Below are 45,869 nucleotides of genomic sequence, written 5' to 3'. Positions count from 1 at the left end.
CTCATGATGAACCCTGTTCCATGGCTCCAGATGACAAACATGATCTCATATCAGGGACTTGTTCGCACCTTCCCTAGGACACCCACCTTTCTGAGCCAGCCACTGCTCGACTGGCTATCTCTGCAATCATGAATGCTGACCCCAAGAAAACAGTAAAAATTGGACAAGCGAGTGGTTTTTACCTGACAGATCACTTGTACAAACATGGCAATGCCTGACACCGGAACATATGCCAAAAACGGGGAGAAGACAGGGTCTAGCGGATTAGTACGGTGGCTGGTGACATCGTTGTTGACCACAGTGGTGGGCGAACCAAAATCTGGGACACCCACCTTTCTGAGCCAGCCACTGCTCGGCTGGCTATCTCTGCAATCATGAATACTGACCCCAAGAAAACAGTAAAAATTGGGCAAACGAGCGTTTTTTCCTGACAGTTCACTTGTACAAACGTGGCAATGCCTGACACAGGAACATATGCCAAAAACGGGGAGAAGACAGGGTCTAACGGATTAGTACGGTGGCTGATGACATCGTTGTTGACCACAGTGGTGGGCGAACTGCCGACAATGCGCCTGGTCTCCCACAACTCTGATCCCTTGTCGCCTAAACAGCGTCACCTGTTTCAGCCATCGGGCACCATCAAGGCCCAACCGTACCAAAATTGGAGCCATGTGGGCCGGAATATGACCCCGTTTGTCAGTCCGAATTGCACGGCCGGTCCAGTCAACCAGCATCAGATAGTCAGAAAAGGCATAGGGCAGGCCGTCAGGTTCGCACTTACTGGCAAACGGCAGCAATAGTGGTGGCAAAACATCGGTGCCGGGATCTTTCTCGAGACGCTGTTTGATACTGGTGTAATCGCTCTGCTCGGGCCGGTCGGCCAATCCAGCCCGTATGAAAAATCTAGGACACCCACCTTTCTGAGCCAGCCACTGCTCGGCTGGCTATCTCTGCAATTATGAATACTGACCCCAGGAAAACAGTAACAGTTGGGCAATCGAGCGGTTTTTACCTGACAAACCGTTTATGCAAACGTGGTAATGCCTGACACAGGAACATATGCCAAAAATGGGGAGAAAACAGGGCCTAATAGATTAGTACGGTGGCTGATGACATCGTTGTTGACGAAAGAAATCTGGGACACCCACCTTTCTGAGCCAGCCACTGCTCGGCTGGCTATCTCTGCAATCATGAATACTGCCCCTAGGAAAACAGTAACAGTTGGGCAATCGAGCGGTTTTTACCTGACAAACCGTTTGTGCAAACGTGGTAATGCCTGACACAGGAACATATGCCAAAAATGGGGAGAAAACAGGGCCTAATAGATTAATACGGTGGCTGATGACATCGTTGTTGACCACAGTGGTGGGCGAACTGCCGACAATGCGCCTTGTCTCCCACAACTCTGATCCCTTGTCGCCTAAACAGTGCCACCTGTTTCAGCCATCGGGTACCATCAAGGCCCAACCGCGCCAAGATTGAGGCAAGGTGGGCCGGAATATAACCCCGCTTGTCAGTCCGAATTGCACGGCCTGTCCAGTCAACCAGCATCAGATAGTCAGAAAAGGCATAGGGCAGGCCGTCAGGTTCGCACTTACTGGCAAACGGCAGCAATAGTGGTGGCAAAACATCGGTGCCGGGATCTTTCTCGAGACGCTGTTTGATACTGGTGTAATCGCTCTGCTCGGGCCGGTCGGCCAATCCAGCCCGTATCGGGTTGAGGTCCACATACGCCATGCAGGCGAGCAGGGCCGACTCGGTGAGCAGAGCTTGGCTTTTGAAGCGCCCTTCCCAGAAATGGCCCTTGCAGCCATCTTCCCGATTGGCCTGCCGTGCCAGGGTTTCATTGAGCAGCCGCACAAACCAGCTGATGGAATAAAGCCGCTCCCGCCATTCCTCTATCAGTTGCTGCACCACCATAAGTTCGGGCTCAATCAAGGATTCCCCTTGATACCAGCGCCGTACCAACAATGGCCACTGGAACAGCGCTGCCCAGCGCTCGGCCACTTCCCGTTCGCTCCAGCTGGAGGCGGTATCTTGCTCCACCTTGAGCACCAGGTGATAGTGGTTGCTCATCACCGCATAAGCACAGACGCTGATGGCAAATAGCCGCGACAGTTGGCCCAACTTGTCGACTACCCACTGGCGCCGGTGCTCGTAACTCTGGCCAGAATGGGTATCTTCCCCGCACAGAAAAGCCCGCCGCACACAGCGGCTGACCACATGGTAGTAAGGCGTATCCTGCAGACTGATTTGACGTGAACGGGCAATAGTCATGGCTCCTCCCCCCGACTGTGACCTCTCATCTCAAGCCAAGTACAGCAGTGCGCCGCTGTCAAAAAGGTGGGTGTCCCAATTTGAAAGTCGCAAAGCGCCCCCGCCTCCCGGGTGGGTTGCCTTGACGCTGCTTTATGCTTGCCATATGGAAACCACCCTAAGTATGATTCCAAACGGCACCACTTTGGAGGCATGCTGTTTTCTCGAGACCCAGGCTGCCGTTTTGCATCATCACCCACCTATTCAATAAACAGTGAGTCCTTATGAACGTTCGCTACTGCGCCCTGCTGGTGTGCTGTCTGCCGCTAGTGACCAATGCCGAAGTTACTGCTCCCTATCAACTTGAAGCAGACAAGGTGGTCTTCAAACCCTATGGCAACCTGCCAGGCAAACCCCTTGCAGATGCGTTGCCGACAGACTTTGATGTCACATATCGCAATGATGACTTCAGCATTACCCTCTCACAAGGCCGTTATTTCTGTAACGACCAGCGATTGCCCGCAAGCTTTGATATCAACACAGCCAAGGCGCTTGGCAGCTTCCTGCTGAGCGGGCAACAGGCCTATGCCTATTGCGAGCAAATCAAGGTGCCGGTCAATACAGCCGCGTTTGCATTGCTCGACCACCCTTTCGCGAGTGACGGGCGCCATGTATTTCTCGTCACCGGCGAAGTACTCGAGGGGGCAGATCCCAAACACCTGAAGACGGCCCATGGTCAGGCCGCCGACCAGCGTCACTACTACTATGTGGCCGAACAGACCAAAGTCATCCCCCATAAGGGCAAAGTCGCGCTGTACGATACCTGTCAAGGTTGGGCCAAGATCGATGACACTCTCTATTTCAAGGGCGAGGCTCAACAAGCAGTGGATGCCGCCAGCTTCCACTGCCTGAACTTCTCGTCGGCCGTGACCAAGGATGGATTCTACAGTGGCAACAAGCTACTGGGTCCCCTGCCAAAAGGGGTCGACAGCGACCTAATCAAACCGCTGCAGGAAAACTTCGTCACCGATGGCACACGCGTTTGGTATGTGAACATCAAGCCGACCGAACTGGAAGGGGTCAATCTGGCCGCAGCCAAGGTGGAATACGACCAGCTCAGCGATGGTGTGCATAACTGGGATTGCAGTATTCACGACGATCTGGGCAACCCCAGCTGTGAAAAAACGGCCGTAGAGTAGACCTGTCGGCGCTCACCACTAACAGACAGTCAGAAAACCTAGGTACAACAAACCGGTGACCACAAGGTTTCTAGCCTCCCGGTTCTGACGCAGCGCGGCCTGTTCGCGCAATAAAAATCCCCCGCGCTCGGGGGATTTTTTGTTTCCCGTTTATCCTGTTTGACGAGTCACTATCTGCATCGGCGAGCAGGGATGGGCTTCTCACCATCAACGGTTATTCAGCGCTTCCACTTTCGCGATCATGATGGCCATCAGGCTAGATATGAGCATCAGCACCATGGCAATGGGCAGCGAGAAGAGGAAGTAATAAACACGCCCACTTGCCACCAGAACAGAGTCTGCAGTCACCATAAAAGGCAGCGGTAGCAGCATGAGCAAGGCGAAGTAGAAAATGATCCTGGCGATCACCAAAGGGGTTTTGAGGGACTGGGTCACTATTTTTCGGTACGGCCACATGATGGTTTGCTCCCTGATTCGTTATTATCCGGCCATCGGCCACCAACCCTGAGCAGGGTCCCGGCCTTGTTCGTCCATGATGGCTTCATGCAGCACCCTGATTAACAGCCACCGACCGGCTGGTCAAGGGACTCCCCATCAGCGGTTTTTTCCCATGATTTTTATTCTTCTGAGCGCAGCCACTATGGCGGAGAGAACCTGCAACAAACCGGCGCCGCACCACAGCAACGTCTAACAAGTGTTTCTATATCAGCAGCTTATTGATTTCCTGCCATTCGGGGGCTTGTACCAGCCCTCACTCTGCGATAGCCCCTGATGAGCGCTCAGGCAGAAGACGCGGGTTCCACCGCTGCCAGCAGCGCAGTGCCGTAGGAGTTGTCTATGGTACAGCGCCACTGCCCATCGACCTCTTTGCGAAACACATAGGTGGCGCGGCGGGTTTCCTCACTTAGGCCCCCCTGACCATCCGGGTAACGGAGCCGGGTCTCCATGATCACCAAGGCATTGTCGGCCCCCTCGATCACCTCCATGGCGCCCTGCTCCACCTTGAGCTGCCCCTGAAAGTAATCCGAGATCGCAGTGAAGGCACGGCGGATGGCGGGGATGCCACGCACCACCATGCCGGGTTTGACAACTAGGGCGGCATCTTCGGCGTAGAAGGCCATCAGGGCGTCGAAATCGTGCCGGGAGATGGCGGCGTCGCAGGTCTCGATAAGGGTACGAAGGGGATGCTGACTCATCTTCACTCCTTATATGGGGCGGCTTGCCCGCCCTGTCACGGATAGAAAACAACAGATAGAAAATCCCCCGAAGTCGGGGGATTGGCAATCAACTTAACCGAGTAGGAAGGCCCTTAGGCGGGCAAACTCCGCAGGCAAATTAACGGAGAGCAGCGGCAGCTCGGCGTGTTTGGCGAGGGGGCCGGGCAGCGGCACATCGAGATTCAGGATCTCGTCCACCGACTCCTTGAACTTGGCGGGATGAGCGGTGCAGAGGAACACCCCTACTTCGTCCTCGGCCAGCTGTTCCCCCAGCAGATCCCAGGCAATGGCGCCGTGGGGCTCGCACAGGTAATCCAGCTGGTGCAGACGCTTGAGCGCATCGCGGGTCTCGGCGTCGCTACGCATGCCTGACCCTAAGGTTTCCAGCGCCCAGCCTTCGCGGCGGCAAAGCTCCTCTACCCTAGGCCAGTTGTTGGGACGGCTCACATCCATGGCATTCGACAGAGTAGCTACCGTCTGGTGCGGCTCCCACTGACCGGTTTTCAAGTAGCGCGGCACTGTGTCGTTGGCGTTGGTAGCGGCGATAAAGCGCTTCACCGGCAGCCCCAGCGCCTTGGCGATCAGCCCCGCAGTGAGGTTGCCGAAGTTGCCGGACGGCACGCTGATCACCGCCTTGGCGCGGTCAGCTTTGGGCAGCTGGGCCACTGCTTCGAAGTAGTAGCAAACCTGCGCCAGCAGGCGGCTGATATTGATGGAGTTGGCGGAGTTGAGGCCAATCGCCTTTTTCAGCGCCTCGTCGTCGAAGGCATCTTTCACCAGTGCCTGACAGGCATCGAAGTCGCCGTCGATGGCGATGGTGCGGATATTGCCGCCGAGAGTGCAGAAGAGCTTTTCCTGCAGGGGGCTGATCTTGCCCTTGGGGTAGAGAATGACCACCTCGATCCCCTCCAGCCCGTAGAAGGCGTGGGCCACGGCGGCGCCGGTGTCGCCGGAGGTGGCGGTGAGGATGGTGATCTTGTCGTTGGTTCTAAAGGCGGCGAGGCACTGGGCCATAAAGCGGCCGCCAAAATCCTTGAATGCCAGGGTTGGGCCGTGGAACAGCTCAAGGGCATAAGTGCCATCTTTCAATTTGACCAGCGGCGCCGGGAAGGTGAAGGCGGCGTTAATCAGCTCGCTTACCTTGGCAGCGGGCACTTCATCCCCCAGCAGGTGGCTGATGATGCGGGCAGAGCGTTCGGCCAGCGGCAGATCCAGCAGGGCATCCACATCGGCCAGTGGCGCAATCACCTCGGGGAAGAAGAGCCCCTGATCGCGACCCAGCCCCTGACGCACCGCCTGCGCGAAGCTCACCTGTTCACTCTTGTCCTTGATATTGTAAAGATTCATAGCTCGCTTCCTGTTACCCGTGCCCCGGCCATGTCCAGTTTGCAGACCCGGGCAAATCCATCTTCGTTCTGCACAAAATGTGCGTCCATCCAATCCTTCATCCGCTCGGCCTGGGCCAGATCCTTCATCACCACGAAGACGCTGGGGCCTGAGCCGGAGATGCCGGTGGCCAGCGCCCCGTTTTGGGCGGCCTGGGCCCGCACCTCGTTGAAACCTTCGATCAGCGCCGCGCGGTAGGGTTCGGCAATCACGTCTTTCAGTACGCTGGCGGCCAGCCCTTCTTGCCCTGTGTAGCTGGCGTGAACAAAGGCAGCCAGCCGACGACCGTAGGTGAGGCAATCCTGACGGCGATATTGCGCAGGCAGGATGGCGCGGGCGGCGGCGGTGGAGACGACTGTGCCCGGGTAGCAGACCACCCAGTACCACTGATCGAACACCGGAATGCCCTGACTGATGACGCCGTGCTCTTCCAGCACCAGCTGCATGCCGCCCAGATAACAGGGAGCCACGTTGTCGTAGTGGACGGAGCCGGAGATGCGCCCTTCCATCTCCCCCATCAGCAGCAGCATGTCGTGCTCATTGAGCGGCTCTCCGTGGAAGGCGTTGAGCCCTTCAAGGGCCGCCACCACGCTACAGGCGCTGGAACCCAGACCCGAGCCCACCGGCAGGTTCTTCTCCAGCACCATTTCGAGCGGCTTGAGTGTCAGGCCACGCTTCTCCAGCGCCTCGCCATAGGCCACCCAGCAGTCGTAGAGGATGTTCTTTTTCGGATCGTCCGGCAACTTGTGGGCGTAGCGGCCCACGGAAGAGAGGGCAAACGCTACGTCAGCCGCTTTCACTTGCACCCGATCGCCGAGCAGGGAGCCATCCACGGGGGCGAGCGCCGCCCCCAGTACATCGAATCCCACGCTCAGGTTGGCGCTGGAGGCGGGGGCGTAGGCAACTACGCTGCCGCCTGCTGCCATATAGGGGTTCATCTCTGAACTCATGGTTATAACTCCTGCTTCCAGTTCTGGGTGCGCAGCACGTCGGCAAAGACGCCGGCCGCAGTCACTTCGGTACCGGCGCCATAGCCGCGCAGCACCAGCGGGATCGGCTGGTAGTAGGTGGAGAAGAAGGCGAGCGCGTTCTCCCCGTCTTTCACCTTGAACAGGGGCTCGTCGGCACCGACCGCCTTGATGGCGACCTTGCACTTGCCACCTTCAATCGACCCCACATAGCGCAGCACCTTGCCTTCACGCTGGGCGGCCGCGAACTGGTCGCGGAACCAGCCATCGGCTTCGGGCAGGCGGGCCATAAAGGCTTCCACGTCGCCGCTGACGTCAAAGCCCGGCGGCAGCGCCTGCTCCACTTCCACATCGGAGAGCTCCAGCGCCATGCCGGCCTCACGGGCCAGGATCAGCAGCTTGCGGGCCACATCCATGCCGTTGAGGTCATCGCGGGGATCCGGCTCGGTAAAGCCGTTGCCGCGGGCGATTTTTGTCGCCTCGGAGAAAGCCATGCCCTCATCCAGCTTGCCGAAGATAAAAGAGAGCGACCCTGACAGCACGCCGTCGAAGGCGCGCAGCTTGTCACCGGCCTTGATCAGGTTCTGCAGGTTCTCGATGACCGGCAGGCCAGCGCCGACGTTGGTTTCGTACAGGAACTTGCGGCGAGTCTGGCGAGCGGTGCGGCGCAGCGCCTTGTAGTAATCGAGCGACCCTGTGTTGGCCTTCTTGTTCGGGGTGACCACATGGAAACCGGCGGCCAGGAAGTCGGCGTACTGGACGGCGACGGCCTCGGAGGAGGTGCAATCGACGATCACCGGGTTGATGAGGTGGCTCTCTTCCACCAGCTTCTTCACCGCTTCCAGGCTGAAGCTGTCACGGGCTTCCACCAACTGTTCACGCCAGTTGGCCAGCGCCAGTCCATCCTTGTTGACCGCCATCTGGCGGCTGTTGGCGATGCCGACCACCCGCAGGCCTGTGCCCTGCTCGGCGAGCACCGGCTGCTGGCGGGCAATCTGATCCACCAGGGCTGCGCCGACGCCGCCGACGCCGACCACGAAGAGATCGATGAACTGCTGGCTGCCGAAGAAGTTCTGGTGGCAGGCCTTGATGGCTTCCGCCACCTTGCGATCCCGCACCACGGCGGAGATGGAGCGCTCGCTCGATCCTTGCGCGATGGCGACGATATTGATGGAGGCTTGCGCCAGGGAGGTGAAGAAGCGGGCCGCCATCCCCTTGCTGGTGCGCATGCCGTCACCGATGAGGGAGATGATCGCCAGATCGCTGATGATATCCAGTGGCTCCAGCAGCTGGTTCTTGAATTCGAGCTCGAACTCGCGCTCCAGCACCTTGCGGGTCTTCTCACTGTCATAGCTGTGGATACAGAAGCTGACGCTGTACTCACTTGATGACTGGGTGATCAGCACGATACTGACCCCAGCACGGGAGACGGCGGAGAAGATCCGGCCCGCCATGCCCACCATACCCTTCATGCCGGGGCCGGAGACGTTGAACATGCACATGCCGGAGAGATCCGAGATGGCCTTCACTTTCAGGTCATCATCCCCCTGCTCGACGCCGATCAAGGTGCCCGGCCCCTGCGGGTTGAAGCTGTTCTTGATGAGGCAGGGAATGTGGAACTGGGCCACGGGGGCGATGGTTTTCGGGTGCAGCACCTTGGCGCCAAAATAGGAGAGCTCCATCGCCTCTTTATAGGAGAGGGTTTTGAGCAGGTAGGCATCCGGTACCAGACGAGGGTCGCAGTTGTAGCAACCTTCCACGTCGGTCCAGATCTCGCAGCATTCTGCATCGACGCAGGCTGCCAGCACGGCGGCGGAATAATCCGAACCATTGCGACCCAGCAGCACGGTTTCACCCTTGTCGCTGCCACCGGTGAAGCCCGGCATCAGGTAGAGGCATGACTCTTTTCCAGCGGGGCTCTGCCCCTCTACAGCTGGACGCAGCCCCTTGGCGGCAAAGCGCAGGCGGGAGGCTTCGATATCGACGTGCGCTTCCAGATAGCCGCCGTCGGTAACCAGCAGTTGCTCCGGCACTATGATGTCCAGCTCGAGGCCACGCACTCGCAGCAACTCGTGCATGAAGGCGATGGAGAGGTTCTCCCCACGGCTCAGGATGCGGGCCTGCACGTTGTCCGGGCAGAGGCCCAGCAGACGAATGCCCTGCATCAGCCGCTCGACCTGATCCAGCTCGGCAGTGAGACGGGCCAGCAGCGCCTTGTCATCCAGCGCCGGATAGGCCGCCTTCAATCCGGCCAGCAGGCGGGAGAAGATGCCGTTGATTTCAAACAGGGTGGAACTGGCATCCATGCCGCGACTGGTCTGTTCCACCAGGGCGACCAAGTGATTGGTCACCTTGGCCGGTGCCGACAGCACCAGGGCAACCTGGGATTGGCCGTGGGTATTGACCGCGATATCCGCTACCCGTAAAAAACGCTCTGCATCGGCCAGTGACGACCCGCCAAACTTCAACACTCTCATCGCTTTCTCTCCCTGTAAATCTATGAAATTCAATCTAAAAACCAATCCAACAAAAAGGCCCGTACTGGGTGGGTACGGGCCTTTTCTGATTTCTGTGCTTGTTCGTCAGCGCATCAACCGGCCCCAGTGCCACCTGTGGTGGTACCGGTAATAATGGTGGTGGTGATGATGACGTTGGTGAATAACTGCATGACGAACACTCTTGAACGAAGCTGGCTTTTAGCAATACCGCGCCGGGCGCCGGGCTGTCAACTTAAACCTCTTTGCCAAATCGGCGAGCAAGGTCTTTGCAGAGCAGATGCAGCATGTTCAAATCCCGCTGTGGCAGCATGGGCACCCGGTCCATCACCCATTGATGCAGTTTTTCATCCTGCGAAACTCCGAGTTCACCAAGTATTTCTGCTGTTTTGTGTTTCAGTACGCGAACCTGTCCGACGCTATCAAAATTTTCTGCTACGGCTTGCGGCTCATCCAGCAACTGGCTCATCTCATAGGCATACAGCATGATCGCCTGCCCCAGATTGAGGGACGGGTAGCTCACCTTGAGGGGCAGATAGCTCAGCAAATCTGCATGGGCCAGCTGCTCATTGGAAAGGCCGGACTCTTCACAGCCAAACACGATGGCGACTTTGTTGAGAGACGGCTTGGCACGGATTTGATCGCGAATTTCCCCCGGCGTGAGGTAGTGCTGATAGCGGCCACGCTGACGGGCCGTGGTGGCGATCACCAGATCCATGTCGGCCAGTGCCTCTGGCAAGGTGTCGAACGCCTCGGCCTGGGTCAAAATTTCCTGCGCCCCATGGGCCACCCAACTCGCCTCTTCCTCTTCGTGTACCCGGCTCGCCACCAGTCGCATGGCATCGAAGCCCATGGTTTTCATGGCGCGGGCGGCAGCCCCGACATTGGGTGCCCGGGCAGGTGCCACCAGTACAAAATAGAGCTTCATTGGGTTTCCTCTTGGGCTGGGCCGACATCTGAAACAGGCTGCAAACCGTCGGCAAAACAGGGGCGCAATCTACCGTTTATCCCCAAAAATTGCCACTTGAACAGATGTTTGAATGTTGCCATAGTGGCCAGACGTGTGAACAAACTGCCAGCCATTCTCGGCATGAATGCCGTGAGTGATTGAGCGCTTGCAGGGCAAGGACAGGACGACAGACCAGCCCCGGACTCAGCCGCCATACCGGCCGACACATCACAAGGAAGAGAGAGATGCAGCAGCCATTGGAACAGGCCGTCGCCGAGACGATCTTGCAACGCTTCGAGTCGTTTTACAGCCGGTTTCTCGAAATAACCCAGGGCAGCAAGAGCCGCTTCGAGAACAGCGACTGGCTGGGAGTGCAGCTGGCCGGACGCGAGCGCATTCGCCTCTATGATCACCACGTCGGCGCCACCACGGCCCTGATCAAGCAGATGATGGGGGAGCATCACGCCACTCAGGAGCTGCTCAAACGGGTGAAAGGCGCCTTCAGCGATCTGCTGCCTCGTTGTGACAACTTCGAGGTGGCGGAGTCTTTCTTCAACTCCGTCTATCGCCGCATCTTCCGCCATCGCAACATTCGCGACGAGAACCTCTACATCCATCCGTTTCGCAGCCGGGGGGAGCATCCCGACTTGAGCGCCCTGCTGCGGGTCTATCGCACCGATCTGACCCACCTGCCGCAGACCCTGAGCCAGATGCTGGGGGATTACAGCTTCACTCTGCCCTATGAGGACAAGCAGCGCGACATTGTCGACATCCACCGCCATCTTGCCGAAAACGGCCCGCAGATCCTGCATGAAGAGCCCTTCGCCATCGAGCTGCTCAAAGAGGTGTTCTACCGTAACAAGGGCGCCTATCTGGTGGGGCTTATTCGGGTGAAGGGGCAGGTGTTCCCCTTCATTCTGCCGCTGCTCAGCACAGGCCAGAGCATCTATGTGGATACCGTCATTTTCGAGCCGGAGCTGGCCTCCATCGTGTTCGGCTTCGCTCGCGCCTACTTCATGGTTTATGCCCCTGTGCCGGCGCTGTTTGTGGTGTTTCTGCGCCAGATCATGCCCCACAAGCCCGATTATGAGATCTACAACGCCATCGGCTGCCAGAAGCACGGCAAGACAGAGCTCTATCGTCACTACCAGCAACACCTGGCCCAGAGCCGGGAACAATTTGTCATCGCCCCCGGCATCAAGGGGATGGTGATGAGCGTGTTCACCCTCCCCTCCTACGACGTTGTGTTCAAGGTGATAAAAGACGAGTTCACCCCCCCTAAGGATGTGAGTCACGAGCAGGTGCGGGCGAAATACAGACTGGTAAAACAGCACGATAGAGTGGGTCGCATGGCCGACACACAGGAGTTCACCAACTTCGAGTTTCCCCTCGATCGTATCTCGCCCGAGCTCCTGACAGAGCTCAAGACGGTGGCGCCCTTGGCGCTGACCATCACCAGTGACAAGCTGGTGATCAAGCACCTCTACACAGAGCGCAAGATGATCCCGCTCAACCTCTATCTGGACAAGGCGGACGAGCAGCAGACCCGGCTCGCACTGGAGGAATACGGCAACGCCATCAAGCAGCTGGCGGCGGCCAACATCTTCCCGGGCGACATGCTGTTCAAGAACTTCGGCGTCACCCGTCACGGCCGGGTGGTCTTCTACGACTACGACGAGATCTGCTACATGACGGAGTGCAACTTCCGCCAGATCCCGCCCCCCCGCTACCCGGAAGATGAATGGAGCGCCGAGCCCTGGTATTCGGTGGCCCCCAACGACATCTTCCCCGAGGAGTTCGCCACCTTCCTGCTGCAAAAGCCCCAGGTGCGGGAGATCATGATGCAGCTGCACAAGGAGATGTTCGACGCCAACTACTGGAAGATGCTGCAGAGCAACATCAAGGTGGGGGTGTTCGAGGATGTCTATCCCTATCGACGCAAGAAGCGCTTCAAGTTTCAGCGAGGGGGATGAAGAGGCGAGCCTCGCCTTGCTGCCAACTTGGGATGCAATGCATATTGCGACGGCAGAGCCGGGAGTCTTGCCATAACGCTATGGAGCAGTATTGAAAAGGGACGCCGCGGCGTCCCTTTTTGATGGCAGTTGCCGGCTCACGCTACGACAACCCCTGACAGAGATATCAGTTATTTGGCCGCAGGCATGGCATCGAAAGTGAGCAGTGCAACCTTGTTGGCATCGCTCAGCACCAGCTGCTTGCCGCTTACCTTGAAGGTCGCCACCTTCTCCAGTTGCTGCAGATAGATCATCTCTTTGCCCGCCAGATCACCCGGGCACATCATGCGGGTCGAGCCCATGGCACCCAGCGTCAATACGCCGCCACCCTGCTGGGTGATACCGCCAAAATAGCGGTTGCAGCCGCCCTTGCCCGCCACCTTGTCACCCGCCACTTGCAGGGTGAAGGTATCATCGCTCGCACCTTGCAGTTGCCAGGTAGACGCTTGCAGCGCAGCCAGATTGGAACCAGTGGTCATGGCGCAGCCTCCCAGAGCCAATGCGGCCAGCAGGGTCAGTTTCTTGTTCATGGGTTCACCTCTTGATATAAGCGAAATAGGGGAAGGAACGTGATGATGGTGGCCTGTTTATCATGAGACCGAGGCAGATTAAAACTCTTTTATTGTGATCTCCGTTCCCTTTACTACCAACTGGCATGTGCCATGCTTGTATTCCTGTTCCGGACCCAGGGAGGGGAAAAGAATGGTTAAATCACTCATCGTCACACTGGTTTCATGCTTAAGCCTCAACGCTCAGGCCGCCGACTGGGATTTCCTCAAGAGCGAGGCTGACAGCCAGCTCTACGTCAAAAGCTACTCAGGCGTGCTGCTCGACAGCCAGACTCATCACAGCGACAGTTTCGATCTCTGGCTCATCAACACCGGCTATCAATATCCGATCATGGATGACGTCAGTCTCTACATGGAAGCGGGCCCGGCCATAGGCCCGCACAGCGAACAGTCCGGCTACAACCTGAGCTCGGGGGTGCGCTACCAGTTCTCCCCCACATTGAACATCGGCAGCCAGCTCAAACAGCTGGAAGTGCACAAGGCCAGCACACTGCTGGAGCTCAACACCAGCCTGCTGCTCACACCGCAGCTTGCCATCACGGCCAACTACGGCGTGAGTGCATTCAGTACTGAGCACTCCCTCAGTCTGGGCGTAGGCTTCAACTTCTGACCGATCAGATAAGCCGGGCGGCACTGACCAGTACGCCGTTGAGGTCGGCGTAAACATAGTCACCCGGATGTATGGTCACACCGGCAAACGACACCACGGCATCCAGCTCTCCCTGACCCAGCTTCTCTGTTTTGACCGGGCAAGCTGCCAACGCCTTGACTCCCAGCGCCAGGGTTGCCAGTGTCCCCACATCGCGCACAGCGCCAAAGATCACTATTCCCTCCCAACCCTGCTCCGCCGCCTTGATGGCCAGCTGATCGCCGAGCAAAGCACGGCGCAACGAGCCGCCGCCATCAATCACCATCACCCTCCCCTGACCGGGACGGTTGACCAGCTCTCGCACCAAGCTGTTGTCTTCATAGCAGGAGAGGGTGACAGCCTGGCCATAAAACAGCGGCTTGCCACCAAAATCGTGAAACAGTGGATCGGCGACTTGCAGGGCATCACCGTGTTGATCGCAGAGGTCGGGTAGTAGATCCAGCATCATAAGCTTCCTTCCATGGACATGAATTCGCTCATTCTTTCATCAAGCCGTTGATCTGACAATCCAGTGGGATTCAATTTTGCCCAAATGGAGTGGTTCGCCTTTCATCAGCACGGGCTGCAACCAGAGCTCGCCCTGCTCCACCCAATAGATGGCGTTCTGGCCGAAACGAGCTGCCAAACCGATGGCCTCACTACGAGAGCAAGCCAGCGCCAGCGATGATTCACGCCAACTTGCATCAGGAGCACTGCCCCACAATGGCCCCAGCGCCATCATGGTGGGAGACGCGGCGATGGCCCGCCACAGGGCGCGCTGACGGCGGGTATTGCGACGCATTCCTACCTCGCGGCTGGCAGGATTCCAGGCCGTCACAATGGCGTAAACAGGCCATTGAGGTGCCAAAAATGGTGCAATAAAACAAATTTTTTTGTAGTTTTCCCACAAAATCATGTCAACCACATGTTACATTCCATTACATTTTATAAGGGCGAAAATGGGGGTAACCCCAAGTATCATGCTGTGAACTCAGGGTTTGACCTATATCAATCCAGAGTTAAAAAGTTGCTATCTGACGGCAAAGAGTGTTGTTATGCGCCTGTTAACTGATAAAATGCAGCCACTTTTGTAATGGACTACCTTTCCAGGCTTCTCTCGATCAGACTTGTTGAGAGCCCACGTGTGGCACAGGGATGTTTGCCGACGCTGATGCCAAATTCGCGATAATCCGACCTGACATTCATACCCAGGATGACGTAATAAATTTTCAGGACCGGTCGGGTAACGCCAAAGAGTGTTAAAATTTAGATAACTAACTGATAAGAATCTGGGAATACTCATGCAAACACCACACATTCTGATCGTCGAAGACGAACTGGTCACCCGCAATACCCTGAAAAGCATCTTCGAGGCCGAAGGCTACGTTGTACTCGAGGCCAATAATGGCGACGAAATGCATCAAGCCCTCACTGCCCACACCATCAATCTGGTGATCATGGACATCAACCTGCCAGGCAAAAATGGCCTGCTGCTGGCGCGCGAGCTGCGTGAAGATGACAACATCGCCCTGATGTTCCTGACCGGTCGTGACAATGAAGTGGACAAGATCCTGGGTCTGGAAATCGGCGCCGATGATTACATCACCAAGCCGTTCAATCCCCGTGAATTGACCATTCGTGCCCGCAACCTGCTGAGCCGCACCATGAATGTGGCCGCTGGCGGAGAAGAGAAGAAGCTGGTTGAGCGCTACCTGTTCAACGGCTGGGCACTGGACATCAACAGCCGCGCACTGGTCAGCCCGGCTGGCGACATGTTCAAGCTGCCCCGTTCAGAATTCCGTGCCATGCTGCACTTCTGCGAAAACCCGGGCCAGATCCAGACCCGTGCAGAGCTGCTCAAGAAGATGACAGGTCGTGAGCTCAAGCCCCATGACCGCACCGTGGATGTCACCATCCGCCGCATTCGCAAGCACTTCGAGAGCGTCAACGACACACCTGAAATCATCGCCACCATCCATGGTGAAGGCTACCGTTTCTGTGGTGAGCTGGAGCAGGAATAAGCCCGTTTCGTCATTGCAGAGTGAGTTTACGAGGCGCCCATGGCGCCTTTTCTCTGCCTGATGTTTGCCATCGCCCAGCGCAAACACAAAACAAAAAGCCCACTCGCAGGAGTGGGCTTTTTGCATGAAAGCTGGAGCGGGCAGCGGGAATCGAACCCGCATCATCAGCTTGGAAGGCTGAGGTAATAGCCATTATACGATGCCCGCAGGACATCAAAATCAAGTGCGAAACGGGAGTTCAACCCCTTGCAATCAGCCTGTGGGCTTGTGCAGTTACCGCATTGATGCAGGCTTTGCATCTGAATTTGGAGCGGGTGATGGGAATCGAACCCACGTATGCAGCTTGGGAAGCTACCGTTCTACCATTGAACTACACCCGCGTCAGGGCCTCTACTATATGCATTTTGCCGCTGAGCGCAATCACCGCAATGGTGTTTTTTACCATAAATCAAGCTGTTCGACCAACTAATGAGCAGCAAGCTGTTTTTTCAATCAAACATTTTCAACACCAGAAATTTACAAGGTTGCCAAGCCTGAGGGGCGAGGATAGTCTTGCGCCACTCGACGCGAGGATGGTGGTAATGGATAAAAAAACTCAAAAACGTCTTTATGGCTGGTTGCGCAACCAATCGAGCCACGGCCGACGCTGGATCGGTCTCTCCATCGGCTTTGGCCTTGGCCAGGGCATCTTGATGGTCGCTCAGGCCTGGCTGCTGGCTACCCTGTTGCATGGCTTCATCATCGAGGGGGCAACCCCGGAGCAATCCATTCCTCTCTTTATTACCCTGCTGCTGGTCACCCTGACCAAGGCCGCTTTGGCCTATGGCCGCGAGGTTGCCAGTTTCAAGGCGGGCTGCGCTGTGCGCCAAGCCATTCGCGAGCTGGTGCTCACTCGCCTCAGCCGTCTCGGCCCTGCCTATATACAACGCCGCCCTGCCGGTAGCTGGGCCAGCCTCTTGCTGGAACAGATTGAAAATATGCAGGATTTCTTCTCCCGCTATCTGCCGCAGATGGCCATTGCCGTCTTTATTCCACTGGTGATCCTGGTGGCCGTGTTCCCGGTCAACTGGGCGGCTGGCCTGATCCTGCTGGGCACAGCCCCCCTCATTCCCTTCTTCATGATCCTGGTGGGTGTGGGCGCCGCCGATGCCAACCGCCGCAATTTCCAGGCACTGGCTCGCCTCTCCGGCCACTTTCTCGATCGCCTCAAGGGCTTGCGTACCCTGCAACTTTTCATGCGCACCCGAGCGGAGGGTGACGCCATTCGCGACGCGTCGGAAGATTTTCGCGAGCGAACCATGGAGGTGCTCCGTCTGGCGTTTCTGAGTACCGCCGTACTGGAGTTCTTCGCCGCCCTCTCGGTGGCGCTGGTCGCGGTCTATTTTGGCTTTTCCTACATAGATCATCTGAATTTTGGCCACTATGGCACCAAGGTCACCCTGTTTACCGGCCTGTTCGTGCTGTTCCTCGCCCCCGAATTCTATGCCCCGCTGCGCGAGCTGGGCGCTCACTACCATGCCAAGGCGCAAGCCATAGGCGCGGCCGAACAGTTGCTGGAATTCCTCGAAGCCGAGGTCAGCGAGCCCGCCTCCGGCAATGCCTCCTTTCATGCCGACAGCCCCGTCAAGGTAGAAGCCCGTGCCCTGGAGGTGCTGAGCGCCGAAGGCAAGGTGCTGGTCGGCCCCATCGACTTCACGCTGGCAGCCGGTTCACGCACGGCACTGATCGGGATCAGCGGCGCGGGCAAGAGCTCGCTGGTCAATGCCCTGCTCGGCTTTGCTCCCTATCGTGGTGAGCTCAAGGTCAACGGGCAGGAGCTTGCCAGTCTCGACATGAGTCAGTGGCGACTGCAACTGGTCTGGCTCTCCCAGAATCCCCAGCTGTTTCACGCCTCCTTGCGCGACAACCTGCTGCTGGCCAAGCCATCTGCCAGCGACGCCGAGCTGGAAGATGCCCTCAAGCGGGCTCAGGCCTGGGAGTTTGCCATGGAGAAGGGACTCGACTATCCGGTCGGTGATCAGGCTGGCGGTCTCTCGGTCGGTCAGGCACAGCGTCTCGCCCTGGCACGCACCCTGCTCAAATCGACTCAGCTGATGGTACTGGATGAACCCACCGCCAGCCTGGATCGCCACTCGGAGCGCGCCATCATGACCACGCTGGAACAGGCGACGGCAGGTCAAACCCTGCTGATGATCACTCACCGCCTGGATGAACTCACCAAGATGGATAACATCTTGGTGCTGGCCCGTGGCCAACTGGTGGAGCAAGGCAGCTTCCAGCAACTGAGCCAAGCCCAGGGGGCTTTCGCCCATCTGTTATCCCATCGTTCCGGGAGTTCTCTCGATGACTGATCTATTGCCGTTTCTGCGCCTCTATCGTCAGCACTGGCTGAGTCTCTCGCTGGGCCTGCTGCTGGCACTGGTCACTCTGGTGGCGGGGATGGGGCTCTTGTCCCTCTCCGGCTGGTTCCTTTCCGCCGCGGCAGTGGCGGGAATGGTGGTCGCCAGCCGCGATACCTTCAACTACATGACACCGGCTGGCGGGGTGCGTTTCTTCTCTATCATCCGCACCGCAGGTCGTTGGGGTGAGCGGGTGGTGAGCCATGACGCTACCTTCCGGGTACTGACCCGGCTGCGAGTCTGGTTCTGGCAAAAGCTCTCGCCACTCTCCACCGGCACCCTGGCCGGTTTTCGTCAGGCGGATCTGCTCAACCGGCTGGTGGCCGACATCGATGCGATGGATCACGTCTATCTGCGGCTGGTCACTCCCATAGGCGCGGCCCTGCTCAGTTGCACCGGACTGGTCATATTCCTCTCCTTCTTCGATGGTGGCCTCGCCCTGACTCTGGGCGCCATACTGCTGTTTGGCATGATTGCCCTGCCGCTGGTCTTCTACTACCTCGGTCGCCAGCCAGGCCGTCGGCTTATCGCGGAGAAATCGTCCATGCGCACCCGCATGGTGGACTATCTGGACGGTCAGGCCGAACTGCAGATGTTTGCCGCAGCCCCCAAGGCGCTCAGCGAGCTGCAACAGGCAGAGCAGGCCCTGCTGATGGCTCAGGCCCGTATGGCCAGGGTGAGCGGACTGGCCAATGCCAGCGTGCAGCTCTTGAGCGGCTGGACACTCACCCTGATGCTCTGGCTGGCCGGTCATGGCGTGGCAGGCGCGGCGCCTGACCCCATCACAGCGCTGATGGTGTTCGCCACCCTGGCAAGCTTCGAGGCCCTGCTGCCGCTGGCAGGGGCTTTCCAGCACCTCTCCACCAGCCTCACTTCGGCTCGCCGCCTCAACGAGATCCTGCAGGAGGCCAAGGCCCCCGAGTGGGGGAACGAGCAGCAGCATGCCAAAGAGGGCGTCTTGCAGATAAGCGATCTCTATTTCGGCTATCCCGGCAACCCGCATCCCGTGCTGCGTGGCTGTACCCTGCAACTGCAGGCGGGTGAAAAACTGACTCTGCTGGGCCAGACCGGCTGCGGCAAGTCCACCCTGATGGGATTGCTGACCCGTGAATGGAGCCCGCAAGCGGGCAAGATCCTGCTCGATGGCAAGCCGCTGACGGACTACAGCGAAGGGGCGCTGCGCGCGTCTCTCTCTGTGGTGAGCCAACGGGTTCATCTGTTTGCCGCCACCTTGCGCGACAACCTGAAACTGGCCGCCCCCGGGGCCGGCGATGAGCAGCTGACCGAGGTGCTGAGCCAGGTCGGTCTGGCACATCTGCTGGAGGATGAGGCGGGCCACAGCGATACCGGGTTGAATGCCTGGCTCGGAGATGGCGGTCGCCCCCTCTCGGGTGGCGAGCGACGCCGTATCGGTATCGCCCGCGCCCTGTTGCACGATGCACCGCTCTGGCTGCTGGATGAACCGACCGAGGGCCTCGACAGCCAGACCGAGCGGGAGATCATGGATCTGCTGTTCAAGCTGGGGGCGGATCGCACCCTGCTGCTCATCTCCCACCGCTTGCTGGGGCTGGAGCAGATGGACCGTATTGCCTTGATGGAAGAGGGGCAGATCCGACTGTGTGCTCCTCATCATGATCTGCTGGCTGACGACTACTATCGCAGCCTCTATGAGCGACTGACACCGGCTTGAGAATGAAAGAGGGAGGATACGCCTGCGGACGCCTCCCTCCTTTAAGACAGGCCGGCGGAGCCTGTCTGATCCCCGTCACACCTCGTCTTCACGGCTAAAATTGGGGCTGGTCGCAGGCAGCGACTGGCCCCTATAATGTCCGCCCTCACAGTTCAAAAAGATGCTGATATGAAACGCCTGATCCTGATGATGCCCCTGATTGCCTCCGGTTGCGCCGACTTCTCCTTCAACAGCAATCTGGACAAGGAAAACTTCGACGAGTACTTCAAGCCGGGCGGCGTTCAGATCTATGAACAGAACCAGCTGGCTGACCTCAACTACCTCTACCTCGGCACCGTCGAGGGGGAATCTTGCCAGAGCGATGCCAAGCAGCCGGTGCCCAACGCAGGTGAGGCTCGCACCCTGGCCCGTCGCCGCGTGGCCGACATGGGTGGCAATGGCGTCACCTTCGACAAATGCGCCGAGTTCAGTGACACCCCGGGCTGCCTGAAACAGGTGATCTGCTACGGGCAGGCGCTCAAAGTGGCACAAGAGAAGTAAGGACTCCCCATGGCCCTGGCCATAGTCCGGCTCGGCAGTCCCCATCTTGAAGGTGAAGGGTTGCGCATCGGCACAGTGCGGCGCCCGCCCCGTGGTGTGCCCAAGCAGGCGTTTGCCAGTCAGGATTGGTATGACGTCTGGTTTCCCAATCTGGCGCCCAGCAGCGACACCATGAAGCTGGGCCAGGCCGCCGATACGCCTGCCCTCTGGGCCGTTTTCTGCAAGCAGTACAAGGCCGAGATGGCCACCCCCTGTGCCCGCCACGATCTGGCGCTGCTGGCTGCCCTCTCCCATACCACCAATCTGTCGGTGGGCTGTTACTGCGAGCAGGCGTCTCGCTGTCATCGCAGCATATTGCAAGAGCTGCTGGCCAATTGCGGCGCCAAGTTACGCTAGAGGGCACCGCTGGATAGTGAAAGAGGGCGTCCCGACGGACGCCCTCTTTCACTGCAATCACCATTCAGACAGGATAAGCCCTACTGCAGGCTGCCAACCAGCAGGCGCCGACGCAGCGCAGCCTCCTGCTCCGCAGTCATACCAGCCACCACGGCTCCCTCGTTGTCCATCAACCATTGCATCAGATCGGCGACCGTCTCCTCCAGCGGTCGAAAATTGAGCCCCTGCACTATGGCTGCCTCGGCACTGATGCGGCCATAGCCGGCATACTCAGCCAGCTCGTTTGGCAATAGCGTGGGATAGCTCTGCCAGGGTTCGACTCCGGCGGCCAGCAACTCGGGCCAGGGGCGCCACTGTGCTTGCCATTGTGTGGCGGGCGCCAGTCTGGCGGTGATGCGATCCAGCCAGTCCACCAGCGCAATACCGGGTTTGAGCAGATTGAAACAGCCACCCAGCTGCTGCTCGGCAGCGCGCAGCACAAATTCGGCGCAGTCGCGCACGTCCAGGTATTGCAATCGATCCTGCCCGTCCCCCGGCAGCAACCAGGGCCCCCCTTGCTGCACCCGTTTCACCCACCAGGCCAGACGGCCGGTCGGGTCGAAGGGGCCGCACAGCACGCCGGGGCGCAGGATGCAGAGCCGCTCGCCCCAATGAGCACGATACGCAGCTTCGCACAGTACCTTCAGCGGACCGTAATCGGTGGGCAATTCCCCCTCGGCAATCTCGTGCAACGGTGCCGATTCATCCATGCCCCGGCTGGCGAAGTCGCAATAGACGCTGATGGTGGAGATAAAGATCAGCCGCTCGCAGCGCCCGAGCAGGGCTGCCGAGAGGCTCACCGCCTGCTCGGGACGGTAGCAGCAGGTGTCTATGACCAGATCCCAGCGCAACCCTTGGCTTTGCAGGGGGCTCAGATCCTTGTCCCTGTCACCGTTGAGCTGAATCAGGTCACGCCAGTCCGGGTGCTGATGCCGGCCCCGGTTGAATAGCGTCACCTCGTGCCCCCAATCCAGCGCCAGCGTGGTGAGGTGACGACCCAGAAAGCCGGTGCCACCGATAATCAGCAATTTCATCCATGTATCTCCAATCCGGCGCCATCTGAACGCCTTCGCCACAGAGCAGAGCGCGAATGCCATCCCCTGCTCCATCTGCCCTCACCCTACGCAAGTTGGTGCCGGGGTACAGCTCCCCGAGTGCCGGTATGGGACGGGACGCGGGAAATGAGCGTAGCGAGGCAGAACCTGCGTTTTGAGGCTGCCTGTGCTAAATTGCCGGGGTTTTCAGTCAGGATCCGCCATGAAGTTCGAAATCGACACCCTCGGGATCATCCGCTCTCCCTACAAGGAGAAGTTCGCCATCCCCCGCCAGCCCGGTCTGGTCAAATCGGCCCGCGCCCGCCTCGATCTGCTGCCTCCTTACGATCAGCCGGACGTGCTGCGCGGCATAGAGCAGTTCTCCCATCTGTGGCTCAGCTTCGTGTTTCACCAGACCATGGATCAGGGCTGGCACCCGACGGTACGTCCGCCGCGCCTGGGCGGCAACGAACGGGTCGGAGTCTTTGCCACCCGCTCCACCTTCCGCCCCAACCCGCTGGGTCTGTCGGTGGTCGAGCTGCACGGCGTTGGTCGCGAGCGTGGCAAACTGTGGCTGGAGCTCGGCGCAGTGGATCTGCTGGATGGCACTCCTGTCGTCGATATCAAGCCCTATATTCCCTATGCCGACAGTCTGCCGGACGCCCGTGGCGGCTTTGCCCCCGAGGCCCCCACCCCGCCTCTCGTGGTCAGCTTCACCCCCGAAGCGGAGCTGCAGCTGCAACCCTGGCTCAAGGCTCACCCCGAGCTTCGTCTGCTGGTGAGCGAAGTGCTGGCCCAGGACCCTCGCCCCGCCTACAAGAAAGGCAAGCCGGACGAAAAGGAGTACGGCGTCAGACTGTTTGATCTCAACGTACGTTTTCGCATCACAGAGCCCGACTGTCTGGTGTCGGCTATTGAGCCCGCCTGATCTCCACCTGCCTCAACCAATGAAAAAAACCACCCGTTCAGGTGGTTTTTTGCTACCGCAGCCGGATGGTGACGCTCACAGGCGCTGCAACAACAGGCTCCCTACCGAGTAGCCAGCGCCGAAGGAGCAGAGCACGCCGCGGGCTCCGCTCGGCAGGTCCTGGTTAAACAGGTGGAAGGCGATGACCGAGCCCGCCGAGCTGGTATTGCCATAGCTGTCGAGGATCACGGGCGCCTCCTGCTGACTGGCATCGTGGCCCAGCAGCTTGCGGCCGATGAACTGGTTCATGGTGAGGTTGGCCTGATGCAGCCAGAGTCGGCTCAAGGAGTCCGCCGTCCAGCCCTGCTCATCCAGCTGACTGACAATCTGATCGCACACCAGCGGCAGCACCTCCTTGAACACCTTGCGCCCCTGCTGGCGGAACAGTTTGTCATCCCCATGACGGGTACGCGGACTGAGCCGGTTCAAAAAGCCGAAGTTGTTGCGGATATTGTTGGAGTACTGGGTCACAAGCTTGCTGGCCACCAGTTGCCAGGGGTTGGCCACCTTGCAATCGGCCTCCCGCTCCAGCAGCACGGCGGTACAGGCATCGCCGAAGATGAAGTGGCTGTCCCTGTCACGAAAGTTGAGATGCCCGGAGCAGATCTCCGGGTTCACTACCAGCGCCAGTTTAGCGGTGCCTGCCGCCAGCATGTCCGCCGCCGTCTTGATGCCAAAGGTAGCGGATGAGCAGGCCACGTTCATGTCAAAGGCCATGCCGCTCGCCCCCAGATAGTGTTGCAACTCGATGGAAAGCGCCGGATAGGGCCTTGGCATGTTGGAAGCCGCCACTATCACCAGATCAATCTCACCCGGCTCCCGGCCGGCGGCAATCAGCGCCTGCTCGGCGGCAGCGACCGCCATCTCCACCATGATGGAGGGCTGATCGTCGGCCCGCTCGGGGAGCAAGGGCTGCATGATGTCAGGGTCCAGCACCCCCTCCTTGCTCACCAGATAGCGACTCTTGATGCCGGACGCCTTCTCGATGAATTCGCAGCTCGAGTGCTGCTTGGCGGACAGCTGACCCGCATCGATGGCGGAGGCATTTTCCTCGTTGTAGAGGTCCACATACTGGTTGAAGGCGGTCACCAACGCTTCATTGCTGACGGCAAAAGGCGGGGTATAGAGGCCTGATCCACTGATCACGATAGAAGTCATCTTTGCTCCTGGCCGGGTGCAATCCCGGCTTGTTGGTTTATTTGGGTAGAGAGGTCATTACAACTGATCGATCGCTGCGGCGAGACCAGCCAGCGTCAGCGGATGCATACGCCCGCCAACCACGTCATTCATCAACTTGATGGAGGGATGCCAGAGCCACTCGCGCCTGGGGATGGGATTGATCCACACCAGCCTGGGAAAGTGCTGCTGCAGGCGAGCGAGCCATACCTGGCCCGCCTCCTCGTTCCAGTACTCAACGGCACCGCCGGGCCAGCTGATCTCGTAGGGGCCCATCTTGGCGTCCCCCACAAAAATCACCCTGTAGTCGCTGCCGTAGGTGCGCAACAATCTCAGGGTGTCGAACCGCTCCTCGAAGCGACGGGCGTTGTCTTGCCAGACGAAGTCGTAGAGACAGTTGTGAAAGTAGAAATACTCCAGATGCTTGAACTCGTGGCGCAGTGCCGAGAAGAGCCGCTGCACCTCGGCCACGTGGGCATCCATGGAGCCACCCACATCGAAGAAGACCAGCAGTTTGACACCATTGTGGCGCTCGGGTCGCAGCTTTACATCCAGCCAGCCCTGACGGGCTGTGCTCTTGATAGTGTCGTCGAGATCCAGCTCGTCAGGATTGCCCTTGCGCACCCAGCGTCTGAGCTTGCGCAGGGCCAGCTGGATGGCACGCTGACCCAGGGGCGAGTCGTCGCTGAAGTTGCGATAGTGGCGGGCTTCCCACACCTTGACCGCCTTGCCATGCTGGCCCTCTCCCCCCATGCGGATCCCTTCCGGGTGAAATCCGCCGTGACCGAACGGACTGCTGCCGCCAGTCCCCACCCACTTGCCGCCGCCGGCATGGCGCTCTTTTTGTTCCGCCAATCGCTGGTTGAGGGTTTCAAGCAGCTTGTCGAGTCCACCCAGAGAGTGCAGCAGCGCCTTTTCTTCGGCACTTAACAAGCGTTCAAACTCCTTGCGTAGCCACTCATCAGGTAAGGCGTCGGGCAGCAAGGGGCTGGCCTGCAGACCGTCGTAATACTCGGCAAAGGCGCGATCGAAGCGATCAAAATGCGCCTCGTCCTTGACCAGCAGGCAGCGGGAAAGCTGATAGAAGTCGTCCATGTCGATACTGACCAGCCGGGCTGCCAGCGCGGCGTGCAAGTCCAGCAATTCGCGCAAACTACAGGGGATCTTGTGACGACGCAGCTGGCTGAAAAAGTCGATCAGCATGATGTCAGTTGCCGCGACGGGCCAGGAAGGCCAACTTCTCGAACAGGTGCAAGTCCTGCTCCGTCTTCAGCAGGGCGCCGTATAGCGCCGGGACCAGCTTGCCCGGTTCGCGGGTGCGCATTGCCTCGGGAGAGATATCATCGGCCAGCAGCAGCCGGATCCAGTCCAGCAGCTCGGAGGTAGAGGGCTTCTTGCGCAGCCCTTCCACTTCCCGCAGTTCGAAGAAGAGCGTCATGGCCTCATCCAGCAACGCCGCTTTCAGGTTCGGATAGTGCAGGTTGACGATGGCCTGCATCTCGGCCTTGTCGGGAAAGCGAATGTAGTGAAAAAAGCAGCGACGCAAGAAGGCATCCGGCAGCTCTTTCTCGTTGTTGGAGGTGATGATGACAACGGGGCGCCGGCGGGCCTTGACTCGCTCGCCGGTCTCGTAGACGTCAAACTCCATCCGATCCAGCTCCAGCAGCAGGTCATTGGGGAATTCGATGTCCGCCTTGTCTATCTCGTCGATCAGCAGCACAGGCCGCTCATCAGCGGTAAACGCCTGCCACAGCTTGCCCTGGCGAATGTAATGACTGATATCCCCCACTCGCGGATCCCCTAGCTGGGAATCACGCAGCCGGGCCACTGCATCATATTCGTAGAGCCCCTGCTGGGCTTTGGTGGTGGATTTAATGTGCCAGGCAATGAGGTGAGTGCCGAGCGAACTGGCCACGGCCTCGGCCAGCTCTGTCTTGCCAGTGCCAGGTTCACCTTTGATAAGTAACGGTTTTTCCAGCACTATAGCCGCATTGACCGCCATCTTCAGCGCCTCTGAGGCGAGATAGCGATCGCTTCCTGCAAATCCCATAACGTCCATTCCTTTGACGATAAGAGACCTTTTTGAGATCGAGGCCTCAGTAAGAAAGAATAAGCTCTATATCTTGTAATAACATATTGTTATAACAAATCGTCACTTCTCATTCAGAAACCACAGGGTAATCTTGTTTCATCGCCGTAACAAACAGGGATAGCACCATGAGCAAAATTTTTGAGGACAACAGCCAGACCATAGGTCACACCCCGCTGGTTCGACTCAACCGTGTTACCAAGGGCCGCGTACTGGCCAAGATTGAAAGCCGCAACCCGAGCTTCAGCGTCAAGTGCCGCATCGGTGCCAACCTGATCTGGGATGCCGAGAAGCGCGGCGTACTGACCCAGGGCAAGGAGATCATCGAGCCCACCAGTGGTAACACAGGTATTGCTCTGGCGTTTGTGGCCGCCGCCCGTGGCTATCCCATCACCCTGACCATGCCGGCCACCATGAGCCTGGAGCGCCGCAAGCTGCTCAAGGCGCTCGGTGCCAATCTGGTGCTGACCGAAGGCCCTCTTGGCATGAAAGGCGCTATCGCCAAGGCCAACGAGATCCTCGAATCCGAGCCGGGCAGATACGTTTTGCTGCAACAGTTTGAAAACCCGGCCAACCCGGAAATTCACGAGAAGACCACTGGCCCCGAGATCTGGGATGCCACCGACGGTCAGGTGGATGTATTCGTGGCTGGTGTAGGTACAGGCGGCACCATTACCGGTGTCTCCCGCTACCTGAAGCAAACCAAAGGCAAGGCCGTGATCTCGGTGGCCGTCGAGCCAAGCGAATCACCGGTGATCAGCCAGCGTCTGGCCGGTCTCGAAATCAAACCGGGTCCCCACAAGATCCAGGGCATTGGTGCCGGCTTCATCCCGGGCAACCTGGACCTGACCCTGCTGGACCGCGTCGAACAGGTGAGCAGCGATGATGCCATCGAGATGGCACGCCGTCTGATGGAAGAGGAAGGCATTCTGGCCGGTATCAGCTCCGGGGCCGCCGTCGTGGCTGCCGCCCGTCTGGCCGAGCTGCCGGAGTTTGCCGACAAGACAATCGTCGTCATACTGCCGAGTGCCGCCGAGCGTTATCTCTCCAGCGCGCTGTTTGCCGGCGTGTTCAGCGAGCAGGAGTTGCAGCAGTAAGTGATCGGATAATTTCAAAACAACGGCGCTCCCAGGAGCGCCGTTTCTTTATGAGCTAGACTGAGCACTTGGCAGCGCCACTCGGCCCCTTATTTTTTGGGGTAAAATAACAAACAAACGAGTGACAAAAAAAGCAGACATCCTGTGATAAATTTCATATCCTGTGCGGCGTCACGAGGTGTTTGCCGACTAGGTATCACAAAGTAACAAAGTGTTATTTTTCGTTATAAAATAATTTCAAGCCAGTATTTCTGCGGCTTGTAGCGCGATAACGGAAAAGAGTAGCGGCAAACACCGAATACTGCACAGAAAATTGACCTGGATTAAACCATTGCAGGTCTGATTTCGTTACTTTACAACATATCCATACTGACACGGTGAGACAAGGAAGCGTCAAAAGCATCCATCTCTCCAAAAAATATCAATAATATGGGGTGAAACCATGTACGAGAAGTCTGTTGTTATCACTGCTGAAAACGGCCTGCACACCCGTCCGGCAGCTCAGTTCGTGAAAGAAGCCAAAGAATTCCAAAGCGAGATCACTGTGGTCTCCGGTGGCAAATCCGCCAGCGCCAAGAGCCTGTTCAAGCTGCAGACCCTGGGCCTGACCAAAGGCACCAACGTGACCATCCAGGCCGACGGCCCGGACGCTCAGAAAGCCGTTGAGAAGCTGGTTGCCCTGATGGACGAGCTGGAGTAATCCAGCTTTATTCCTCCCCCACAGTCGTTTTAATAGGAAGGATTATGATATCTGGCATTCTTGCGTCCCCCGGTATCGCATTCGGTAAGGCGCTTCTTCTTAAAGAAGATGAAATCGTTATCAATCAGGGCAAGATTTCTGCTGACCAGATTGACGCCGAGATCAACCGCTTCCTCGAAGCCCGCACCAAGTCAGCTGCACAGCTGGAAGCCATCAAAGCCATGGCTGGTCGCACCTTCGGTGAGGAAAAAGAGGCCATCTTCGAAGGCCACATCATGCTGCTCGAAGATGAGGAGCTGGAAGGGGATATCAGATCCTTCATCAAAGACAACAAGGCCACCGCTGATAAGGCCGTCTACGAGGTCATCGAGCAATACGCCAAGATGATGGCCGATCTGGACGATCCCTACCTGCGCGAGCGCGCCACCGACTTCCGTGACATCGGAACCCGTCTGGTGAAGAACGTGCTGGGCATCGCCGTTGTCAATCTGAGCACCATAGACGAAGAGGTCATCCTGGTCGCCAAAGACCTGACTCCGTCCGAAACTGCCCAGATCAACCTGAAATATGTGTTGGGTTTCGTTACCGATATCGGTGGCCGTACCTCTCACACCTCCATCATGGCGCGCTCCCTTGAGCTGCCGGCCATAGTGGGCACCAACGACATCACAGAGCGCGTCAACAATGGCGAGATGCTGATACTGGATGCGATCAACAACCAGATCATCATCAACCCGACCGCCGAGCAGCTGAACGAAGCCAAGCAATTCCAGGCCCAGTTCCAGGCTGAAAAAGATGAGCTGGCCAAGCTGAAAGACCTGCCTGCCATCACCCTGGATGGTCACCAGGTCGAAGTCTGCGCCAACATAGGTACCGTCAAGGATACCGAAGGTGCCATCCGCAATGGCGCCGAAGGCGTGGGTCTGTACCGTACCGAGTTCCTGTTCATGGATCGCGATGCGCTGCCGACCGAAGACGAGCAGTTCAAGGCCTACAAAGAAGTGGCAGAGGCCATGCCGGATCAGCCGATCATTGTCCGTACCATGGACATTGGTGGCGACAAAGAACTGCCGTACATGAATTTCCCGAAAGAGATGAACCCCTTCCTGGGCTGGCGTGCCGTGCGTATTTTCTTCGATCGCGAAGACATCATGCATGCCCAGCTGCGGGCCATACTGCGTGCGTCTGCCTTTGGCAAACTGCGCATCATGTTCCCGATGATCATCTCAGTCGAAGAGTTCCGCAGCCTCAAGGCCACCGTAGAGAAGCTGAAAGCCGAACTGCGCACCGAAGGCAAAGCCTTTGATGAATCCATCGAAGTGGGTATCATGATCGAGACCCCGGCTGCTGCCGTGATGGCTCATCATTTGGCTAAAGAAGTGGATTTCTTCAGTATCGGTACCAACGACCTGACCCAGTACACCCTGGCCGTCGACCGTGGTAACGAGATGATCTCCGCCATGTACAACCCGCTGTCACCCTCCGTCCTGACCCTGATCAAGATGGTTATCGACGCTTCCCATGACAATGGCAAGTGGACCGGTATGTGTGGTGAGCTGGCTGGTGACGAACGCGCCACACTGCTGCTGCTGGGTATGGGTCTGGATGAGTTCTCCATGAGTGCCATCTCTGTACCTCGTATCAAGAAGCTTATCCGCAACACCAACTTCGAAGATGTGAAGGCAATGGCTGACCAGGCACTGAGCTACGCAACTGCCGCCGAAATCGAAGCCTGTGTAGATAACTTTATTAAGCAGAAGGCAGTCTGCTAAGATCGGCTGCAAACAGCGACAATCATCTCTAGGAGCTTTTACTATGGGTCTGTTTGATAAACTGAAGAAACTGGTTTCCGACGATAGCTCTGATACAGGTGGCATCGAAATTTTTGCCCCGCTGTCAGGTGAAATCGTACCGATCGAAGATGTGCCTGACGTTGTCTTCGCCGAGAAGATCGTCGGCGACGGTATCGCCATCAAGCCGGCTGGCAACAAGATGGTTGCACCGTGCGATGGTACCATCGGCAAGATCTTCGAGACCAACCACGCGTTCTCGCTGGAATCCGACTCTGGTATCGAGCTGTTCGTTCACTTCGGTATCGATACCGTTGAACTGAAAGGCGAAGGCTTCACCCGCATCGCTCAGGAAGGTCAAAAGGTCAAGCGCGGCGACACCATCATCGAGTTCGATCTGGCCATTCTGGAAGCGAAAGCCAAGTCTACCCTGACGCCGGTTGTCATCTCCAACATGGATGAGATCAAAGAGCTGATCAAGATGACAGGTGCTGTGACTGTGGGCGAGACCCCGGTGATCCGCATCAAAAAATAATGCACGGCTGGCTCAAGCCAGTTGCTGCAACGAAAAACCGAAGCCATGTGCTTCGGTTTTTTTATGAAAAAATGGCAGTGAATACCGACTACTCCTTGCCAAACAACACCCGGTTTCGCCCTTGCGCCTTCGCCTGATACAGCGCCCTGTCCGCCACCAGCAACAGGTTGTCGAGGCTTTGCCCCGTCGTCAGCGTGGCGCAGCCAAAACTCATCGTCAGTGAGAAATTGTGATGGTGCCAATTTATCTGACTGGCAGACAACAGCTGTCGCAGTTGCTCGGCAAGGGAGACCGCCCGGGAGGCATCCGCTCCCGGCAGGATCAGCAGGAACTCCTCCCCTCCCCAGCGCGCCAGACACTCCTTTCCCTGTAACTGCTCCTCCATGATGCGGGCAACCCCACACAAGGCCGCGTCCCCGGCGGGATGACCGTATCGATCGTTGACCTGCTTGAAGTGATCAACATCGCACAGAACCACTGACAAAGGTCGCCCCTGCAGCCAGTGCGCCTGCAGCTGCTGCTCGGCTCCGCGCCGGTTGCTGAGTTCTGTCAGTGGATCGGTACAGGAGAGGCGACTGACCTCCTCTATCATGCTGTGCAGATCGTGAATGTCGCGAAACGTCACTATGTGCCAGCCGGGCATGGCATCGGCCGTCAATTGGGCTGTGATGGTAAACCAGCGATGCTGGCCATTCTTACAGTAAATCCGGGTAGACATCTCCGCCACGGCAGAGCCGTTGGCCAGACTGGTCATGACAACCTGATTCCAGTCCTGGATGGCTTGAGTTCTGGTCTGCTCATCGTGATAGACAGTCGCAAACCAGGCTGTCATATCCGGCAACTCGGCCAGGGTGTAACCCAGCTGTGCAGAGAAGGCCTGATTCACGAACCTGTGATGCCGGATGGGAATGTTCGACAGGGTTGTTGGTATTGTGCCAAGAGTGTCACCACAGACCGCCTCTGAAATGAGGATCGGTATCGGGATCACATCAAAGGATCGAAACAGGATCTGCTGCAGTTCGCTCAATATCGCTGACTCGGATATGTTCAAGGTATTTCCCTTACCAATATTTCGCTCAACAGTAAGTGAGTCCGCAGGCTGGGTAAATCCGCTTATTGAGCCTCTCGGACCACCTTGGTCGCAGTGTTCTCTCCCGGTTGCCACTCCTGATAGGGACCGTGGATGGCAGAGTAGATCTTGTCCAGCTGACCGGAGGCCTTGAGCTTGCCGATGGACTGTGTCAGGAAGCGGTCCACCCTATCCCCCTTCTCTCCTTTCGGGATAATAAACACATCGTCGAACTCGCCGAAATAGACACGGTGGATATTGGTCAGCCCCATCTTCCTCAATGCAAAATCGGCCTCCTCCTGCGCCCAGAGAAAGGCGTCGATACGGCCCCTGCTCAGTTTGCCAAGGGACTGCTCGATTGAGAGGGAACGTTTGACCGAGAAGGGCCAGAAGTCGCTCACCCCCTCGATGAGCAGATCGCGCTTGGTGTACTCATAACCGAGTACCATGGCAGGCGTAATCGGAGCTGTGCTGTTGCTGTAAAGCACATGGGTGACCTTGCCAAAGGTCACAGAACTGAAACGATAGGGGAGCATGGATTCATCGATATAGGGATTGCGCAACGCGGGCAGATTGAAGTCCGCTTCCCCCACTACCACACTGCGGGTTGCCCGCGACATGGGATAGACCATCACGCTCACCTCGACCCCATCGTCCAGATCGGCGATAGCCTTGACCAGATTGACGAAGGGGCCGCTACCATCGGAGTCGATGAGCCCTGGCAACAGGCCGAGATAGGCAGAAAAGCGCGTTGGATGTTCAGACTCGGCCGCAGAGAGGTGGCCATTGCTGCTCCCCATCCCCCCGGCCACAAGGGCGCACAACATGAACAGGAGACCCTTACCCAAGCCGACATGTTTCATGGATCAAACCCTCGTCATCACTGCCATAGCGGGCAGGGTTATCAGAAGCATAGCTCCGTGATGAAAGGTGCAACCACAGCCAGCGGGATGAGCATTCATTGTTAAAAGGTTATCTGGATCAATGTTTGCCCGGACAAGCCTCGTAACATGGAAAGGGACACACCAAGGTCCGGCCATCCCAAGCCCGCCCAACGAGATAAAACGTGATGCAATGAGCGCCCCGAGAAGGACACGAGCATGTTGAAAAATACCGAACAGCGTTATGGCAGCCTGAGTATCGGGCTGCACTGGTTGACCCTGCTATTGATGATGGCCGTCTACGCATTGATGGAGTTCAGGGATATTTTCCCCAAGGGCTCGGCCGGCCGTGACCTGATGAAGGAGTGGCACTTCATGGTGGGCTTGTTGATTCTGGCGCTGGTCGTCGTACGGCTGCTGGTGCGCTTTAGCAGCCCGTCACCCCGCATAGTGCCCACCCTGTCACCCCTGATGCGAACACTGGGTCACCTCGCCCACCTGGCACTGTATGGCTTTCTCATCCTTGCTCCGCTGCTGGGTTGGTTGCTCCTCAGCGCAGGCGGCAAGCCCATCCCCTTCTTCGGATGTGAGCTGCCCGCCCTGCTTGCGCCGGATGATGCTCTGAAGGGGACGATAAAGGATCTGCACGAAACGCTGGCCAACATAGGCTATGCGCTGATCGCCCTGCATGCGGCGGCAGCCATCTATCACCACCATGTGCTCAAGGACAACACCTTGACCAATATGTTGCCCGAGCGGAAATAAGCACCCGCCTTGAACACGCCAACAAAAAGGCCCCTTTGACAGGGGCCTTTTGCCATGGCTGAAGCGCCACCATCAGGGCAACACCACCCGACTCTCACCACCGCCGAGGGCCTCGACCCGAATTTGCACACCGATCCGCTCCACCAGGGTCTGTACGTGGGAGATGACGCCGATCTGGCGGCCGGCCGCCTGCAACGAGTCCAGACTGGACAGCGCCAGATCCAGGCTGTCCGGATCCAGGGTGCCGAAGCCCTCGTCGATATACAGCGACTCGACCTGGGTTTGGCGCGACGATAGGCTGGAGAGGGCCAGCGCCAGCGCCAGCGACACCAGGAAGCTCTCGCCGCCGGAGAGGGAGTCCACAGAGCGCACCTCGTCCCCCATGTCGAGATCCACCACCTGCAGCGCCAGATCCGTGCCGGGTACCCGCTCCAGTCGATAACGCGGCGACAACTCGCCGAGCTGGGCATTGGCCTCCAGCAACAGACGCTCAAGAGTGAGGCTCTGGGCGAAGGTGCGCAGCTTGGCGCCGCTGGCGGAGCCGATAAGCTCGGACAGCCGCAGCCAGTGATCCGTCACTGCCTGCTGGCGACTCAGCTCCTCTTGCAAGGAGCCCGCCTTGAGGGCCGCCGCCTCGGCCTGGGCCAGCGTACTCTTGCATTGGAACAGCTGCTCCTCCAGTTCGCGGCAATGGGACTCGCAAGCACCAAGGCGCTCGGCAAGGGCCTCGGTGGAGAGCGCCGTCAGTTCGCCGTGATGCTCGCGATAACGCTCCCGTTTCACCTCCTCCAGCGCCAGCGCCCGTTGGCGTTCGGCCAGCCGGGTACGCGCCTCGGCCAGGGCATCATCCAGCCCTTGCAGTGCTGTGCGGCGGGCCTTGAGCTCCTCCGGATGGATGGCCAGCAATCGTCGCAGATCATATTCGGCAATCCCGAGCCTGGTGGCATGGGCAGCCCAGCGCCCCAGTACCTCGCGGCGGCGGCGACTGCTCACCTGTTTGTCCTGCTCAAGATGGGTCAACCGTGTCTTGAGCTCTGTCTGCCGCTCCCTTGCGGCCCGCAGTGCGCCCACCGCCTCTTCGAGTTGATTGGCACCCCGTGAAAGTCGCTGCTGCCACTCGCCCTCGACCTCGGCGATGGCACGCCCCTCAAGACACGCCTCGCGGCTGGCCAGCAGTCCCTGGCGCTGTTGCTCGGCCTCCTTGTAGTCGCGCTCCAGCTTGTGCAGCTGTTCATTCTGGCTCTGTACCCGTGCCTCCTGCGCACTGAGCGCCGGGGTCAGGCTGGCAAGTTCGCTGCCCAGCTGCTCCCACTCGCGCTGTCCCTGCAAATAGGCCTCGCAGGTCTGCTGCCATTCGAGCCACTGCCGGCTGCCGAGCCATTGACGCCAGGGTTCGGCCCCCATCTGTTCATCGAGCCGGCTTTCACCCTGAACCAGGCGCTGGCGCAGTGTGACTTCCTGCTCGGCCAGCGCTTTGAGCTCGGCCTCCCACTCTATCTTCTGCCGCTCGGCCTCCTGCCACTGCTGTTCAAACTGCTGATGGCGGGTTGTGAGCTGAGTCAGCTGATTGCGCAGCCCCATCAGCATCTGCTGGCCTTGCTGGGCCTGTTGCAACTGTCGCTGTCCGGCCACCAGACCCAACTCCAGCGCCTCCCCCTGTGCCAAGAGATGCGCCAGCAGATCCGCCCACTCCGCGGGGCTTTGCCGCAAAGGCAGCCCGTGGCCCAACAAGGTCTCACCACCCCACTGCAACCAGCGCTGGGTCAGCTGTTCGGCTCTCGCCTCCAGCTCGGGTTGGTGTTGCTGGCGGGCAACCAGCTGACGAGTCAGCTCGACGCGCTCGCTCTCTCCCTGAATATGTTGATGATTGAGTCGCTCCCACTCCAGCTCCAGCTGGCGGGCACGCTCGGCCAGCTGGGCGAGGATACCGGCCACCTGCGGCTGGCTCTGGCGATAGGGATGCACCTCTGCGCCACACAGCGGGCAAGGCGTACCATCGCTGAGCACGTGACGATACTGCTCGAAGCTGGCGACGGCACGGGCCTGATCCAGCGCATGGCGCGCCTCGTCACGCTGAAGCCCGAGTCGCTCCAGCGCAGGCACCAGCTCCTCGTGCTGGATGGCCAATCGGGTGAGGTGCTGCTCCAGCAGCGCCATCTCTTGCAACAAGCGCTCCTGTTGCTCGCTGTGATTACGGCCTGCCTCCGCCAGCTCCAGCAATTGGCGCACCCGTGCCAGCTGCTCGGTCTGGGTCTGACGCTGCTCCTGCGCCTTGGCGACCTGACCATCCCACTCCTGCGCCTGCAACTGGTCGTGCTGCTGTTGCAGCCGGGCGCGCTCCTGCTGCCAGTAGTCCCGCTCCTGCTGTCCCTGCTCCAGCCGGCTGTTGAGATCCCGCAGGGCATGGCTCTTGTGCTCACGGCTTTGCAGCAGATGTTGCAGCTGATCCCGTCCCTCGGCCCAATCCTGCATGGCTGCCAGCAGGGGTTGCCACTGGCGTGCCAGGGGTGCCAGCGCCTTGCGCTCCTCGAGCCAGAGCGCCCATTGCTGACGCCGCACCTCGAGCGCCTGCACCCGGCTCGCCTGCTGTTGCCACTCCTGTTGCAGGGCGACTTGTAGCGCGCGGGCCTGCGCCCCCTGCTGCTGAACTTCCTGCAACTGGCTGCTCTTCTCCCTGATGCGGGTATCGAGCTCCTGGGCCCGCTTGAGTTCGGGTTGCAGCGCCCCCCATTCGCGCTCGGCGGCTATCTTGTCGGCCAGCAGTTGCTGCTCGCGCAGCGCGGCCTGCTGCTGGGTCTGCTCGACCTGTTCGAGCTCGGGACCCAGCTGGCCAATGAGCTGCTCCTGCTGCTGCACTTCCAGGGTGAGACGAGCAAGTTCATCGTGATCGGCGCGGGCCACCTGGGCCTGCTCGGCGCGGCCAAACTCCTCCCGCTCGGGAGCCGCCTGGGCGTGAGCCGCTTCTGCGGCGGCCAGTGCCGTCTGTCCTTCCTCGCAGGCCAGCAACTGGGCGGCGATGCGATCGTTGAGGTCCCGCAAGTCCTGCAACAGCTGGCGCTGCTGCTGCTCGTGCTTGAGGCTGGTGGAGAGCGCCAACTGCTGGGCGACCCACTGCTCGCGGGTCGCCTCGTCCATCAGCGCCACGTCGCCGAGCCGTTGCCCGATGGCGGCCAATTTTTGCTGCTCCTCCCGCGCCCGTTCATGGGTCTGGATGGAGATGGCGGAATAGAGCTCGGTGCCCGTCATCCGTTCGAGCAGGGCGGAGCGCTCGTCGGCGCTCGATTTGAGAAACGCGGCGAACTCCCCCTGGGGCAGGATCACGGCGCGGCGGAACTGCTCCCAGGAGAGCCCCACCAGTTCATCGATGCGATCCTGCAGCTCCCGCTTGCTGCCGGAGAAGACCTGACCCGACGCCACGTCGGCCAGGCTGCGCTCCTGGGCCTGAAAACGCCCCTCGGAACGGTTGCGCGCCCGGCGCACCGCCCAGCGGGCCAGCCAGATGCGGCCATCGCAGCCGCGAAACCGTACCTCGGCACAGCCGCTGGCGTGGCCGCGACTGAGGATGCCCCGCACGTCGTTGGCTTTGAGCTTCTCCTCGTCATCCGCTCGGCCCACCTCGGCCACGTGCTTGCGATTGGCGATAAAGCGCGGCATCTCGTCGTACAGCGCCAGACAGATGGCATCGAGCAAGGTGCTCTTGCCGGCACCCGTGTTGCCCGTGATGGCAAACAGCCCTGCGGCGCCGAGCGCCCCCTTGGTAAAGTCGATGGTGAAAGAGCCGGTCAGGCTGGCCAGGTTCTCACCGCTGAGGGACAGGATCTTCATGCACCGGACTCCTTCACCTGTTGCAATATCTCTTCAAACGAGGCGACCAGTTCGGCCTCGGGTTCACCGTCAAACTGGCGCTGATAGCAGAGCCTGAACACCTCAGTGGGGGAGAGCTCATCCAGCCTGCGCTGGTTCTGGCCATCGGCCAGCCCCTGACCAGAGCCCAGATAGCGGGTACTGATACGGGCCAGGCGTACCGGCTTGCCCGCTAGCGCCGCCAAGATGCGTTCGCGGATGCGGGCCTCGGGTCTGGGCAACAGCAGTCGTACTTCGAGGAAGGGTTGTGCCTCGCTGGGCAGCGCTGGCAGGGACAAGGCCTCTATGGCCTTGATCGCCCCTTCCAGTTCGCTCTCGGGCAGGCGGATCATCTCCACCGCGCGGGGCACAGGGATCCGCTCCATGCCCACCAATTTGCCCCCCTCAAACGTCACTTCCAGCACCTGATGGTTGTAGTTGGCCTCGGCCAGCGAGAGCGGCAGTGGCGAGCCGCTGTAGTGAACACCCTCGGCCGGGCTCTGGGCCAGATGGAGGTGACCGAGCGCCGTGTAGTCGGCGCTGGCAAAAATATTGGCAGGCAGGGCATGCTGGTTGCCACCGAGCACCCGCCGCTCTGAAAGCTCGGAGAGCTGGCCTGCCGCCAGATAGGCGTGGCCCATGGCGATCAGTGCCTGATCGGGTTTGCAGCGCGCGCGACCTTGCGTCAATACCTCTTCATAGACCCGCCGTACCCCCTCAATCAGCCGATCCTGCCCCTCTTCAAGCTGTTCAACCCTCAGGTCACTGCTGCGCAGGAAGGGGACGGCGGCGCACCAGGCGACCACCTTGCCTTCCCTGTCTTGCAGCGGCACCAGCAGGCGGTCGGTCTCAAGCTTGCCCTCACTGTCACGGCTGATGCTGCCCACCAGATGCAAGTCGAAGGCGCGCAGCAGTTCGTGAGGGGCATCCAGCTTGGAGGGGGAGTCGTGGTTGCCGCCGATCAGCACCATGTTGAGGTGGGGCATCTCGGCCCGCAGCCTGGCCAGAAAACGGTAGAGTTGCTGCCAGGCGCTGGCGGGGGGATTGGCGGTATCAAACAGATCGCCCGCCACCAGCAGAGCATCGATCTGCCGCTGCTTGATGGTATCGGTCAACCAGTCGAGGAAGCTGTCGTGTTCGAAGCGGCGTTCATGGCCATGGAGTTGATGACCAAGGTGCCAGTCGGCGGTATGCAGGATTTTCATGAGAAATCGACTCGGATCCAGGAGAGGTGCCAGCGGCACCCGATGGAGACAAGATGAGGATGCCAGCCTCTCTTTTCAAGCAAAACAGGCCGGTGGCGTCAGATTCAGGCGGGCTCGCAACACATCTTGTACTGGGGATGACCGGTGAGGGGATCCGACTCCTCCCCCTGGATCACGAAACCGTGGCGGCGGTAGAAGCGCACCGCCTGCGCATTTTCCACGAACACCCGCGCATGCAATCTGGCCCCCTGCGCCTTGGCCTCCTGCAGCAGGGCATGGCCCACGCCACGCCCCTGCCGGTCAGGGCGCACGAACAGGGCAGCGAGGTAATCCTCCACCAGTGCCATGAAGCCGAGCAGCTCGCCGCGCTCCTCGAACACCCAGATGCGGGCGTGGTCGAGATAGCGGGTGCGCAGATCCTCCTGGGCCTGCCACCAGCAGGAGGCATCGACGAAATCGTGGGCCTGCAGGGAGGCCAGCAACCAGATTTCGACGATCTCTTCCATGTCCTCGGACCGACTCGGCCTCAACATATTTGCATCCTTGTTAACAATCTGAACACCCGCAGTCTAGGGGACTTTGATGACAGGGTTGGGGACGAACATGACTCCCTGTGAACTCGATCGTCCTTTTTTTACGAGAATGATTGGCTGATCACAAAGCGCCTCTCTAGTACAATGCCCGCCGGACAATCTATGAGACCGAGGACGCCATGTGGTTTAAAAACCTGCAGATTTATCGCTTTACCCGCCCCTTTGACCTGACAGTGGATCAGCTGGAAACCCAGCTCGAGGCCTGTGCCTTCACCCCTTGCGGCAGTCAGGACATGTCCCGGTTCGGTTGGGTCAAGCCCCTTGGCAAATTCGGTTCGACCCTGACCCACTCCGCCTCAGGACACATCCTCATCTGTGCCCGCAAGGAAGAGAAGATGCTGCCGGGTACCGTCATCAAGGAGATGCTGGCGGAGAAGGTAGAAGCGATCGAATTCGAGCAGGGCCGCGCCCTCAAGAAGAAAGAGAAGGAAGCGCTGAAGGAGGAGATACTCCACACCCTGCTGCCTCGTGCCTTCAGTCGTACCAGCCAGACCTTCGCCTGGATCAACCCGGCCGACAATCTGATGGTGGTGGATGCAGGCTCCGCCAAGAAGGCGGACGATCTGCTGGCCCTGCTGCGCAAGAGCATAGGCACCCTGCCGGTGGTGCCGGTGGCGCTCAAGAACCCGCCCGAGATCACCATGACAGAGTGGCTGAGCGAGGGTAACCTGCCCGCCACCTTCGCACTGGAAGACGAAGCCGAGCTGCGCAGTGCCATGGAGCACGGCGGCATCATCCGCTGCAAGCAGCAGGATCTGATGACCGACGAGATAAAGAACCACCTGGCCAACGACAAGCTGGTGACCAAGCTGGCTCTTAACTGGGGCGAGACCCTGAGCTTCGTGCTGGGGGACGACCTCTCCATCAAGCGCCTGAAATTCAGCGAAGAGCTGCGCGAGCAGAACGACGACGTGACCAGCGAAGATCCCGCCGCCCGTCTGGATGCGGACTTCGCCCTGGTGACCGCCGAGCTGGCCCAGTTCATCCCGGCACTGTTTGCCGCCCTGGGTGGCGAAGAGCAGTCCATCTGATCAACGCCTGCTTGCATTGCACAAACCGCCCGAGTGGCGGTTTTTTTGTGTCTGCGGCACATGACCTTTATTGATAAATGAGTAAGGTATTGATCTGGTTCAACAACTTGAGCAACCAGTGCCAATCGTGACATAGTCGTCCTTCGCGCTCATAAAACAGACAAGGAGAGTGTCATGTTGCTCAAACCCGCAGGGCTGGCCGTTGCCTTCGCCCTCCTGGCCGGTTGTGCCAGTGACAAGGGCTTTCACTATGCCCCGCCCCCCCAGACCCTGATCGCCCCGGAAGCGGCAAGCGGCTGGACAGACAAACAGGGCTGGCAGGGCCATGGCTTCATGGTGGCTGCGGCCAACCCGCTGGCAGTGGATGCGGGCTACCAGATCATCCGGGCGGGCGGCAGCGCCGTCGATGCCGCCATCGCCGTGCAACTGGTACTGACCCTGGTGGAGCCGCAATCCTCCGGTATCGGTGGCGGCTCCCTGCTGCTGGTGTGGGATGGCAGCAAGGTCGCGGCTGTGGATGGTCGCGAGACCGCGCCCGCCGCCGCCACGGATCAGCTGTTCATGAAGGATGGCAAGCCCATGGCCTTCTATGACGGCGTGGTGGGCGGTCGCTCGGTCGGCGCGCCTGGCACTGTGCGGGCGCTGGCGCTGGCCCATCAGCGCTATGGCAAGCTGCCCTGGGCTGCGCTGTTCGAGCCCGCCATCACCCTCGCAGAGCAGGGGTTTGTCATCAGCCCGCGCCTCGCCACCCTGCTGGCAAAAGACCCCTATCTCGCCAAAGACCCGGATGCCCGCGCCTACTTCTATCTGCCCGACGGCACACCAAGGCCTGCCGGCAGCACGCTTACCAACCCGGCACTGGCCCGGGTGCTGAAGACCCTGGCCACACAGGGGGCGGATGCCTTCTATCAGGGGCCGCTGGCCGAGGCCATGGTGGCCAAGGTGCGTCAGCATCCCACCAATCCCGGTGTGCTGGCGGCGGCCGATCTGGCCAGCTATCGCGCCAAACTGCGCAACGGCCTCTGCTTTGACTACCGTCAGAGCCAGATCTGCGGCTTCCCGACCCCCTCCTCCGGCACCATAGCCCTGGGACAGATCTTCGGCATGCTGGAGAGCCGCAACATGGCGGCCCTCAAACCTGTGACGACGCCAGAAGGTCAGCTTGCCGCATCAAGCGATGCCATCCATCTCTACAGCGAGGCGGCGCGGCTCGCCTTCGCCGATCGCAACCAGTATGTGGCAGACAGCGATTTTGTCAGCGTGTCGGTGAAGGGGCTGCTGGACAAGGGCTATCTGGCCGAGCGGAACAAGCTTGTCGGCGAGCGCTCCATGGGGATCGCCCAGCCCGGTACGCCGCCGCTGGCACTGGCTCGCGGCAAGGATGCGACCCCCGAGCTCCCCTCCACCAGCCATGTCTCCATCGTCGACAAGGCGGGCATGGCGGTCTCCATGACCAGTTCCATCGAGGATGGCTTCGGTTCGCGGCTGATGGTCAACGGCTACCTGCTCAACAACCAGCTCACCGATTTTTCCTTCACCTCGGTGGATGCCGCCGGTCTGCCGGTGGCGAACCGGGTCGAGCCTGGCAAACGGCCACGCTCCTCCATGTCCCCCCTGCTGGTGTTTGACAAGCCAAGCGGCGAGCTGACCATGACACTGGGCTCGCCGGGGGGCTCCGCCATCATCAACTACGTGGGCAAGACGCTGCTCGGCACCCAGGATTGGGGGCTGAACCTGCAGCAGGCCATCAACCTGCCCAACTTCGGCAGCCGCAACGGCCCCACCGAGCTGGAGGCGGGACGTACGCCCATGTCAGTGGCCGAGGAACTGAAGGCCAGAGGCCACGAAGTGGTACTGAGCGAGCAGACCTCGGGTCTGCAAGGGGTCGAGCGCAATGCCGGCGGCTGGTTCGGCGCCGCCGATCCGAGACGCGAGGGCATTGCCAAGGGCGAATGAGTGCCAGCATCTCTTCACCAAGGCGACCTCAGGGTCGCCTTGGTGCTTGTGGCGTGCTGGCACCCACTCATACAGTAAAAATCATCAACGATGAATTATTCCTGCCAACGAAATGGATAAAACTGTCTCTTCTCCCCCTACATTTCAACACTTATGCACCTTTAATCGCAAACAAGCGTCAAAATGTGGATAAATATTGCTTTTAGGAAAAATTTGTATTATTTTTCAACAGAAACGACAACTGTTGTCCCCAATATCCAGTGTTCGCTGCGGCCAACATCTGTCTCTTTCGCCCCCTGCTCATTGACAGCTGCCCTCTTCATCCCCTGCGGTGATCTGGTAGCCCCCTGACTGCCATTAGCGAGGTGACGACATGGACCACTCCCTTCCCCTTATCACGACTCTGGTGGGCGGCTTCGTGCTCGCCTACGTACTCGGCATGCTTGCCCATCGTCTCAAGATCTCCCCCATGGTGGGATATCTGGCGGCCGGGGTGATCTCGGGCCCCTTCACACCGGGTTATGTGGCCGACATGGCGCTGGTGCCCGAGCTGGCGGAGCTGGGGGTCATATTGCTGATGTTCGGGGTCGGCCTGCACTTCTCCTTCAGCGACCTGATGTCGGTGAAGAAGATTGCCATCCCGGGGGCCATAGTCCAGATAGCGGTCGCCACCTTGCTCGGCATGGGGCTCTCCTCCCTGCTGGGATGGGATCTCACCGCCGGCCTGATGTTCGGCCTCGCCCTCTCCACCGCCAGTACAGTGGTGCTGCTGCGGGCGCTGGAGAGCCGCCAGAATCTGGAGACCCTGCAGGGGCGCATCGCCATCGGCTGGCTCATCGTCGAGGATCTGGTGATGGTGCTGGCGCTGGTGATGCTGCCCATACTCGCCAATATCCAGCACGGCGATCAGAGCATGAGCTGGCAGAGCATAGCGCTGGATCTGGGCTGGACCCTCGGCAAGGTCGCCCTGTTCGTGGCGCTGATGATGGTGGTGGGCAGCCGCTTCATTCCCTGGTTGCTGGCTCACACCGCCAGCACTGGCTCCCGCGAGCTGTTCACGCTGGCGGTACTGACCGGCTCCCTTGGCATCGCCTTCGGGGCGGTCAAGCTGTTCGGCGTCTCCTTCGCCCTCGGCGCCTTCTTCGCAGGTATCGTCATGAACAGCTCCGAGCTGAGCCATCGCGCCGCCAACAACACGCTGCCGTTGCAGGATGCCTTTGCCGTGCTCTTCTTCGTCTCTGTGGGCATGCTGTTCAATCCCGCTGTGCTGCTGACGGATCCGCTGGCGGTGCTGGCCACCCTGTTCATCATCATGTTCGGCAAGTCGGTGGCGGCCTACGCCATAGTGCGGCTGTTTCGCTACAGCCAGCGCACAGCGCTCACCATCTCCGCCAGCCTGGCCCAGATCGGCGAGTTCTCCTTCATCCTGATAGGGCTCGCCATCGTGCTCAAGCTGGTGCCGGAAGCGGCCCGGGATCTGATCCTGGTGGGTGCCAGCCTCTCCATCATGCTCAACCCCCTGGTGTTCAACGCCGTCGAGCGCTACCTGGAGAAGCACCCTGATGCCGACAACACCCGGGCACTGGCCGAGTGCAAGTGTCCGGCCGTCGAGATGAAGGAGCACACTGTGCTGGTGGGCTTTGGCCGGGTCGGCCGCCTGCTGGTGGAAGGGCTGCAAGCCGCCGGGCGGCAGCTGGTGGTGATAGAACAGGATCCGCACCGGCTGGAGAGCCTGCACCAGGCCGGGATCCCACATATCAATGGCAACGTGGCGAACGATGAGGTGCTGTGTCGCGCCGCCATCGCCGACGCCAGCTGGCTGCTGGTAGCCATCCCCAACAGCTTCGAGGCCGGCGAGGCCATCGCCCAGGCCAGACTGATCAATCCGGCCATCCGGGTCATAGCCCGTGCCCACAGCGATGACGAGGTTCACTTCCTCACCCGGCAGGGGGCAGACAAGGTGATCATGGGGGAGCGGGAGATAGCGCTCGGCATGCTGGCGGAAACCACTGGCGCCCCTGCATAAGCTCGTCACCACCAGACAAGAGAGGGGCCCATGGCCCCTTTCGTTTATCCCGCAGTCCATCCGTGACTGAATCGTGCTGACGATGGCTGATGAGTCATATCGGCAATCCCGAATGCACCTCAGCGCCATGGCACAGTTTGGCTCCCTTCGTCAGCCCCCCAGCCGGGGCACCTTGGGTACCACCTTGCAACCACACTGCCACCCGCCTCCTTGTCAGCACAAAGCTCCGGCCAGCTCGGGACAAGCCCGATGGTAAACAGCAGATTGTGCAGCGGCCCCCACCGGACGGGGGAGCCCACATACCAGATGGGCAGATCCGGTGAACGCCCCCTTGGCTAGACTGGGGTGGTCGTCTTATGACACCCACCCATGCTAGTCACCTGTGACAATACCCGGAAGGATCCGACATGAAACCCTTTATGACCGCCCTCTTGCTCCCCCTGCTGCCCCTCGCCGTGCAGGCCGCTGAACCCGTCTGGATCACGGTCGGTGCCGATAGCGGCGTCGAACTCAGGCAGGTCAAGGCCAAGCTGGCCCCCCTGTTCAGCGCCAGCGGCGCCCCCATCCAGCTGGCCCAGATAGAGGCGAGCGAGCTGGGTACCCTCTCCCACCTGATGCATGAAGGCCACCAACGCTGTGGCGGCTATGTGGTTCACAGCACGTTGGCAGATGCGCTGCAGAGCATGGCCCAACCCCTCAGCCAGAACCTGTTCAGCCCGCCGCCGCTGACTCAGGGTGCCAGTGTCAACCGGCTGCTGCCCTATCTGGATCAGGGCAACATAGTGGGCACCATCAGCAAGCTCTCCAGCTGGCGCAACCGCTACTACACCACCACAACCGGGGTGCAATCCGCCGACTGGGTCGCCAGCCAGTGGCAGAGCCTCGGCAGTGCCCTGCCCTGGGCCAGCGTCAGCCGGGTCAAACACAGCGGCTATCCGCAGCAATCCGTGGTGCTGACCCTCAAGGGCAGCCGCTATCCTGACGAAGTCGTGGTGCTCGGCGGCCACCTCGACTCCACCGCAGGCTCGGCTCCCAACAGCCGCACCCTGGCCCCGGGCGCCGACGATGATGCTTCCGGCATCGCCACCCTGACCGAAGTACTGAGGGTCATCGCCGAGCAGGGCCGCCAGCCGGAGCGCACCCTGCAATTTATCGGTTATGCGGCAGAAGAGGTGGGCTTGCGCGGATCCAAGGACATAGCGACCCGCTACAAGGCGGCCAACACCAGGGTACTGGCCGCACTGCAGCTGGACATGACCAACTATCAGGGCTCGGTTGAGGATATCGTCTTCATGACCGACTACACGGACCAGGGACTGACCGGCTATCTCACCCAGTTGCTTGACGCCTACCTGCCGCAAATAAGCTATGGCTATGACAGCTGCGGCTACGGTTGCTCGGATCACGCCTCTTGGCACAATCAGGGCTATCCCGCCGCCATGCCGTTCGAGTCACGCTTCAACGACTACAACCCCAAGATCCACACGGCGCAGGATACCCTGCAAAACTCCGATGCCTCGGCCGGCCATGCCCTCAAGTTTGCCCAGCTGGCCACCAGCTTCGCCATCGAGATGGGCAAGATCAACTGAGTGACACCCGGTTGAACAAGCAGCAATAAGACAAGAAAAGGGAGGCTTGGCCTCCCTTTTCTTGCTCATCACACGCTTTTCAGCGGGATTGTGGATGCCAGCCAAGCAGACTGGCCTGACGCAGCTCTTGCCAGGCTGGGCGGGAGAGAAAGGGTTCACTGGCCGCCAGCATCTGGTGCAATTCGGCAAGCTCAAGGGCGCTGACGGCCCCCTCCAGAGGCGCTGGATCATCCGGCCAGCAGCTGGCGGGCAGTGCCTGCATCCCGAGCAGGGCGAGGGAGAGTATCAGCAGATAGGGCGCCATATTGCGGCTCTCATGTTCAGTAACCGGGTCTATTCTTGTCGAGACTGATGACGGCTTGATGACAGGGAAGGATCGTCATTTTACAACATCTGACGAGGCTAACCGGCGCCGAGACACATATGGCAACATTTATGCCAGATCTGCGAAAACCAGTTAATTTATGCCCTAAAAAGTAACCGGGAGGAAAACGTTATCCCTGAAAAGAAAACGTTATCTGGTCAAAACGTTGTTTCTGGATCATAAAAAGTATCCAAAAACTGGTGTATATTGCACGGCGGAAACTCCTTAACCATGAAGACTGACATGAAAAAGACCAAAATCGTCTGCACCATAGGTCCCAAGACCGAATCCAAAGAAATGCTGGCTAAAATGCTGGATGCCGGCATGAACGTCATGCGCCTGAACTTCTCCCACGGCGATTACGCCGAGCACGGTGGTCGTATCAACAACCTGCG

General features: G+C 59.5%; 39 protein-coding genes and 2 tRNA genes. 19 read left to right on the top strand and 22 right to left on the bottom strand.

Features of this window, described 5'->3' with window-relative positions; all coding sequences use genetic code 11:
* Positions 1 to 1,326: 1,326 nt before the first annotated feature.
* Complete coding sequence (locus tag OKC28_RS18770; protein WP_270690861.1) at positions 1,327 to 2,277, bottom strand: transposase; 951 nt, start codon at positions 2,275 to 2,277, stop codon at positions 1,327 to 1,329.
* 263 nt (positions 2,278 to 2,540) lie between these two features.
* Here OKC28_RS18770 and OKC28_RS18765 point away from each other — a divergent pair, with 263 nt between their 5' ends.
* Positions 2,541 to 3,455 (top strand): DKNYY domain-containing protein, encoded by a 915-nt coding sequence (locus tag OKC28_RS18765; protein WP_270690859.1) that lies wholly within the window; start codon positions 2,541 to 2,543, stop codon positions 3,453 to 3,455.
* 207 nt (positions 3,456 to 3,662) lie between these two features.
* Here OKC28_RS18765 and OKC28_RS18760 read toward each other — a convergent pair whose 3' ends face one another.
* The 6 genes from OKC28_RS18760 to OKC28_RS18735 form a co-directional block, all read right to left on the bottom strand.
* Complete coding sequence (locus OKC28_RS18760) at positions 3,663 to 3,911, bottom strand: hypothetical protein (RefSeq protein ID WP_096118807.1); 249 nt, start codon at positions 3,909 to 3,911, stop codon at positions 3,663 to 3,665.
* Between the two features lie 323 nt (positions 3,912 to 4,234).
* Positions 4,235 to 4,651 carry a YybH family protein gene (locus OKC28_RS18755; RefSeq protein WP_270690856.1) on the bottom strand — a complete coding sequence of 139 codons (417 nt, stop codon included), beginning with the start codon at positions 4,649 to 4,651 and terminating at the stop codon, positions 4,235 to 4,237.
* A 93-nt stretch (positions 4,652 to 4,744) separates the two neighbouring features.
* Positions 4,745 to 6,019 (bottom strand): threonine synthase, encoded by a 1,275-nt coding sequence (gene thrC, locus OKC28_RS18750; protein ID WP_270690853.1) that lies wholly within the window; start codon positions 6,017 to 6,019, stop codon positions 4,745 to 4,747.
* A complete protein-coding gene (thrB, locus tag OKC28_RS18745; RefSeq protein ID WP_270690851.1) occupies positions 6,016 to 7,008 on the bottom strand; it encodes a homoserine kinase in 993 nt (330 codons plus the stop codon). Before thrB ends, thrC begins: the two co-directional genes overlap by 4 nt.
* Positions 7,009 to 7,010: 2 nt before the next feature.
* Positions 7,011 to 9,503, bottom strand: coding sequence for a bifunctional aspartate kinase/homoserine dehydrogenase I (gene thrA / locus OKC28_RS18740; RefSeq protein WP_270690849.1), 2,493 nt, complete (start codon positions 9,501 to 9,503; stop codon positions 7,011 to 7,013).
* A 253-nt stretch (positions 9,504 to 9,756) separates the two neighbouring features.
* On the bottom strand, positions 9,757 to 10,449 hold the full coding sequence (locus OKC28_RS18735; RefSeq protein WP_005312418.1) for a tRNA/rRNA methyltransferase: 693 nt from the start codon (positions 10,447 to 10,449) through the stop codon (positions 9,757 to 9,759).
* A 266-nt stretch (positions 10,450 to 10,715) separates the two neighbouring features.
* Here OKC28_RS18735 and aceK point away from each other — a divergent pair, with 266 nt between their 5' ends.
* Positions 10,716 to 12,443: a bifunctional isocitrate dehydrogenase kinase/phosphatase gene (gene aceK / locus OKC28_RS18730; protein WP_270690846.1), complete on the top strand. Its 1,728-nt coding sequence runs from the start codon at positions 10,716 to 10,718 to the stop codon at positions 12,441 to 12,443.
* Between the two features lie 170 nt (positions 12,444 to 12,613).
* Here the strand turns inward: aceK and OKC28_RS18725 are convergent, their stop codons facing one another.
* Positions 12,614 to 13,012, bottom strand: coding sequence for an META domain-containing protein (locus tag OKC28_RS18725; RefSeq protein ID WP_270690844.1), 399 nt, complete (start codon positions 13,010 to 13,012; stop codon positions 12,614 to 12,616).
* Positions 13,013 to 13,184: 172 nt separating this feature from the next.
* On the opposite strand from OKC28_RS18725, the gene OKC28_RS18720 reads away from it, so the two are divergent.
* On the top strand, positions 13,185 to 13,661 hold the full coding sequence (locus OKC28_RS18720) for a hypothetical protein (protein ID WP_058395661.1): 477 nt from the start codon (positions 13,185 to 13,187) through the stop codon (positions 13,659 to 13,661).
* Positions 13,662 to 13,665: 4 nt separating this feature from the next.
* Here OKC28_RS18720 and OKC28_RS18715 read toward each other — a convergent pair whose 3' ends face one another.
* Positions 13,666 to 14,145: a putative 4-hydroxy-4-methyl-2-oxoglutarate aldolase gene (locus OKC28_RS18715; protein WP_021139130.1), complete on the bottom strand. Its 480-nt coding sequence runs from the start codon at positions 14,143 to 14,145 to the stop codon at positions 13,666 to 13,668.
* A gap of 42 nt (positions 14,146 to 14,187) precedes the next feature.
* Positions 14,188 to 14,604, bottom strand: coding sequence for a DUF3293 domain-containing protein (locus tag OKC28_RS18710; RefSeq protein WP_270690841.1), 417 nt, complete (start codon positions 14,602 to 14,604; stop codon positions 14,188 to 14,190).
* Positions 14,605 to 14,980: 376 nt separating this feature from the next.
* On the opposite strand from OKC28_RS18710, the gene arcA reads away from it, so the two are divergent.
* Positions 14,981 to 15,700 (top strand): two-component system response regulator ArcA, encoded by a 720-nt coding sequence (gene arcA, locus OKC28_RS18705; RefSeq protein WP_005312398.1) that lies wholly within the window; start codon positions 14,981 to 14,983, stop codon positions 15,698 to 15,700.
* A 132-nt stretch (positions 15,701 to 15,832) separates the two neighbouring features.
* Here the strand turns inward: arcA and OKC28_RS18700 are convergent.
* Both OKC28_RS18700 and OKC28_RS18695 read right to left on the bottom strand, forming a co-directional pair.
* Positions 15,833 to 15,907: transfer RNA gene (locus OKC28_RS18700), tRNA-Gly, on the bottom strand.
* A gap of 99 nt (positions 15,908 to 16,006) precedes the next feature.
* A tRNA-Gly gene (locus tag OKC28_RS18695) sits at positions 16,007 to 16,080 on the bottom strand.
* Positions 16,081 to 16,281: 201 nt separating this feature from the next.
* On the opposite strand from OKC28_RS18695, the gene cydD reads away from it, so the two are divergent.
* The 4 genes from cydD (at position 16,282) to OKC28_RS18675 (ending at position 20,725) form a co-directional block, all read left to right on the top strand.
* Positions 16,282 to 18,051: a heme ABC transporter permease/ATP-binding protein CydD gene (gene cydD / locus OKC28_RS18690; RefSeq protein WP_270690839.1), complete on the top strand. Its 1,770-nt coding sequence runs from the start codon at positions 16,282 to 16,284 to the stop codon at positions 18,049 to 18,051.
* Complete coding sequence (gene cydC, locus OKC28_RS18685) at positions 18,044 to 19,789, top strand: heme ABC transporter ATP-binding protein/permease CydC (protein WP_270690837.1); 1,746 nt, start codon at positions 18,044 to 18,046, stop codon at positions 19,787 to 19,789. Before cydD ends, cydC begins: the two co-directional genes overlap by 8 nt.
* Positions 19,790 to 19,957: 168 nt before the next feature.
* Positions 19,958 to 20,329 carry an Rcs stress response system protein RcsF gene (rcsF, locus tag OKC28_RS18680; protein ID WP_017412233.1) on the top strand — a complete coding sequence of 124 codons (372 nt, stop codon included), beginning with the start codon at positions 19,958 to 19,960 and terminating at the stop codon, positions 20,327 to 20,329.
* A gap of 9 nt (positions 20,330 to 20,338) precedes the next feature.
* A complete protein-coding gene (locus tag OKC28_RS18675; RefSeq protein WP_270690834.1) occupies positions 20,339 to 20,725 on the top strand; it encodes a DUF488 domain-containing protein in 387 nt (128 codons plus the stop codon).
* 80 nt (positions 20,726 to 20,805) lie between these two features.
* Here the strand turns inward: OKC28_RS18675 and OKC28_RS18670 are convergent, their stop codons facing one another.
* On the bottom strand, positions 20,806 to 21,798 hold the full coding sequence (locus tag OKC28_RS18670) for an NAD-dependent epimerase/dehydratase family protein (protein ID WP_270690832.1): 993 nt from the start codon (positions 21,796 to 21,798) through the stop codon (positions 20,806 to 20,808).
* Positions 21,799 to 22,021: 223 nt separating this feature from the next.
* Between OKC28_RS18670 and tsaA the strand changes: the two genes are divergently transcribed.
* The gene (tsaA, locus tag OKC28_RS18665; RefSeq protein ID WP_059113697.1) at positions 22,022 to 22,726 is read left to right on the top strand and encodes a tRNA (N6-threonylcarbamoyladenosine(37)-N6)-methyltransferase TrmO; all 705 of its coding nucleotides are present in this window, start codon (positions 22,022 to 22,024) and stop codon (positions 22,724 to 22,726) included.
* 75 nt (positions 22,727 to 22,801) lie between these two features.
* Here the strand turns inward: tsaA and OKC28_RS18660 are convergent, their stop codons facing one another.
* The 3 genes from OKC28_RS18660 to OKC28_RS18650 are packed head-to-tail and all read right to left on the bottom strand — an operon-like array spanning position 22,802 to position 25,991.
* Positions 22,802 to 23,923 carry a beta-ketoacyl-ACP synthase III gene (locus OKC28_RS18660; RefSeq protein WP_021139122.1) on the bottom strand — a complete coding sequence of 374 codons (1,122 nt, stop codon included), beginning with the start codon at positions 23,921 to 23,923 and terminating at the stop codon, positions 22,802 to 22,804.
* A gap of 57 nt (positions 23,924 to 23,980) precedes the next feature.
* Complete coding sequence (locus tag OKC28_RS18655) at positions 23,981 to 25,144, bottom strand: vWA domain-containing protein (RefSeq protein WP_270690829.1); 1,164 nt, start codon at positions 25,142 to 25,144, stop codon at positions 23,981 to 23,983.
* Positions 25,145 to 25,148: 4 nt separating this feature from the next.
* Positions 25,149 to 25,991, bottom strand: a complete 843-nt coding sequence (locus OKC28_RS18650; RefSeq protein ID WP_005312374.1) for an AAA family ATPase — start codon at positions 25,989 to 25,991, stop codon at positions 25,149 to 25,151.
* Between the two features lie 167 nt (positions 25,992 to 26,158).
* Here OKC28_RS18650 and cysK point away from each other — a divergent pair, with 167 nt between their 5' ends.
* The 4 genes from cysK to crr all read left to right on the top strand — a co-directional run bounded on the left by cysK (position 26,159) and on the right by crr (position 30,152).
* A complete protein-coding gene (gene cysK / locus OKC28_RS18645; protein WP_005312371.1) occupies positions 26,159 to 27,127 on the top strand; it encodes a cysteine synthase A in 969 nt (322 codons plus the stop codon).
* A gap of 442 nt (positions 27,128 to 27,569) precedes the next feature.
* Positions 27,570 to 27,827, top strand: a complete 258-nt coding sequence (locus tag OKC28_RS18640) for an HPr family phosphocarrier protein (RefSeq protein WP_005303128.1) — start codon at positions 27,570 to 27,572, stop codon at positions 27,825 to 27,827.
* A gap of 44 nt (positions 27,828 to 27,871) precedes the next feature.
* Entirely contained in the window at positions 27,872 to 29,599 is a 1,728-nt protein-coding gene (ptsI, locus tag OKC28_RS18635; RefSeq protein ID WP_099992128.1) for a phosphoenolpyruvate-protein phosphotransferase PtsI, read from the top strand.
* 43 nt (positions 29,600 to 29,642) lie between these two features.
* Positions 29,643 to 30,152: a PTS glucose transporter subunit IIA gene (crr, locus tag OKC28_RS18630; RefSeq protein WP_005312365.1), complete on the top strand. Its 510-nt coding sequence runs from the start codon at positions 29,643 to 29,645 to the stop codon at positions 30,150 to 30,152.
* An 88-nt stretch (positions 30,153 to 30,240) separates the two neighbouring features.
* On the opposite strand, the gene OKC28_RS18625 is transcribed toward crr, so the two are convergent.
* Positions 30,241 to 31,203, bottom strand: coding sequence for a sensor domain-containing diguanylate cyclase (locus OKC28_RS18625; protein ID WP_270690826.1), 963 nt, complete (start codon positions 31,201 to 31,203; stop codon positions 30,241 to 30,243).
* Between the two features lie 62 nt (positions 31,204 to 31,265).
* Positions 31,266 to 32,084, bottom strand: coding sequence for an ABC transporter substrate-binding protein (locus tag OKC28_RS18620; RefSeq protein WP_333562745.1), 819 nt, complete (start codon positions 32,082 to 32,084; stop codon positions 31,266 to 31,268).
* 237 nt (positions 32,085 to 32,321) lie between these two features.
* On the opposite strand from OKC28_RS18620, the gene OKC28_RS18615 reads away from it, so the two are divergent.
* Positions 32,322 to 32,867, top strand: coding sequence for a cytochrome b (locus OKC28_RS18615; protein WP_125606427.1), 546 nt, complete (start codon positions 32,322 to 32,324; stop codon positions 32,865 to 32,867).
* A gap of 72 nt (positions 32,868 to 32,939) precedes the next feature.
* Here OKC28_RS18615 and OKC28_RS18610 read toward each other — a convergent pair whose 3' ends face one another.
* From OKC28_RS18610 to OKC28_RS18600, 3 genes are all read right to left on the bottom strand, one after another.
* Entirely contained in the window at positions 32,940 to 36,692 is a 3,753-nt protein-coding gene (locus tag OKC28_RS18610; RefSeq protein WP_270690822.1) for an AAA family ATPase, read from the bottom strand.
* The gene (locus tag OKC28_RS18605) at positions 36,689 to 37,915 is read right to left on the bottom strand and encodes an exonuclease SbcCD subunit D C-terminal domain-containing protein (protein ID WP_270690819.1); all 1,227 of its coding nucleotides are present in this window, start codon (positions 37,913 to 37,915) and stop codon (positions 36,689 to 36,691) included. Before OKC28_RS18605 ends, OKC28_RS18610 begins: the two co-directional genes overlap by 4 nt.
* Before the next feature lie 104 nt (positions 37,916 to 38,019).
* Complete coding sequence (locus OKC28_RS18600) at positions 38,020 to 38,448, bottom strand: GNAT family N-acetyltransferase (protein ID WP_005312341.1); 429 nt, start codon at positions 38,446 to 38,448, stop codon at positions 38,020 to 38,022.
* 179 nt (positions 38,449 to 38,627) lie between these two features.
* Here OKC28_RS18600 and rdgC point away from each other — a divergent pair, with 179 nt between their 5' ends.
* The 4 genes from rdgC (at position 38,628) to OKC28_RS18580 (ending at position 45,110) form a co-directional block, all read left to right on the top strand.
* The gene (gene rdgC, locus OKC28_RS18595; protein WP_005312334.1) at positions 38,628 to 39,539 is read left to right on the top strand and encodes a recombination-associated protein RdgC; all 912 of its coding nucleotides are present in this window, start codon (positions 38,628 to 38,630) and stop codon (positions 39,537 to 39,539) included.
* A gap of 174 nt (positions 39,540 to 39,713) precedes the next feature.
* Positions 39,714 to 41,495 (top strand): gamma-glutamyltransferase, encoded by a 1,782-nt coding sequence (gene ggt / locus OKC28_RS18590; RefSeq protein WP_270690815.1) that lies wholly within the window; start codon positions 39,714 to 39,716, stop codon positions 41,493 to 41,495.
* Between the two features lie 373 nt (positions 41,496 to 41,868).
* Entirely contained in the window at positions 41,869 to 43,521 is a 1,653-nt protein-coding gene (gene ybaL / locus OKC28_RS18585; protein WP_270690813.1) for a YbaL family putative K(+) efflux transporter, read from the top strand.
* Positions 43,522 to 43,928: 407 nt separating this feature from the next.
* Positions 43,929 to 45,110: a M28 family metallopeptidase gene (locus OKC28_RS18580; protein WP_096118827.1), complete on the top strand. Its 1,182-nt coding sequence runs from the start codon at positions 43,929 to 43,931 to the stop codon at positions 45,108 to 45,110.
* Positions 45,111 to 45,189: 79 nt separating this feature from the next.
* On the opposite strand, the gene OKC28_RS18575 is transcribed toward OKC28_RS18580, so the two are convergent.
* Positions 45,190 to 45,414: a hypothetical protein gene (locus tag OKC28_RS18575; protein ID WP_270690811.1), complete on the bottom strand. Its 225-nt coding sequence runs from the start codon at positions 45,412 to 45,414 to the stop codon at positions 45,190 to 45,192.
* A gap of 303 nt (positions 45,415 to 45,717) precedes the next feature.
* Here OKC28_RS18575 and OKC28_RS18570 point away from each other — a divergent pair.
* On the top strand, positions 45,718 to 45,869 hold a 152-nt coding region (locus tag OKC28_RS18570; protein WP_270688371.1), incomplete at its 3' end, for a pyruvate kinase.

The sequence above is a fragment of the Aeromonas sp. D3 genome (assembly GCF_027705025.1).
Classification (GTDB): Bacteria; Pseudomonadota; Gammaproteobacteria; order Enterobacterales; family Aeromonadaceae; genus Aeromonas; species Aeromonas salmonicida.
The sequence above is the reverse complement of the archived record's forward strand: the minus strand, read 5'-3'. Positions and strand labels throughout refer to the sequence as shown.

Bases quoted from the DNA above. Each gene is read 5' to 3' on its own strand.
- aceK (WP_270690846.1), top strand. From the start codon at position 10,716: ATGCAGCAGCCATTGGAACAGGCCGTCGCCGAGACGATCTTGCAACGC.
- OKC28_RS18715 (WP_021139130.1), bottom strand. From the start codon at position 14,145: ATGCTGGATCTACTACCCGACCTCTGCGATCAACACGGTGATGCCCTG.
- cydD (WP_270690839.1), top strand. From the start codon at position 16,282: ATGGATAAAAAAACTCAAAAACGTCTTTATGGCTGGTTGCGCAACCAA.
- OKC28_RS18675 (WP_270690834.1), top strand. From the start codon at position 20,339: ATGGCCCTGGCCATAGTCCGGCTCGGCAGTCCCCATCTTGAAGGTGAA.
- OKC28_RS18580 (WP_096118827.1), top strand. From the start codon at position 43,929: ATGAAACCCTTTATGACCGCCCTCTTGCTCCCCCTGCTGCCCCTCGCC.
- OKC28_RS18605 (WP_270690819.1), bottom strand. From the start codon at position 37,915: ATGAAAATCCTGCATACCGCCGACTGGCACCTTGGTCATCAACTCCAT.
- rcsF (WP_017412233.1), top strand. From the start codon at position 19,958: ATGAAACGCCTGATCCTGATGATGCCCCTGATTGCCTCCGGTTGCGCC.
- OKC28_RS18765 (WP_270690859.1), top strand. From the start codon at position 2,541: ATGAACGTTCGCTACTGCGCCCTGCTGGTGTGCTGTCTGCCGCTAGTG.
- thrA (WP_270690849.1), bottom strand. From the start codon at position 9,503: ATGAGAGTGTTGAAGTTTGGCGGGTCGTCACTGGCCGATGCAGAGCGT.
- ptsI (WP_099992128.1), top strand. From the start codon at position 27,872: ATGATATCTGGCATTCTTGCGTCCCCCGGTATCGCATTCGGTAAGGCG.
- tsaA (WP_059113697.1), top strand. From the start codon at position 22,022: ATGAAGTTCGAAATCGACACCCTCGGGATCATCCGCTCTCCCTACAAG.
- OKC28_RS18660 (WP_021139122.1), bottom strand. From the start codon at position 23,923: ATGACTTCTATCGTGATCAGTGGATCAGGCCTCTATACCCCGCCTTTT.
- crr (WP_005312365.1), top strand. From the start codon at position 29,643: ATGGGTCTGTTTGATAAACTGAAGAAACTGGTTTCCGACGATAGCTCT.
- OKC28_RS18575 (WP_270690811.1), bottom strand. From the start codon at position 45,414: ATGGCGCCCTATCTGCTGATACTCTCCCTCGCCCTGCTCGGGATGCAG.
- cydC (WP_270690837.1), top strand. From the start codon at position 18,044: ATGACTGATCTATTGCCGTTTCTGCGCCTCTATCGTCAGCACTGGCTG.
- thrB (WP_270690851.1), bottom strand. From the start codon at position 7,008: ATGAGTTCAGAGATGAACCCCTATATGGCAGCAGGCGGCAGCGTAGTT.
- OKC28_RS18615 (WP_125606427.1), top strand. From the start codon at position 32,322: ATGTTGAAAAATACCGAACAGCGTTATGGCAGCCTGAGTATCGGGCTG.
- OKC28_RS18720 (WP_058395661.1), top strand. From the start codon at position 13,185: ATGGTTAAATCACTCATCGTCACACTGGTTTCATGCTTAAGCCTCAAC.
- rdgC (WP_005312334.1), top strand. From the start codon at position 38,628: ATGTGGTTTAAAAACCTGCAGATTTATCGCTTTACCCGCCCCTTTGAC.
- ggt (WP_270690815.1), top strand. From the start codon at position 39,714: ATGTTGCTCAAACCCGCAGGGCTGGCCGTTGCCTTCGCCCTCCTGGCC.
- arcA (WP_005312398.1), top strand. From the start codon at position 14,981: ATGCAAACACCACACATTCTGATCGTCGAAGACGAACTGGTCACCCGC.
- OKC28_RS18600 (WP_005312341.1), bottom strand. From the start codon at position 38,448: ATGTTGAGGCCGAGTCGGTCCGAGGACATGGAAGAGATCGTCGAAATC.
- OKC28_RS18620 (WP_333562745.1), bottom strand. From the start codon at position 32,084: ATGAAACATGTCGGCTTGGGTAAGGGTCTCCTGTTCATGTTGTGCGCC.
- OKC28_RS18760 (WP_096118807.1), bottom strand. From the start codon at position 3,911: ATGTGGCCGTACCGAAAAATAGTGACCCAGTCCCTCAAAACCCCTTTG.
- OKC28_RS18610 (WP_270690822.1), bottom strand. From the start codon at position 36,692: ATGAAGATCCTGTCCCTCAGCGGTGAGAACCTGGCCAGCCTGACCGGC.
- cysK (WP_005312371.1), top strand. From the start codon at position 26,159: ATGAGCAAAATTTTTGAGGACAACAGCCAGACCATAGGTCACACCCCG.
- OKC28_RS18640 (WP_005303128.1), top strand. From the start codon at position 27,570: ATGTACGAGAAGTCTGTTGTTATCACTGCTGAAAACGGCCTGCACACC.
- OKC28_RS18735 (WP_005312418.1), bottom strand. From the start codon at position 10,449: ATGAAGCTCTATTTTGTACTGGTGGCACCTGCCCGGGCACCCAATGTC.
- OKC28_RS18670 (WP_270690832.1), bottom strand. From the start codon at position 21,798: ATGAAATTGCTGATTATCGGTGGCACCGGCTTTCTGGGTCGTCACCTC.
- OKC28_RS18655 (WP_270690829.1), bottom strand. From the start codon at position 25,144: ATGCTGATCGACTTTTTCAGCCAGCTGCGTCGTCACAAGATCCCCTGT.
- thrC (WP_270690853.1), bottom strand. From the start codon at position 6,019: ATGAATCTTTACAATATCAAGGACAAGAGTGAACAGGTGAGCTTCGCG.
- ybaL (WP_270690813.1), top strand. From the start codon at position 41,869: ATGGACCACTCCCTTCCCCTTATCACGACTCTGGTGGGCGGCTTCGTG.
- OKC28_RS18755 (WP_270690856.1), bottom strand. From the start codon at position 4,651: ATGAGTCAGCATCCCCTTCGTACCCTTATCGAGACCTGCGACGCCGCC.
- OKC28_RS18770 (WP_270690861.1), bottom strand. From the start codon at position 2,277: ATGACTATTGCCCGTTCACGTCAAATCAGTCTGCAGGATACGCCTTAC.
- OKC28_RS18725 (WP_270690844.1), bottom strand. From the start codon at position 13,012: ATGAACAAGAAACTGACCCTGCTGGCCGCATTGGCTCTGGGAGGCTGC.
- OKC28_RS18650 (WP_005312374.1), bottom strand. From the start codon at position 25,991: ATGGGATTTGCAGGAAGCGATCGCTATCTCGCCTCAGAGGCGCTGAAG.